Origin of the sequence: Lysobacter antibioticus HS124 (assembly GCF_000336385.2) — a bacterium.
Lineage (GTDB): Bacteria > Pseudomonadota > Gammaproteobacteria > Xanthomonadales > Xanthomonadaceae > Lysobacter > Lysobacter firmicutimachus.
This window is the reverse complement of record NZ_HG424451.1, coordinates 1-57,671: the sequence shown is the minus strand read 5'-3', so window position 1 is coordinate 57,671 and position 57,671 is coordinate 1. Positions and strand designations below refer to the sequence as shown.

Below are 57,671 nucleotides of genomic sequence, written 5' to 3'. Positions count from 1 at the left end.
ACATTGCTCAGCCCCAGCGCGCGCGCGTTGGCGCCCGCAACCGCGAGCGCGGCGGCGCTGGCGTCGGTGGCGATCACCCGCGCCTGCGGCCGCTCGTAGGCCAGGGCCAGGGCGATCGCGCCGCTGCCGGTGCCCAGGTCGGCCACCGCCGCCGCTGGCCCGGCCGGCAGGCGCGCCAAGGCCAGTTCGACCAGCAGTTCGGTCTCCGGACGCGGAATCAGGGTCGCCGCGCTGACTTCGAGATCGAAACGCCAGAACCCGCGCCGGCCGATCAGGTAGGCGACCGGCTCGCCCGCCTCGCGCCGCGCCAGCCAGTCGGCGAAACGCTGCGCTGCGTCGTCGGCGACGAGGTGATCGTCGTGCGCGAACAGCCAACCGCGGCTGCGGTCGAGCGCGTGCGCCAGCAGCAGTTCGGCCTCGGCCGCTTCGATGCGCAAGCGCGCCGCGCGCAGCAAGGCATCGACGCGGCGCGCGCCGGCCTCCTGCGGACTCGCCGCGGAACCGGGGTCGTGAGAGGAAGTCATCGGCGCATTGTAAGGGCCCGCCTCGCGCGGCGCGCCCGACCAACGCAGTTCCGGCGCGCGCCCCTACTGCGCGACATCGCGCCTGCGCGCCGGCCGCGGAGCGTCGCGCCGCGCTTCGCGCGCATCCGTGTTGCGACGCAACGCAGGCCGCCCGCGATGCGTGCGCACGGTCGCTATGGCCCGCCAATGTGCCTTGCCGCCCAGCGTATTGATTGCTCGGGAAAAACTTCGTCGCCGACCGACTTTTAAACGATTTGGCAGGGTTTAAATCGATCCAAACGTTGACACCGCGAAATCGCCGCTCGCAATGTCGGCCGCGTCGCCGTCCAAGGCGACCCGCCGCGCGAGCCTGTGCCGTCCCGTGTCCGATCGCGCGCCGCCGCCGACCACCACATCACTTCAGGGGATCGTCCATGACCCAGCCGACCCAGCGTTCCAGCTCCGCCTTGCGCCGTTTCGTTCCCCGCCTGGCCGCCCTGGCCCTCGCCGTCGCCGCGCCGGCCGCATTCGGCGCCGAGTCGGCGATCTTCGGCGGCGGTCCGTTCTATTCCGGCGGCCAGACCGTCATCAACGACCTCAAGGCGTCCGGCTTCACCACGGTGTTCCTGTGGAGCATCCACATCGAGGCCAACGGCGACCTGGTCTACAACGACATTCCCATCGTCAAGAACGGCGCCTACATCGGCGCCGACGCCGACTGGCCGGCACGGCTGGCCTCGCTCAAGACCGCGCCGACCTCGGTCAAGCGGGTCGAGGTGTCGATCGGCGCCTGGGGCGTGCCGGATTTCGAACGCATGGCCAACCTGGCCAACGGCACCGCCGCCGGCTGCGGCACCACCATCGTCTGCGGCACCGGCAGCAGCAGCATCCTCTACCGCAACTTCCAGGCCCTGAAGAGCGCCACCGGCGCCGATGCGGTGAACTTCGACGACGAGAGCCATTACAACGTCGCCGACACCACCCAGTTCGGCCAGATGCTAGTCGGCCTGGGCTACAAGATCACCTTCGCGCCGTACACCAATCAGAGCTTCTGGAAAGGGGTCAAGGACAACCTCGGCAGCTCGGTCGACCGCATCTATCTGCAGGTCTACGACGGCGGCGCCGGCAACGACCCGGCCAACTGGAACGCCGCGATGGGCATGACCGTCATGCCCGGCCTGTGGACCAAGCACGGCACCGGCTGCACCGCCGGCGACAGTCCCTCGCAGGTGCAAACCCGCATGGCGGGCTGGAAGACCAGCGCCGGCATCGGCGGCGGCTTCCTGTGGCTGTACGACGACATCCAGAAGTGCTGGGCGCAGGGCACCAGCGCGCAATATGCGGCGGCGATCAACAATGCGCTCAGCGGCAATACCGCGCCGGTGGCCAACTTCGGCGTCAGCGTCAACGGCCTGACCGCCCACTTCAGCGACGCCTCCAGCGACGCCGACGGCAGCATCGCCTCGCGCAGTTGGAGCTTCGGCGACGGCGGCACCTCGACCGCGACCAACCCCAGCCGCACCTACGCCAGCGCGGGCAATTACAACGTCAGCCTGACCGTGACCGACAACGGCGGCGCCACCCACACCAAGACCCAAACGGTGTCGGTCGGCGCCGGCAACGTCAATCTCGCGCTCAACAAGCCGGCTACCGGCTCGGCCTCGTGCAACGCCAACGAAGGCCCGGCCAAGGCGGTCAACGGCAGCGTCTCCGGCGGCAACACCGACAAGTTCTGCTCGCTGGCCTCGCCGGCCTGGCTGCAGATCGACCTGGGCTCGGCGCAGACAGTCAGCAGTTTCGTGGTCAAGCACGCCGGCGCCGGCGGCGAGTCGAGCAACTGGAACAGCAAGGCCTTCACCATCCAGACCTCGAGCAACGGCACCAGTTGGAGCACCCCGGTGTCGGTGAGCGCCAACACCGCCAGCACGTCGACCCATTCGATCAGCGCCACTTCGGCGCGCTACGTCAAGCTCAACGTCGCCACCCCGACCCAGAACGGCGATCCGGCGACGCGGATCTACGAGTTCGAAGTGCGCTGAAGCACGAACGCCGGCGGACCGCGCAGGTCCGTCGGCGCGGCGCAACGACGCCCGCGGCTGCGGACGGGGTTGCGTGGGGAGGCGGCGCGAACGGGAAGCAGCGCGGTCGCGGCTTGTGACCGGAGGCAATCCCCGTGGGACGCCGCGCCTGCAGACGCAAGATTCCCGCTTCGCTCGACCGCCAATACCTTGGGATCGACGCGTGTCCCCTGGATCGCGGCTTACGCCGCTCCTGCAGCATGCCCGGAACCGGACGAGGCAGGAGCGGCGTAAGCGGCGGCTCAGCACTGCAGCGGCAGGTAGACGTCGGTGCGCAGCAAGGCCTGCGGTACCTGGTCGGGATCGTCCAGGTAGTCGTGGTACAGCAGCGCGTCGCCGAGGCGCTCGCCGCTGGCCGGCAGCCAGCGCGCGAGCAGCGCATCGGTCGCCGCTTCCAGGCCGTCGAAAGCGCCGACATGGCGGATGCGGGCGTAGCGCCCACCGCCCAGCCGCGTCAGCCGCAGTCCGAGCAAGCCGGTCGGGTCGACGCCCTCGCCCAGCGCCAGCATGCAATCGAACCGGCACTGCGGCTCCGCCACGTCGCGACGGTCGTCGACCGCGACCCCGTACAAGCCTTGCAGGCGATCCAGCAGGCCATGCTCGCCGGCCCAGCCGAACAAGCGTTCGTAGCCGGCGTGCTTGGCCTCGTAGCCGCCTTCCACCCGAAGCGCCACGACCTGGAACGGGTCGATGCTCACCACTTCGACCCGCAGCGGCGGCGCGTCTTCGCCCTGCTCCGGCTGCGGCGGCTGGGCCAGGCGGTCGATCTCGCGCCACAGCCGCTCCGGTTCGGCACGCAGTTCGCTGGGCGCGGTGCCCAGGCTCTGGCGCAGGGCGCGGGTGAACGCCTGCGGAGTCTGGTAGCCGACCGCGAGCGCGGCGTCGGTGACGCTGCGTCGTTCGCTGGCCAGCAGCCGCAGCCCTTGCAGCAGGCGCAGGCGGGCCACGGTCTGGCCGGTGGTTTCGCCGGTCATGGCGCGGTAGACGCGATGGAAGTGGAACGGCGAGAACGCCGCCGCCTCGGCCAGTCGCCCCAGTTCGGGCGGCTCTTCGCCCTGGGCGATCGCGCGTTCGATCAGGGCGACCGCACGGTCGATGCGGCGCTCGTGAGCGTCGCGGGTACCGGCCTTGAGCGCGGGGCGGGCGGCTTCGTTGACGGGGGCCATCGCGGTGTCCTCGTGGAGGTCTGAGCGGGATGCGGCCAGGATGGCCCGCGCCGAAGCGGCCGGCGGTTCCGATCTTGCGCTTTCGCGCCCGCCCCGGCTCAGACGCTGACCGCGAACCCCAGCAGCACGGCCACTTCCACCGCCTCGGCCAGGGCGCCGCAGCAATCGCCGGTCATGCCCTGCAGACGCTGTCGCCAGGCTCGCCGCCACGACGCGAACACCAGCATGGCCAGGGCCAGAGCCAGCGCGCCGCGCCAGCCCGCCGCCGCGCAGCCGGCGGCGCTGAGCAGCAGCGCGGCGATGCAGGCCGCGCGCGGTGCGGCGACCAGGGCCTGGCCCAGCCCGCCGCTGCGCACGTAAGGCGTGGTCAGAAAGGCCAGGGTCAGGGCCGCGCGCGCCAGCACTGGCGCCAGCAGCAGGGCCGGCCAGGCCGGTGCCGGCAGGCTGGCCAGGGCCGCGAATTTCAGCAACAGCGCCAGCGCCACCGCGACCACGCCGATCGGGCCGCTGCGCGGATCTTTCATGATCGCCAGGGTGCGCTCGCGCCGCTCTTGTTGCGTCGCGCCCATGCCGCCGACCCAGGCGTCGGCACTGTCGGCCAGGCCGTCCAGGTGCAAAGCGCCGGTGAGGGCGACCCAGGCGGCCAGCAACACCGCCGCCGACAGCAGCGGCGGCCGGGTCTGCAGGGCCCAGGCCAGCGCGCACAGCGACAGGCCGATCGCCAGCCCCGCGGCCGGATACCAGGCCAGCGAGCGGGTCTGCGCCTGCGGATCCTCGAACACCCGCGCCGGCACCGGAATCCGGGTCAGGAACCCGATCGCCGCCAGCAAGGCGCGCATCAGCCGCCGACCGGGTCCGCTTCGACGCGTTCGACGCGTTCGTGGCGATGCGCGGGGCGGCCGGTGTCGGCGGTCGCGGCGGTCGCCGGCGGCGGCCAAGGCAGCGGATGCAGGGAGGCATGGCCGACGTCGATCGCCAGCATGTCGCTGTAGCGGCGGCCGGCGGCCAGGCAACGCAGCAGACGGATCACGCCGCCATGGGTGATCACCAGCACGCGCCGGCCGGCATGGCGCTGCGCCAGCTCGTGGGTGGCGGCGAGCAGCCGCGCGGTGAAAGCGTCGAAGGTTTCCGCGCCCGGCGGCGGAAAGGCGACCGGATCGGCCCAGAACTGTGCCAGCGCCTCGCCCTGGTGAGCGGCGATGGCGTCGACGGAACGGCCCTGCCAGTCGCCGAAGTCGTATTCGACCAGGCGCGGCTCCAGGCTCAGCGGCAGCCCGCGCGATTGCGACAGGTCGCGCGCGAACGCGGCGCAGCGCTGCAGCGGCGAGCTGACCACCGCGTCCCATTCGCGCCCGCGCACCGCGTCGCGCATCTGCCGCCAGCCCAGTTCCAACAGGCTGTCGTCGAGCTGTCCGCGGTAACTGCGATGGCCGGTGTCGCCATGGCGCAGCAGGTCGATCTGGGCAAGCGTCATCGCTCCGGCTCCGTTCCGTGTGCGGATCTGGCGGTGGGGAGCCTCATCATGCCCGCTCCGCGTGACCGGTGGAGACGCCGGCCTGTACGAAAGTCGCCATTCCGCCATGCAGCGCACAGGACAGGCGCAGCAAGGGCACCGCGACCGCGGCGCCGCTGGCCTCGCCCAGGCGCATGCCCAGGTCGAGCAGCGGGTGCGCCTGCAACGCATCGAGCACCGCGGCGTGACCGCGCTCCTGCGAGCGGTGCGCGTACAGCAGCCAGGGTTCGCAGCCGGGGTTGAGCGCGCGCGCCGCCAGCGCGGCGACGCTGGCGATGAAGCCGTCGACCAGCACCGCCAGCCCGGCCTGGGCGGCGGCGAGATAGGCGCCGGTCAGTGCGGCGATCTCGAACCCCCCGAGCCGGCGCAACCGCTCCGCCGCGACGGCCTGCGCGTCGCCCGGTCCGGCCGCGGACGCGTGCAGGGCCAGAGCGCGCTCGATCACCGCGACCTTGTGCGCGATCCCGTGCGCGTCCAGGCCGGTGCCGGCGCCGGCCAGCTCGGCCGGCGCACGCCCCAGCAGCGCGCAGGCCAGGGCCGCCGCCGCGGTGGTGTTGGCGATGCCCATCTCGCCTCCGACGAACAACTGCGCACCGTGTTCGCGCGCCCGGCGCACGCTGTCGGCGCCGGCGGCCAGCGCGGCCTGCAGCTGCGCCGGCGTCATCGCCGCGCGTTCGCAGAAGTTGGCGCTGCACGGCGCGATCAACCAACGGCGCACGCCCTGGATCGGGCCCGGGTCGTTGACCGTGCCCAGATCGACCACGTCCAAGTGCGCGCCGAGCGCGCGCGCCAGCACCGCGATCGCCGCACCACCGCCGGCGAAGTTGCGCAGCATCTCGCCGGTCACCGCCTGCGGAAACGCCGACACGCCCTCGGCGGCGACGCCGTGATCGGCGGCGAACACCGAAATCCACACCCGGTCGACCGCCGGCGTCGGCGTGCCTTGCAGGCCGGCGAGGCGGATCGCCACCTCTTCCAGCCGGCCCAGCGAACCGGGCGGCTTGGTCAACTGACCCTGGCGCGCCTGCGCCTGGGTCTGCGCTTCGTTCTGCGGCTGCGCGCAGGCGCGCCGCCACCACGATGCATCGTCGTTCATTCTGCAACTCCTTCGATGACCCGCGCTTCGCCCAATGCGGGCGGCGCGCCTTTCAAGACCCAGGGCAGGCCTGCGGCGACGAACCAGACTTGCCCGCACAACGCGCCCAATGCCTGGTGCAGCCGCCCGGCCTCGTCGACATAGCGACGGCTGACTTCGCCCATCGGCACCACCCCGAGCCCGACCTCGTTGCTGACCAGCAGCACCCGCCCCGGCAGACCCGGCAACGCCTCCAGCAGGGCCGCGCGTTCGCGCTCGAACGCGGCCGGATCGGCGCCGAACAGCAGATTGCTCAGCCACAGGGTCAGGCAGTCGACCAGCACGCAACGCTGCGGCGCCGCCTGCGCGCGCAACGCCGCGGCCAGCGCGATCGGCTCTTCGATGCAGCCCCAGTGCGCCGGTCGGCGCGCGCGGTGATGATCGATGCGCGCGGCCATTTCCGCGTCCCCGGCCTGGCCGGTGGCGATGTAGACCACGTCGGCGTAGTCGCCGGCGATGCGTTCGGCCAGCGCGCTCTTGCCCGAGCGCGCGCCGCCGAGGATCAGGCTGTGCATGCGGCGTCCTCCAGTCCGAACCATCGCGCCAGGCGCGCGGTGTCCAAGTGCGCTTCGACCGCATCGGCGAGCCGCTCGATGCCGGCTTCGCGCAGCGCGCCCAGGTCCAGCGGCTCGGCCCCTTCCAGCCCGGCCCAGCGCAGCAGCGCGGCCAGGGCCTGCGGCTGGTCGAACAGACCGTGCAGGTAGGTGCCCAGCACCTGGCCGTCGGCGGACAGCGCGCCGTCGTCGCGGCCGTCGTCGAAACGCAAGGCCGGCCGCTGCAGCGCCGGACCGCGGCTGACGCCGCAATGGATTTCGTAGCCGGCCACGGTTGCGGACTCATCGTCGAACGCGAACCGCCCGCGCACGTTGCGCAGCTGCTTATGCGGCTCCAGCGTGGTCTCCAGCTCCAGCCAGCCCAGGCCCGCGCTCGAACCCGGCTCGCCCTCGATGCCGTGCGGATCGTGCACCGCGCGGCCGAGCATCTGCAGCCCGCCGCAGATGCCGATCACCCGTCCGCCGTAGCGCAGATGGCGCGCGATCGCCTCGCCCCAGCCGTGGCGGCGCAGCCAGTCCAGGTCGGCGCGGGTCGATTTCGAGCCCGGCAGCACGATCAGATCGCAGGCCGGCGGGGTTTCGCCGGGGCCGACGAAACGGCAATCGACCTGCGGGTGTGCGCGCAAGGCGTCGAAGTCGTTGTGGTTGCTGATCCGCGGCAAGGCCGGCACGGCCACGCGCAGGCGCGCGCCGGCCTTGGCCGCCGCTGCGCGCGGCAAGGCGTCTTCGGCCTCCAGGTGCAGGCCGTGCAGATACGGCAACACGCCGAGCACCGGCTTGCCGGTCTCGCGTTCCAGCCAGTCCAGGCCGGGCTGCAGCAGGGCGATATCGCCGCGGAAACGATTGATGACGAAGCCGACCACGCGCGCGCGCTCACGGTGCGACAACAGAGCCAAAGTGCCGACCAGGTGCGCGAACACGCCGCCGCGGTCGATGTCGGCGATCAGCACGACCGGACAGTCGACCGCTTCGGCATAGCCCATGTTGGCGATGTCGCGGTCGCGCAGGTTGATCTCGGCCGGGCTGCCGGCGCCTTCGACCACCACCGCCTGGAACCGCTCGCACAGGCGCGCGTGCGAGGCCAGCACCGCGGCCATCGCCGTGCGCTTGTAGTCGTGGTAGGCGCGCGCATCCAGGTTGGCCACGGCGCGGCCGTGCACGATCACCTGCGCGCCGGTGTCGCTGTTGGGCTTGAGCAGGATCGGATTGAAGTCGGTATGCGGCGCCAGCCCGGCGGCCTGCGCCTGCACCGCCTGGGCCCGGCCGATCTCGCCGCCGTCGGCGGCGACCGCGGAATTCAGCGCCATGTTCTGCGGCTTGAACGGCGCCACCGCCACGCCGCGCCGGCGCAGCCAACGGCACAGCGCCGTGACCAGGGCGCTTTTGCCGGCATCGGAGGTGCAGCCCTGCACCATCAGCACGCGCGCGCTCATCGCCCGCCCTGCGTCGAAGCGGCGGCGAGTTCGTCGACGGCGGCGGCCAGCGCGGCATCGAGCCGGCGCCACTCCGCCTCGTCGCCGGGCAGGCCGAAGCGCAGGCTCGGCGGCTGCTCGAACAAGCGCGTCAGCACGCCGCGCCGGGCCAAGGCCTCGTGCAGCGGCGAGGCATCCTCGCCGCGCCGCCATTGGAAGAAGGCGCTGCCGCCGCTCGGCGCCAGGCCGTGCGCGCTCAGCAGCGCGGCCAGGCGCGCGCCGTCGGCGAGCAGGCGCTCGCGCTGCGCCGCCTGCCAGTCGCGATCGGCCAGCGCCGCGCGCAGCACGTGCCGCGCCGGGCTGCTCAAGGTCCACGGCCCGAGCCGTTCGCGCAGCGCCCGCAGCAGCGGCGGCGCGGCGCAGACGAAGCCGGCGCGGGCGCCGGCCAGGCCGAAGAACTTGCCGACCGAACGCAGCACGATCAGCCCCTCGCGCGCGCTGTCGGCGCACAGGCTGTGTTCGGGAGTCGCGTCCATGAAGGCCTCGTCGATCACTAGCCAGCCGCCGCGCGCGGCCAGCGCCGCGTGCGCCTGCAGCAGGGCTTCGCGCTCGAAGCGATCGCCGCCGGGATTGTTCGGATGGATCAGCACGATCACATCGAACGCATCGACGTGGCGCAACAACTCGGCCGCCGGCAAGGACTGCACGGCGTGCCCGCAACGCCGCCAGGCATGCGCATGCTCGGCATAGCCCGGAGCGAGTACGCCGACCCGCACCGGCGCGCGCAGCTCCGGCAACGCCTGGATCGCCGCCTGCGAGCCCGCGACCGGCCACAGCGCAGGCGCGCCGTAGTAGGCGCAGGCGATGTCGATCAGGCCGTCGTCGTCTTCGGGCAGGCGCTGCCAGGCGCGCGCCGGAATCGCCGGCACCGGCCAGGCGGTCGGGCTGATGCCGGTCGACAGATCCAGCCATCGCTCCGCCGCGATGCCGTAGCGGCGCGCGGCGCGCAGCAAGCGTCCGCCGTGTTCAAGCATGGGTCGACTCCGGAACAGGGCCGTCGCGCAGCCAATGGCGACGGCCAATGCGAAAAGACGGGGGAGGATAACGGCAGGCCCGCGGCGCAGGCGCCCGCCCCCTATCCGCGGCCGGGCGCTCAGGCCGCCGCATCGGCCAGCCTCCGCGGTACCACGGCGGGTTTGCGCGCGCGCCGCGCCGTCCGCGCCAGAACGAGCGCGCGCAGGCGCTTGCAGGCGACCAGGATCGCGGTGACCGCCAAGGCCGCGCCGATCGCCAGGCCGGCCAGCAACAGGCCCAGGCGCAGGCGCGGCCGTTCCAGCAGCCACGGCAAGTCCCAGCTGTGCAGGCCGTGATACAGCCAGCGCTCGGCCCGGCTGCGTTGGTCGCTGACCGCGACGATATCGCCGCGCGCGGGCGCGATCTGCACCCAGCTCGCGGCCGGGTCGTCCAGACGCAGACGCCACACCGGCAGCGGCGGCGGATCGCGGTGCGTCGCCTGCAGATAGTAGGCGTCGTAAGTCTGCAAGCGCTGCCGCGCCGCGATCTTCAACCCGCTGTAGGCTTCGGCGCGCCGCACAGCGGCGGCGAGATCCGGCGCGGACGCGGCACCGGCCAGGGCCGGCGCCCAGGCCGTTCCGCCCCGGCGCGACTGCATGCGCAACCAAGGTTCGCCGGCCAGCCAGACCAGCTCGGCCTCGAGCCAGCCCTCGCCCGCCGGCAGGCGCGGCCGCCAATGCGCCGGCCACGCCGGCGGCGGCGCGGAAAACGCGTCGCGCCAGCGCTCCAACGCCGGATTCGGCGGCGCGCGCATGGGCCCCATCGACATCCAGCCGCTGAACAGCCAGCTCAGCATCAGCCAGCCGCCGCCCCAGCCGAGCCAGTGGTGCCAGGCGTAAACGCCGCGGTACTGACTGATCCGGCGCACCCGGCGCCAGGCATCGACGCTGCGCCAGGCACCGATCGCCACCCCGGCCAATGCCGCGAACAAGGCCGCGCCCGACAGCCACATCACCACTTGGCGCCACAACGCCGGCTGCGCGCGCAGCGCTGTCGGGTAGATCCAATGCACGATCGCGCCGACCCAGTTCCAGCCGCGCTCGCTGCGGGTGCTGTCGCGCACCGCTTCGCCGGTGCTCGCCGACACGTACAGTTCGGTCGCCTGCGCGTCGGCGAAACGCAGCTTGTGCAGCGGCGGACGCAGGCCGGACAGACCGTTGAGGGTCCATTGGTCGCGCTCGATCCGCCCCAGGTACTGCGGCGCCGACTCCGCCTGTCCGCGGCGACGCTGGAAATCGCGCGCCACGGCCGCGGCGGCCGAAGCATCGAGCTCGGGCAGCACGCGGCCGTCGTCGGCGCCGACCAGATGCCAGCGCTCCTCGCCGTCGCTCAGCCGCCACACCGGCCGCGCGCCGAGCATGCCCAGCCGCGCGCGCTGCGGCGGGGCGTCCAGACCCGCGGCCCGGGCCGCCTGGCGTGCGTCGATGCGGACCGCCGCCAGCGCCAGATCGGATCGCCCGGCGCGCGACTCGGCCTCGCTCAAGCGCGGGAACGGCACGAACAACAACACCGCGCCGGACAGGAACCACAGCAGCACCGGCACGGCCAGGACGACTCCCAGCCAGCGATGCCACAGCTGCAGCTGGCGCTTGAGCGCGTTCAAAAGCGCTGCGTCCATTCCAGCTCGAACTCGCGTCCCGGCCCGAGCAGCGCCTGTGAGCGGCCCGAGCCGACGTACAGCGCATCGCCGAGATTGCGCGCGCGCAAGGTCAGCCGGCTGCCGGTGCGGGGACGCCAGGACAGTTGCGCGTCGGCGACGGTATAGCCGTCGATGCGCGAGGTATTGGCGTTGTCGTTGTAACGGTGGCCGACCCGGCGCAGCCCCAGCGCGGCGCTCCAGCATTCGACCGGGTCGAAGCCCAGCCACAGATTGAACACGCGCTCGGGCGTATTGGCCGGGGTGCGGCCGTTGCGCGACACCAGTCGGCTCGCGACGACTTCGTTGAAGTCGTCGAAGCGCGCGTCCAGCACCGCGGCATTGGCGTCGACCCGCCAGCGCGGCGAGAACGCGTAGCCCAGGCCGAGTTCGAGGCCGCGCGAACTGCGCTGCCCGATCTGCTGGACCCGGTTGGGGTCCTCCTCGTCGCGGCTGAGCAGGTTGCGCTTCTCGATCCGGTACGCCGCCAGCGACCAGTCGCCGCGGCCGCCGGCGAAGCCCTGCTTGAGGCCGATCTCGATCTGCCGCGCCGGGGTCAGCGACCAGTCCTTCTGCGCCAGCGGCAGGGTCACCAAGCCCGAAATCGGATCGATGCCCTTGCTGGTCTGCGCGTACAGCGACGTCCGCCCGTCGAACGCGAACACCGTGCCCAGGCGCCAGGCGGTGAAATCGAATTGCGTGCCGAAGCCGGTGCCGGCCGGCAGCTCCTTGCGCTGCACTTCGATGCGCTCGCGGCGCAGGCCGCCGACCAAGGTCCAGCGCGGCCACAGTTCGATGCTGTGCTCCAGGTACAGCGCGCGCTGGCGGGTGATGCTGCTGAAGCGCGGCCGGGTGCCGGCGAGGTTGACGAAGCCGCCGGGGGCGAAGTCGAACGCCGGCACCGTGTCGCGGCCGCCGTAGGGGCCGTTGTTGCTGTGGGTGAAGCGCACCCGCGTGGCTTCGGCGCCCAGGTTCAGGCGCTGCGCGCGCCCCCACAGCTCGCCCACGGCGAGCAGGTCGAAACGCTGGCCCCACTGCTCCTGGTCGTGGCCGATCGCGATGAAATCGCTGCGCACGACCGTGCTCTTGCGCGGATCGAAGGCGTAACTCTCGGCATTGCGCCAGCGCCGGTCGATCGCGACGTGGTAGGTCTCGGCGACCAGTTGGGTGCGGGCGCCCAGCGCATAGTCGAAGCGCAGCCGCGCCAGGCCGTCGTCGTAGCGGACATGGCTGTCGGCGACGTCGTAATTGCGTTCGCGCAAGCGCCGGTCGAGCCGGCCGTCGGCCAGCGGCGTACCGAAGTAGCGCGGATCGTGGCGACGGCCGCCGTCGTACTTGAGGGTCGCGGTCAGGCGCGGGCTGAGGTCCCAGGCCACCGCGCCGGAGAAGCCGTAGCGCTCGTAGCCGGCGCGGTCGATCTCGCCGTTGCCGCCGGCGCCGGTCAGGTCGGCGCGCCAGCGCACCCGCTCGCCCGCGCCCTGCCCCGCGCCGAGACCGAAGCGGTACCCGTCCCAGCTCGACGCCGCCAGCATCGCCTCGCGCCGCGGCGCGCTCTGCAACGCGCGCGGCACGTAATGCACCACGCCGCCGATGCTGCTGTCGCCGAACAACACCGAGGCCGGGCCGCGCAGCACCTCGATCCGGTCGAGTTGCCAGGTATCGCCGGGAAAGCTCAGCGTGCCGGAGGCGACGAACACGCGCGTTCCGTCGTACACCTGCGCCACCGAACCGTGGCCGGAGAAACCGCGCAGGCTCAAGGAAGAGCCGCCGTTGCCGGGCGCGCCCATCGGCACCACACCGGCCGCGCGCGCCAGCGCCCGCTGCGGCGTGTCGTCGCCGCGCTCGCGCAAAGTTTCGCCGTCGAGGATTTCGACCGCAGCCGGCAACTCGCGCAGGCTCAGGCCGAGCCGGCTGCCCGCGTCGGCGACCCGCTCCAGCGGCGACTGCGCGCGCACCTGCACCGCGTCGAGGGTGGTGGAATCGTCGGCGCAGGCGGTGTCGGCGAAGGCCAGTCCGATCAGGGCCAAGCTCAGGCGACGCAGCGGCAAGGCGCCGCGCATGGGCATGCGGTGGGTCCTGCGATCAAAGAGGCGGGCTGACAAGCGGGCGGTCTCCGGTGCTCGCGCACGGGATGCCCGCAGGCCCGGAGCGGTCGGCGCCGGCGCATCGCGGTGCCGCGACGCGTCCACGCACGAACCCGGCCCGCGCGCGGACGCACCGGCCACAGCCGGATGCGACGCGATCGGGATTCGACTCCAGTCCCGCGCCCGCACCCCGGAGCGCATGTTCGACTGATCGCCGCAGGGTCGGTCTTCTGGCTCGCCTTCGACCTCTTCCGCCGGCCTTCCCGGTCGCGACGACCAGTGGCGTATGGGCGGATTCGTCAGGCTTACAGCAGCGGGGGCTGCGCCGGAATGGCCGGGCCGCATCGCGGCGCCGGCGTCACCGGACTTCCCTTCGGCCTTGCGGCCGATGCCGCGCGATGGCTTGCGCGGCGAACCCTGTGGACGGCGCGACTTTAGGCGAGCGCCTGCGGCGCCGCAACTGCACACCGCAGTATGGCGCGCGCGGCGCCGCACGCCGCATGCGCCGCAGCTCAGAGCGCGCGCCAGAGCCATGCGCCGAAAGCGATCGTCGCCAGCCACAGCATCGCGCCGCGTCCGACCAGGCGTTGCGCGCGCTCGATAGATTCCGCATCCGGCGCCGCGCCTTCGCCGAGTTCGGGGCGCGGCTCCCACCGGCCGTGATACGGCGCGGCCCCGCCCAGGCGCACGCGCAAGGCGCCGGCGCCGGCGGACATCACCGGCCCTGCGTTGGGACTGTCCCACTGCGGCGCCTGCGCGCGCCAGCAGCGCCACGCCGCCGCGGTGTCGCCGAGCACGGCGTAGGTCAGCGCGGTCAGCCGCGCGGGCAGCCAGTTCAACACGTCGTCGATGCGCGCGGCGGCCCAGCCGAAACGCTCGTAGCGCGGCGTGCGATAGCCCCACATCGCGTCCAGCGTATTGGCCAGCCGATAGCCGACCGCGCCGGCCGGCCCCAGCGCCACGTACCAGAACAGCGCACCGAACACCGCATCGTTGCCGTTTTCCAGCACCGACTCGGTCGCCGCCGCCGCCACGCGCTCGGCGTCCAACACGGCAGTATCGCGGCTGACGATGCGCGCCACCGCGTCCCGCGCCGCCTGCAGGTCGCCGTCGCGCAAGGCGCAGGCCACCGGCACGGCATGCTCGTCGAGGCTGCGCAAGCCGATGCACAGATACAGCACGACGGCGCCGAACGCGCTCCCGGCCCACGGCGACCGGGCCATCAGGATGAGCTGCAAATACGCCGTCGCGGCGACGATCGGCGCCACCGCGAGCGACCAGGCCAAGACGCCGCGCAGGCGCCCGTCGGCATGCCCAGCGTTTTCGATCGCCCGCACCAGCCGGCCGAAGCCGACCAGCGGATGGGCGCGCCGCGGTTCGCCGAACGCCGCGTCGAGCATCACCCCGGCGAACAGGCTCAGCACCAGCAAGGCAGCGCTCATCAGGACGCACTCACGAAGGCATGCTCACGACAGCGTGCTCACGACAGCGCGCTCATGGCAGGAACAGGCGCAACGCCGCCCCCGGGTTGGACGGGAAATAGAAATGCACGAAGCTGGCGCTGAGCCGACGGTCGCGGTACAGCGCTTCGCGGCTGGGACCGCCGTTGGGATTGTGCGAGTGCGCGATCGGCGCGGCCGCGATCTCGGCGCGCGCGTAGTGGAAGGTGTGCCCGCGCAACTCGCCTTCGGGCATTTCCACCGACTGCAGGCCCAGCGCCGCCAGTTTCGGCTGCAGCGCGGCGTGGCCCGGCAACAGGCCGGCCATCCGGCCTTGCGCGCCGTCGCGGTCGCTGAGCCGGTCCAGCGCATACAACAGGCCGCCGCATTCGGCCAGGATCGGCGTGCCGGCGTCGCGCAGCGCGCGCAACTGCGCGCGCAAGTCGGCGCGCGCCGACAAGGCCGGCAGGTGCAGCTCCGGATAACCGCCCGGCAGCCACACCGCATCGCAGCAGGGCAGCGCGTCCCCGGCCAGCGGCGAGAAGAATGCCAGCTCGGCGCCGGCCTCGCGCAACAGCTCCAGATTGGCCGGATACAGGAAGCAGAACGCCGCGTCGCGGGCGATCGCGACGGTCTTCCCGCGCAGCGCCGGCGGCACCGGCGGCGGCGCGGCCGCGGCGAATTCGACCGGCGGCGGCAGTTCGGCGTCGGCGTGCGCGCCCCAGGCGTCGGCGAGCGCGTCCAGGCGCGCATCCAGATCGCCGAGTTCGCCCGCGGCCACCAGGCCCAGGTGCCGTTCCGGCAAGGCCATCTCCGGATCGCGCGGCAAGGCGCCGAGCCAACGCAGTTCCGCCGGCAGGCTCTCGCGCAGCAAGCGCGCGTGATACTCGCTGCCGATCCGGTTGGCGGCGACGCCGTACACGCGCACGTCGTCGCGGTAGCGCGCCAGGCCGGCGGCGAGCGCGCCGAAGGTCTGCGCCATCGACGAACCGTCGATCACCGCCAGCACCGGCACGCCCAGCGCGACCGCCAGGTCGGCGCTGGACGGCTTGCCGTCGAACAGCCCCATCACGCCCTCGATCAGGATCAGATCGGCCTCGCCCGCGGCACGATGCAGCCGCGCGCGCACCTCGGCCTCGCCGCACATCCACAGATCCAGTTGGTAGACCGGATGCCCGCTGGCGCGCTCGAGCACCATCGGATCGAGAAAATCCGGCCCGGTCTTGAACACCCGCACCCGCCGCCCCTGCCGCGCGTGCCAACGCGCGATCGCCGCGGTGACGCTGGTCTTGCCCTGGCCCGAGGCGGGGGCGGAGACGAGCAGGGCCGGACAGCTGGAATTCGGAATCGGGGATTCGGGATTCGGCGAAGCGGAGTCGCCGGCTTCGGCCGTTGCCAATCCCGAATCCCGAATCCCCCATCCCGTGTTCACAACTCAATCCCCTTCTGCGCCTTGATCCCCGCCTTGAACGCATGCTTGACCATGCGCATCTCGGTGACCGTGTCGGCGGCCTCGACCAGCGCGTCGGGCGCGCCGCGGCCGGTGATCACCACGTGCTGGCGCTCGGGCCGGGCCGCGGTCGCGGCGAGCACGTCGTCGAGGGCGATGTAACGGTGCGCCAGGGCGATATTGAGTTCGTCGAGCAGGACGAAGTCGTAGTCCGGGTCGGCCAGCATCCGCGCCGCCACCGCCCAGGCCGCCTGTGCGGCGGCGATGTCGCGCTGCTTGTCCTGGGTCTCCCAGGTGAAGCCCTCGCCCATCACGTGATAGTCCAGTTCCTCGAAGCGGCGGAAGAACGCCTCCTCGCCGGTCGAGAAGCTGCCCTTGATGAACTGCACCACGCCGCAACGCAGACCGTGACCGAGCGAGCGCGCCAGCATGCCGAAGCCGGACGAGCTCTTGCCCTTGCCGTTGCCGGTGTTGACCACCAGCACGCCGCGCTCGACCGTGGCGCGGGCGATCTTGCGGTCGATCAGTTCCTTCTTGCGCTGCATGCGCTCGCGATGACGCTCTTCGGAGGTCGCCGCATATCCGGCGCGCGAGGTCGCCGTGTCGTCGGCGGGGCCGTCGGCGCTCACGCCGCCGCTCCGACGCGCGGACGCTGGCCGACCAGGCGCACCAGCGAATACGCTGCGAAGCCCGCGCCCACATAGCCGGCCAGGGCGCCCAGGCTGCGCGGATAGTACTGCGGAACCCGTTCGAGGAAGCCGGCCAGGCTGGCGTCGGGGTAGCGTCCGGACAGGAAGTAGAAACCGCCCTTGGAAATCAGATAAGCGACCGCCGACGTCGCCAGCAACACCCACGCCAGCCGCGGCACCGCGCTCCAGGCGTCGCGATGCGCCCGCGCATAGATCCGGCCGCCGAACCACAGCGCACCGTAGGCGAAGGCCAACGCCCAGTACGCCGGCGACAGGCACCAATCGGTGATCCGCCCCTGCGCCAGGCTGCCCAGATCCAACAGCGAGGACAGCAGGAACAGCGCCGGAAAGCCCCAGGCCGGGCGCAGCATCGCGCCGGCAAGGAAGAACACCGCCCACGACGCGCTGGGCAGCGCGTCGACGCTGGCGAAGTGCTGGCCGCGGGTGCAGATCATCAGGACGGCCAAGGCCAGGCCGACGCCGATTTGGGCGCTGCGCGAGCGCAGCGGCAAGGGGGCGACGGCGGTTTGCTCTAGGGTCGGGGACATGCTCGGACTCCGATGACGGAACGGATGAGTGACGATGCGCGGATCAATCGTGGCGGCGGGCGACGGCGAGCTGGCGCAGGTGGTGGGCGACCACGGCATAGAAGCCCAGGGCGACGACGACGTAACCGAGCGTGGTGCGTACGAACAGCGGCCCCCAACGCCACAGCCGACTCAGGTACTCGGCCAGGTTCGGATCGGCGTAGCGTCCGCCGAACCAGTAGAACGCGCCGTTGGAAATCAGGAACGAGACGCTGGCGGCCAACGCGGCGACCGCGAGGGTCGCCGCCAGTGCGCGCCATTCCGGCGCCAGCCGCGGCGCGACCCAGCGCCCGCCGTACCACAGCGCGGCATAGGCGAGCAGCAGGAAGGCATAGGACGGCGTCACGCAGTAGTGCTGGAAGAAGCCCAATCCGCGCCCGGTGATGGCGAGGTAGTCGACCGCCACCGCCATCCCAAGATAGGCCAGGAACCCCAGATGCCGGCGCAGGAACAGGCCGCCGAGGAAGAACACCGCCATCGACGCGTCCGGCAGATGCAAAGCGCTGCCCAGATGATGGAAACGGGTGCCGAGCATCAAGGCCAGCAGCGCGCCCGCCACCGCGGCGCGCGCCGGTCGCGACCAGACCGCGGCGTCCGCGTTCGGCAAGGCAGCGGCATTCGCTGCGTGGGGGCGGGTCGGCGGGTTCATCGGCAGGCCTCGGTGGAGCCGGCGCGCACGCCGGCGATGGTGATGGGGTCAGCGCGCGGGTCGGTAACGCAGGCTCAACAGGTAGTTGCGGCCGGGCTGGTTGTAGAACGCAGCGGTCTCGTAGCGACGGTCGAACACGTTGTTGGCGCTCAACTGCACGCTCCACGACGGGTGGAAGGCATAGCCCAGACGCAGATCGGCCAGGGCGTAGCCGCCCAAGCGGCGGCTGTTGGCGAGGTCGTCGTAGCGCTCTCCGGCGGCATGGACACTGGCGCCGAACGAGAACGCGTTCATCCGCCGGTCCAGGTCGATGCGCGCGCTTTGCCGTGCACGGCGCGGCAGCCAGTTGTCGCGATGGCTCCCCGGGCTGAGGTTGCGCGCGTCCAGCCAGGTCGCGCTGGCGCGCAGATCCCATTGCGCCAACTGCGTGTCCAATGCCGCCTCCAGCCCCCGAATGCGCGCGCTGTCGACGTTGCCCGGCAGGCCGATCGAGGCGTCGTAGGCGATCAGATCGTCGATCTTGTTCTGGAAGGCGTTGAGCGACCACACGTGCTGGCGGCGCTCACCCCAGGTGCCGCGCAGGCCGAGCTCGACGCTGCGCGAGGTTTCCGCGCCCAAATCGGGGTTGCCGTAATTGGGGTAGTACAGCTCGTTGAAGGTCGGCGCCTTGAACGCGGTACCGTAGCTCGTGGTCAGTCGCAGCGATTCGCTCAGGTTCCAGCCCCACAGCAGGCTGCCGGTGGTCTCGCCGCCGAACTGGCTGTCCTCGTCGCGGCGCAGGCTGGCCTGCAGCGCGTGCGCGCCGATGTCCTGCTGCCACTGGCCGAAGGCGCCGCGCAGGATGCGGCCGTCGCGGGCATAGGCGACGTTGCTGTCGACGCGGTCGCGCTGCCAGTCGAAACCCAGGCTCAACAGGCCCTCGCCGAGACCGAGGTCGGCCTGCAGCGAGCCCAGCTCGCGCCGGGTCTCGAAGGTGCTGGAGTACTTGCCGTTGCGGTAGGCCTCGCTGAGATCTTCGCTGCGGCCGGCGCTGGCGCTGACGCCGATGCGCTCGCTGGGGCGATAGCGCAGCTTGGCGTCGAGCACCTGCTGCACGCTGTCGGCCTGATTGTTCTGGCTGCCGTCGTATTCGTTATAAGCCTCGGCGCGGAACGCGCGCGCCTCGGCCTCCCAGCGCTCGCCGAAACGGTAGCCGCCCTGCACGGTCAACGACTGGTTGCGGTAGCCGTCGCGGTCGGGCGAGTTAGTGAAACAACCGGCGCCGCGCGGCGCCGGCTTGCCGCGGCAGGCATTGATGCCATCGGTGTCTTCGTGTGCGGCATTGACCGAGTACCAGCCGCGCTCGCCCTTGCCGGCCACGCCGGCGCTGGCGCGGTGGGTCTGGTAGCTACCGATCGCGGCGCTGAAGCTCGGCGCGAACGCGCCCTGCGGACGGCGGGTGAAGATCTGGATCACTCCGCCGAGGGCTTCGGAGCCGTACAGGCTGGAGAACGGCCCGCGCACGATCTCGACCCGCTCGATCTGTTCGACCGGAATGTCCTGCAGCGCGGTACCGCCGCTGGTCGCCGAACCGAGCTTGATGCCGTCGACCAGCACCAGTACGTGATCGGATTCGGTGCCGCGCAGGAACAGCGAGGTCTGCTTGCCGGCGCCGCCGTTATTGGCCAGCGACACGCCCGGCGCGCCGCGCAGCAAATCCGGCAGCGAGGCCGGCTGGCGCCGTTCGATTTCGGCGCGATCGATCACCGTCACCGCGGCGAGAGTGGCGTCCTGGGTCTGGGCGGTGCGGGTGGCGGTGACCACGACCTGATCCAGATCGACCGCGGCGGGCGCGGCGGCGGCCAGGCCGGGGGCGGCAAGCACGCCGCCGGCGAAACACAGGGAAGCAAGACGCAGGCGCGGGGCGCAGCAAGGCAAAGTCACAGGCGGTCTCCAGGGCCGCGCTCTCCCGCGCGGCCGTGATCGGTCGTGACAGAAGGCGGAAACGGCCAGGAGACGGCGCAGGCGCGCCTTCGCCCCGAGACCGGCCCACCGCCTGTCGGTTCGCGCTCCGGGCCGGTCTCCGGGCTCGCGAGCCGATGCGGTCCTGTGCGGAACCGGCATCGCGTACCGCGCCTTCCCGTGTCGGAACACAGTGGCTGCGTGCGGTACGTGTACTCGCCTACCGTTGCGGGGGCAGCTCCGGCTTGGCCGCCTGCGGGGCAGGACGACGACCGGATTCCCGTTTCAATCCCCGGCGAATGTGCCGGCGATCACCTTGAGCGCGGGCATCTTAACAGTCGCGCCCGGTGGCGACGCCAGCGTACGGCGCGCGATGGGCGCGCAGCCTGCCGCCCGCGCCCGGTCCCGCGCGCGGAAAAGCGCCTTAACGGGCGGCCAGGCGTGACCGGCTGCGCACTACCACTTTTCGACTATTGCCGATAGGCGGACTTTGGCGGATTTATTGACCAATTGTTATGCGCGTGTTAAATCGCAATGACATCGCTGTCAATCCCTCAAGGAGTCGCCATGCACGTCCGCCGTACCCCCGCCGGCCCGCGCCATCCCCTGGCCCTGGCTCTGCTGCTCGCCCTCGCCGCCCCGGCGTACGCGCAGGATGCGCCGCAGAGCGACGCCAAGACCCTGGACCAGGTGATCGTGACCGGTACCCGCGTGTCCGACCGCACCGTCGCCGAGTCGACCGCGCCGATCGACATCATCACCCCGGAAACCCTCGAAGCCACCGGCACGGTCGAACTGGCCACCGCGCTGTCGCGCGCCCTGCCCTCGCTGAACTTCCCGCGTCCGGCCATCACCGACGGCACCGATGCGGTGCGCCCGGCGCAGTTGCGCGGCCTGGCCCCCGACCAAGTGCTGGTGCTGGTCAACGGCAAGCGCCGCCACACCACCGCGCTGATCAACCTCAACGGCAGCCAGGGCCGCGGCTCCTCGCCGGTCGATCTCAACGCGATCCCGATCGCCTCGATCGAGCGGGTCGAAGTGCTGCGCGACGGCGCTTCGGCCCAATACGGCTCCGACGCCATCGCCGGCGTGGTCAACGTGGTGCTCAAGGGCTCGGGCCAGAACGGCTCGATCGCCGCGCGCTACGGCCAGTACAGCGCCGGCGACGGCGAGCAGTACCAGCTCTCCGGCGACGCCGGCTTCAAGCTCGGCGAAAACGGCTGGCTGCGCCTGGCCGCGCAGGGCGGCCACCAGGACCAGACCAACCGCGCCCGCCCGTTCCAGGGCCGGGTCGAACAGCGCTACGGCGATCCCGAGATCGACCACGGCGCGTTCTCCTACAACGGCGAGTACTCGCCGGCCGATTACCTGAGCTTCTATTCCTTCGGCAGCTACAGCGAACGCGACGTGTTGTCCAACGGCTATTTCCGCTTCGCCGGCGACCCGCGCAACATCCCCTCGATCTATCCCAACGGCTTCCTGCCGCAGATCCACAACGTCAGCAAGGACCGCGCCGCGGTGTTCGGCGTGCGCGGCGAAACCGCCGGCGGCACCCAGATCGATTTCAGCTACAACTACGGCCACAACGGCCTGACCTTCGACATCGAGCACACCCTCAACCGCAGCCTGGGCCCGAGCTCGCCGACCCAGTTCTACGCCGGCGCGCTGGAGGTCACCCAGCACGTGCTCAACCTCGATTTCACCCGCGCGATCGAACTGGGCTGGAAGTACCCGCTGACCCTGTCCTGGGGTGCGGAATGGCGCGGCGAGGAGTTCAGCCAGCGCGCCGGCGAGCCGCTGTCCTACGCCAACGGCGGCGTGGCCGCGCCGAACGGCCAGATCATTCCCGGCGCGCAGGTGTTCTCCGGCTTCCGCGCCAGCGACGCCGGCGATTTCGACCGCCACAGCTACTCGTTCTACCTCGATGCGGAAACCGACGTCACCGACAAGTTCTCCATCGGCGCCGCGGCCCGCTACGAGAGCTACAGCGACTTCGGCGAAACCACCTCGGGCAAGCTGTCCGGCCGCTACGCCTTCACCGACAAGGTCGCCCTGCGCGCCACCGCCTCGACCGGCTTCCGCGCGCCGTCGCTGCAGCAGCAGTACTTCCAGTCGATCGCGACCAACTTCATCAGCGGCATTCCGTACGAGATCGGCACCTTCCGGGTCGACAACCCGGCCGCGGTCGCGCTGGGCTCGGAGCCGCTCAAGGCCGAAGAATCGACCAACTACAGCCTGGGCCTGGTGCTGCAGCCGGTCGACGCGCTGTACATCACCGTCGACGCCTACGACATCAAGGTCAAGGACCGCATCCTGCTGTCGGAGAACCTGACCAGCGCCGCGGTACGCAACTACCTGCAGGCCAACGGCTATCCGGGCATCGGCGGCGGCCGCTACTTCACCAATGCGGTCGATACCAAGACCCAGGGCGTGGACGTGATCGCGACCTACGGCTGGGAACTGGCCGCGGGCAAGCTCAACCTCACCGCCGGCTACAACTACTCCAAGACCGAGATCGACAAGATCGCGCCGAATCCGCCGCGACTGGCGGCGATCGACCCGGCGGCGGTGCGCATCGGCCGCACCGAGATCGGACGCATCACCAAGGGCGCGCCGAAGGACAAGTTCTTCCTCGCCGGCGACTGGAAGACCGGCCACTGGAGCTTCAACGCCACCGCCACCCGCTACGGCCAGTTCACCGAGCTGCACGCCACCGATCCGCGCCAGGACCAGACCTTCGGCGCCGAGTGGACGCTGGACCTGGCGGCGACCTACCGCCTGGATCGCTGGGAGTTCACCGTCGGCGGCGACAACGTGCTCGACGCTTATCCGGACGAGTCCAAGCTGGTCCGCGGCACGCGCAACTACCTGCCGTACAACACGGCCTCGCCGTTCGGCTTCAACGGCGCGTTCGGCTACGTCAAGGTCGGCTACAAGTGGTAAGCCTTCCGGCGTGACGATCCAACGCCGGGAATGAATGCGCGAAGGCCCGGAGCGATCCGGGCCTTCGCGTTTGCGGCGGAGCATCGTGCGCCGTTCGGTCCGGCCGGAACCCAGGCGCGCCGCCGGTCCGGCCGGCGCGAATCGAGCGCACCGGGCCCGGCCGGGGGGTTTTCGTGTTTCCGGCACATCCCCACCGCGGCGGATCGGCTATACAACGCCGGGGCGCACCCGCGCCGCCGCACCGAACACCCCGCCGGAGCCCGTCGATGCGCCCGATCGTTGTGCTGTCGTTGTGCCTGTCCCTCGCCCTCGCCCTTCCCGCCGCCGCTGCGCCCGGCAAACGCGACTACGTGGTGCTGATGCAGGGCCGCGTCGCCGGCGCGCAGAGCGTCGCCGTCGCCGCCGACGGCTCGGTGCAGGTCGAGTATCAGTTCGCCGATCGCGGCCGCGGCGACCGCAGCAGCACCCATTGGCGCGTCAACGGCGACGGCACCCTGCGCGAGTACCAGGGCCGCGGCAACGACTACCTCAAGACCCCGTTCGAGGAGAGCTACCGCCTCGACGGCACCCAGGCCCGTTGGAAAAACCCCAGCGAACAGGGCCAGCGCGAGCTCGCCGCACCGGCGTTCTTCCTGCCGCTGCAGGCCGCGCCCGAGGCCACCGGCGCGCTCGCCCGCGCCCTGCTCAAGGCGCCGCAGCGCCGTCTGGCCCTGCTGCCGGCCGGCGAAGCCAACGGACGCGATCTGGGCGAACACCAGATCGTCGGCACGCAAGGCCCGGTCAAGCTGCGCCTGTTCGGCATCGAGGGGCTGGACTTCACTCCGCGCCCGGTCTGGCTGCGCGAAGACGGCAGCACCGCGGCGGTGATCGCCGCCGCCGGCTGGTTCTCGGTGGTGGAACGCGAGTTCGAGGCGGCCACGCCGAAGCTGATCGAGTTGCAGGAAGCCGCCGCCGCGGCCTGGGCCGCCGACCTGGCCCGGCGCCTGACCCATGCGCCCGTCGGCCCGCTGCTGATCCGCAACGCGCGCGTGTTCGACCCGCGCGACCTCAGCGTCGCCGCCGGCACCAGCGTGCTGATCGAAGGCGAACGCATCGTCCGGGTCGCGCCCGACGCGCGGCTGAGCGCGCCGGCCGGCGCCGAAATCCTCGACGCGCGCGGACGCTTCCTGATGCCCGGCCTGTGGGATGTGCACAAGCACTACACCGGCGCCCACGACGGCGCGCTGGACATCGCCGCCGGCATCACCAGCGCGCGCGACGTCGCCAACGACTTCGAAGCCTTCCCGGCGCGGGTCCAACGCTTCGACGCCGGCAGCGAAATCGGCCCGCGGGTGATGATGGCCGGCTTCATCGACGGCCCCGGCCCCTACGCCGGCCCGACCAAGATGCTGGTGGCCACTGCAGAAGAGGCGCGCAAAGCGGTGGATTTCTACGCCGACCGCGGCTACATGCAGATCAAGAGCTATTCCTCGCTCAAGCCCGAGCTGGTGCCGGTGATCGCCGACCGCGCGCACCAACGCGGCCTGCGCTACAGCGGCCACGTGCCGGCGTTCATGTCGGCGCGGCAGTTCGTCGAGGGCGGCGCCGACGAGCTGCAGCATCTGCTGTTCGTAGAACTCAACTTCATGTACCCGCGGGTGCGCGACACCCAGACCATGAAGCGGCTGACTGAGGTCGCCGCGCACGCGCACGAGTACCCGCCCGAGCATCCGCAGGTGCGCGAGTTCATCGACTTCCTCAAGCGCCACCGCACCACCCTCGACCCGACCATGGCCCTGGCCGAGGACCTGTTCGGCGGCGACCCCAAGGACAAAACCCCGCCGGGACTGCGCGGCGTGGCCGAGCGCCTGCCGCCGCAGGCGCGGCGCAACCTCAGCTGGGGCGCGCTGAAACCGCCGCACGGCGAGGAGGAGGCCTACCGCCAGGCCTTCCCGAGCATGCTCAAGCTGCTCAAGGCGCTGCACGAAGCCGGGGTGACCCTGCTGCCCGGCACCGACGCGCTGGCCGGCTACATGCTGCACGCCGAGTTGGAGGTGTATGCGCGCGCCGGCATCCCCAATGCCGAGGTGTTGCGCCTGGCGACGCTGACGCCGGCGCAGGTGTTCGGCGTCGCCGCCCAGCGCGGCGCGATCGCACCGGGCCGTTACGCCGACCTGGTGCTGATCGACGGCGATCCGCTGCGCGACATGCGCGATATCCGCAAGGTCGACGCGGTGTTCAAGGGCGGCAAGCGCTTCGATCCGGAACAGATCGAACGGGCGCTGGGGATCGTGCCGCGCAAGGCGCCCGCCGACGCGAAATAGCCGGCCGCCCCGACAGGAGCGGCGCAAGCCGCGACACGGTAAATCGGTGTTCGAGGAACCCCGAGGGCGCGGTCGAAAGATCCGGCCCGAGCGCCTCGATGCCGTCGTTCGAATTGGCGCGGTCGCGGCTCGCGCCGCTCCTACCGTCGGGAAGCACCGACACGAAAACGACCCGCAGCGCGGGCCGTTTTCGGTCGCTGCGCAAACCCGGGCCTCAGCCCTTGCGGAATACCAGGTGCCCGCCTTCGGCCTCGACCTGGATCGTGTCGCCGTTGACGAACTCGCCGCCGAGGATGCGCTGCGCCAACGGGTTCTCGATCTGTTGCTGGATCGCGCGCTTGAGCGGCCGCGCGCCGTACACCGGGTCGAAACCGACGTTGCCGATCAGGTTCAGCGCCGCCTCGCTCAGCGCCAGCTTCAGGCCGCGCTCGCCCAGGCGCTTTTCCAGGCCGTGCAGCTGGATCTTGGCGATCTCGCGGATCTGGCCCTTCTCCAGCGGGTGGAACACGACGATGTCGTCCAGGCGATTGATGAACTCCGGCCGGAAGTGGCTCTGCACCACCCCCATCACCGCCGCCTTCATCTGCGTGTAGGCCTCCGCCGAGGTGTCGTTGCTCAACTCCTGGATCATCTGCGAGCCCAGGTTGGAGGTCATCACGATCACCGTGTTGCGGAAGTCCACGGTGCGGCCCTGGCCGTCGGTCAGGCGGCCGTCGTCGAGCACCTGCAGCAGGATGTTGAACACGTCCGGGTGCGCCTTCTCGACCTCGTCGAGCAGGATCACGCTGTAGGGACGGCGACGCACCGCCTCGGTGAGATAGCCGCCCTCTTCGTAGCCGACATAGCCCGGAGGCGCGCCGACCAGGCGGCTGACCGCGTGCTTCTCCATGAACTCGCTCATGTCGATGCGCACCATCGCATCGGACGAGTCGAACAGGAACTCGGCCAGGGCCTTGCACAGCTCAGTCTTGCCGACGCCGGTCGGGCCCAGGAACAGGAACGAGCCGCTGGGACGATTGGGATCGGACAGGCCGGCGCGCGAACGCCGCACCGCGTCGGACACCACCCGCACCGCCTCGTCCTGGCCGACCACGCGCGCGTGCAGGGCCTGCTCCATCTTCAGCAGCTTCTCGCGCTCGCCTTCCAGCATCTTCGACACCGGGATGCCGGTCCAGCGCGCGACCACTTCGGCGATCTCCTCGGCGGTCACCTTGTCCTGCAGCAGCTTGAAGCCCTGGGTTTCGGCCTCCTGCGCGGCCTTGAGCTGCTTCTCCAGCTCCGGCAGCTTGCCGTACTGGATCTCGCTCATGCGGCCGAAGTCCTGGATGCGCTGCGCGGCCTCCAGGTCGAGCTTGGCCTGCTCGATCTGCTCCTTGATCTTGGTCGCGCCCTGCAGGGTCGCCTTCTCGGCCTTCCACACTTCTTCCAGATCGTTGAACTCGCGCTCGAGCACGCCGATCTCGGCCTCCAGATCGGCCAGGCGCTGCTTGGATTCGGCGTCCTTTTCCTTCTTCAGCGCCTCACGCTGGATCTTGAGCTGGATCAGCCGGCGTTCCTTGCGGTCGAGCTCTTCGGGCTTGGAGTCGATCTCCATGCGGATGCGCGAAGCGGCTTCGTCCATCAGGTCGATGGCCTTGTCGGGCAGCTGGCGGTCGGCGATGTAGCGGTGCGACAGCGTCGCCGCGGCGACGATCGCCGGGTCGGTGATCTCCACGCCGTGGTGCACCGCGTAGCGCTCCTTGAGCCCGCGCAGGATCGCGATGGTGTCCTCCACCGTCGGCTCGCCGACGAACACCTTCTGGAAGCGGCGCTCCAGCGCGGCGTCCTTCTCGACGTACTTGCGGTACTCGTCGAGCGTGGTCGCGCCGATGCAGTGCAGCTCGCCGCGCGCCAGCGCCGGCTTGAGCATGTTGCCGGCGTCCATCGCGCCCTCGGCCTTGCCGGCGCCGACCATGGTGTGCAGCTCGTCGATGAACAAGATCACCTGGCCTTCGTTCTTGGCCAGGTCGTTGAGCACCGCCTTCAGCCGCTCCTCGAATTCGCCGCGGAACTTGGCCCCGGCGATCAGCGCGCCCATGTCGAGCGAGAGCACGCGCTTGCCGCGCAGCCCTTCGGGGACTTCATTGTTGACGATGCGCTGGGCCAGGCCCTCGACGATCGCGGTCTTGCCGACGCCGGGCTCGCCGATCAGCACCGGGTTGTTCTTGGTCCGGCGCTGCAACACCTGCACGGTGCGGCGGATCTCTTCGTCGCGACCGACCACCGGATCGAGCTTGCCGGATTCGGCGCGCGCGGTCAGGTCGATGCAGTACTTCTCCAGCGCCTGGCGCTGTTCCTCGGCGTTTTCCGATTGCACGCTTTCGCCTCCGCGCAGTTTGTCGATGGCCGGCTCCAGCTTGGCCTTGCTCGCGCCGGCCGCCTTCAACGCGCGGCCGGCATCGCCGCCGTCGTCCAGCGCGGCGAGCAGGAACAGTTCGCTGGCGATGAAAGCGTCGCCGCGCTGCTGGGCCAGCTTGTCGGTGACGTTGAGCAGGCGCGCCAAGTCGTTGCCGACCGACACTTGCCCGGCCTGGCCCGACACCTTGGGCAGTTTCTCCAGCGCTTCGCCGAGGCGCTCGCGCAGCAGCGGCACGTTGACGCCGGCCTGGGCCAGCAGGGGCCGGGTGCTGCCGCCGCTCTGCTCGAGCAGGGCGGTCAGCAGATGCGCCGGTTCGATCACGCTGTGGTCGCGCCCGACCGCCAGCGACTGCGCATCCGACAGGGCCTGCTGGAAGCGCGAGGTCAGCTTGTCCATCCGCATGGAGGGTTCTCCGAAAGGTAGGTGGCGGCTGCGGCGCGAGTATCGCGCCGGGGCCGCGAATGACCTGTTAATGCGGCCGCCGCCACGCCTTTCAAGGTATCCGCGGCCCGGCCCCGTTCGACCGGGCCTCTTCGAATCAGGGCGCAACGCGCAGCGCCGGGTGCCCGACCCGCGAAAAGATCGATCGTGCGGGCTCGGCCGGCGGACAGGCTTCGCAGCGGCGAGCGCTAGCGCCCTTCTCGGCCCGATTTTTCCGAGAGGCGACCGCAGTGCGGCGGCTGAGACGGCCGCGCGACCGCTGTGCGGTCGCGGCGCTCAAATCCGCGAGCTCGTCAGATCCGTGAGGTCGGCTGCAGGATCTCGACCCAGTAGCCGTCCGGGTCCTTGATGAAGGCGATGTCCTTCATCCGGCCGTCGGTCAGGCGCTTCTGGAACGGTACGCCCAGTCGCTCGAAACGGGCGCAGGCGGCCTCCACGTCGGGCACCGAGACGCAGATGTGGCCGAAACCGCGCGGCTCGCTGTTGCCGTGGTGATAGGCGAACCCGGCATCGGTTTCGGTGCCGTGGTTGTGGGTCAGCTCGAGCACGCCCGGCTGGCTCAGCAGCCATTCGCCGCGCGCCGGCTCCTCGGCCGGGATCGCGCTCTTGTCGGCCACCAGAACCAGGAAGTACAGGCTGAACTTGGCTTCGTCGAAATCGCGCCGGCGCACCAGGGTGAAGCCGAGCACGCGGGTGTAGAAGTCCAGCGAGGCGGCCGGGTCCTTGACCCGCAGCATGGTGTGGTTGAACACGAAGCCGCGGGTCGCGGCCTCGGGCGCGGCGGTCACGCCGGGAACGGCGTCGAGTTGGTTCTGCAGGGACATGGCGCGGGCCGGTTCATAGGGGAACCGGCTATCTGCGGGCAACCGCCGCCGGTCTCAAGCCGCGGGCGCGGACGGCACCGGATCGCGCTGCAAAGACAGCAGACCCAGCAAGACGGCCAACCCCAGATAGGCGCCGATGAACTGCCAGGCGATGGTGCGCTGCAGGCCTTCCAGGGCCCAGGGCAGGTAAACGCCGCCGCGCGCGTCGACCGAATGGATGATGCCGAACAGGCTCAGCCCGGCACCGCCGAGCAGGAAGGCCGCGGCGCGGCGCAGACGGCCGTCGACCATCGCCGCGACCGCCGAGGTCCAAATCATCGAGGTCATGATGAAGCCGTTGCCGAGGGTCACGATCACCGCCAGTTCCGGCAGGCCGTGGCCGTCGAGCGCGCCGATCAGTTGCGCGTGCCGGGCCGGGTCGATCCAGGCCGGATTGCCGGTCTTGATCGACAGCATGTAGGCCACCGGCGGCAGGAAGCCGAACACCATCGCGGTGGCGTGCCGGGCCGGGGTGGCCTGGAAGGCCTGGGTGGTGATGTCGAGCGCGACGTAGACGATGATCGGCGCCAGCACCGCCAGCGGCAGCCACTGCACCAGGCCGGAGATCAGCCCGAGCATGCCGCCGAGGCCGACGAACAGGCCGGTCAGCAGGGTGTAGCCGCTGCGCGCGCCCATGTGCTTGTAGGCCGGCTGGCCGATGTAGGGGGTGGTCTGGGCGACGCCGCCGACGCAGCCGGCGATCAGGGTCGAGAAGGCTTCGGCCAGCAGGATGTCGCGGGTGCGGTAGTCGTCGCCGGCGGCGCGCGCGCTTTCGCTGACGTTGATGCCGCCGACCACCATCAGCAGGCCGAACGGCAGCAGCAACGGCAGATACGGCACGGTGTACGGCAGGCCCTCGAGGAAGCCCAGGGTCGGCAGCGGCAGCACCGGCTGCAGCGGCTGCGGCGTCGGCCACTGGAAGCCCGGCGCTCCCAAACCAGCCGCCCCGAAGCCGTAGAACAACACCGTCCCGAACACGAACGCCACGAACACACCCGGCAACTTGATCGGCAACCGCCCTTTCGCCACCAGCACGTACAACAGCAGACCCAGGGTCATGAAGCCGACCAAGGGCGAGCGCAGGGTCTCGATCAGCGGCAGGAAGCCCATCAGCACCAGCGCGGTGCCGGCGATCGAGCCGAGCAGGCCGGCGCGCGGAATCAGCCGGGTCACCGCATCGCCGGCGAAGGACAGTACGAACTTCAGCGCGCCCATCACGATCAGCGAAGCCATGCCGAGCTTCCAGGTAGCGTCGGCGGCCGCCGCCTCGTCCATGCCGGCCTGCTTGAAGCCGACGAAGGCCGGGCCGAGCACCAACAGGGCCATGCCGATGCTGGTCGGCGCGTCCAGGCCCAGCGGCATCGCAGTGACGTCCTCGCGCCCGCTGCGCGCGGCCAGCCGCCGCGCCATGCGGGTGTAGATCAGATTGCCGACCAGCACGCCGAACGCGGTGCCGGGGAACATGCGCGTGTACACGACCTCGGCCGGAAAGCCGAAGATGCCGATCAGTGCGGCGGCGATGAAGCCCAGGATCGACAGGTTGTCGACCACCAGGCCGAAAAAGCCGTTGAGGTCGCCGGCGACGATCCACGAGCGACGAGAACGCCTCATGTCGACGTTCATCGTCCGCGCCCCCAACAGCTCTCGGCCGAGGCGGGCCATGCCCACGCCGACTGCGGCGCGGACTCGAAACACGGTGCTGGCCAACCAGCGGAAACGTAGCTCATCGACGGTACTCGTAACGCGGAAAGGGACGCTTCCGTGCCGGGCGGGCCTGCGATCCGTGCGCAGCCGCGAGTGTGCCGCGATTCGGCCGGCTTGGGGCGGTTGCGCGCCGGCGAATGGGTTATCGGCTTATGTCGGGATGCGCGGCCGGCGCCGGCCGCGCTTCACTCGCCGACGTCGAGCCAGCCGCGATAGCGCACCAGCAGGCCGACCGCCGGCAACTGCGCGGCGACGTCGAAGTGATAGCGGCCGTCGCGCTCGAACTCTCTCGCGCGCACGCCGGCGAACCAGCGTGCCGGCAACGGCAGGCCGAGCGCGCGCACCCGCACCAGGCGCCAGGACAGGCCGGGTTCTTCGCTCCCGTCCTCGCCCAGGCGTTCGACCGGCGCCGGCGCGACCGCCGAGACCACCGTGACCTGCGCGCCGCCGTCCAGCGACATCACCCCCGAAGCCGACGCTTCGGCCAGATCGCCGACCAAGTCCAAAGCGAAGCCGAAGCGCATCGGCCCCAGCCGCTCCAGCACCAGGCCGTCGCGCTCGATCAGGCGCGAACGCATCGCCGACTTGCCGAATCGCCGGGTCCAGGTTTCGGCGCGCGCGCGGGCGTCGATCTCGACCTCGATCGGCCCCGCGTGCGCCTTGGGCAGCCGCGCGATGCGGGAGAACAGCCGCGCGCACAGCCCCTGGCCGCGCTCGACCTGGGCCTCGCCGCGATAGCTGCGGCGCCCTGCGCTGCCGTGGATTCGGCGCAGGGTCGGCGGCAGGAATACGAAACGCACGCCGAGCGCGCGCGGATACAGACCTTCGCGCGCGCCCAGCCGCGCCGCGTCCCGTGCCGGCGGCGGCTGCATTGCCGACGTCCGCATCAGAGCCCGCGCAGTTCTTCCGGTACCACGTAGCGGCGGCCGTCGTAGGCCAGACGCGCGCTGCGCTTCTCGGTCTTGCCGGGCACGTCGGCGCAGTCCTTGCCCTTGGCCACGTTGCGGCGACGCTCGGTGACGCTGTTGACCCGCAGCCCGGCATAGCCGTGGTCGCGCTTGGAGTCGATGGCGACGGTACGGCGCACGCTTTCGAATTCGCCGGCGCAGTTGGTGTCCCACTCGCCGCGCTCTTTCTCGACCTCCAGCTTACTCAGCACCGGCCGCAACTGGCCGTCGGCGTCGGCGGCGTACAGGTTCAGCACCGTGCTGCTGTAGGGGTTGGCGCGCGAGGAACCGCTGTAGCCGATGCGCAGCCCGAACGCGGTGGTGCGCTCGTCGAGCTTGTAACGCGCGGTGTCCAGGGTCAGCGCGGTGATCTGCACCGCATCGGAGGTCAAGGCCTCGTTTTCGCGGTAACGCTGCAGGATGCGCGGGCGGGCGGAGTCGACGACCAGCACTTCCAGGTCGGCGGTGTCCACGTCCAGACCGGTGGCGGCCTCGTGCTGCAGGGGCACGGCGAGCAGGGTCTTGTCCGGCGAGGCCGGCCAGACCTTGCACACGACCTTGCCCAGGTTGATCCAGCGGGCCGAGGCGCCGGCTGTCCGCAGCAACTCGCCCTCGTCGCCGGTTTCGCCGGTCGCGCCGGGATAGGCGGCGCGCAGCAGATCGTACGTGCGTTCCTGGCAATCGGCGGCGCCGGCATCGGCGCTGGCCAGCGCGGCCAAGGACAAGCACAGGGACAGGACCGTCCGTGGAGCCATGGGAGTCATCATTCCATCCAGATCAGGGTCGCCATGCGCCCGGTGATGCGGTCGCGGCGGTGGGAGTAAAAGCGGTCGCGGTCGGCGATGGTGCACAGGCCGCCGCCGTGGACATGATCGGCGCTGAGTCCGGCGCGCGCCAGACGGTCGCGCGCCAGCCGATACAGGTCGACCCGCCAATGCCCGGGCCGGGTCGCCACGAACGCCGCCGCCGCGGCCGGGTCGGCGGAGACGAAGGCGTCGTAGACCTCGGCGCCGATCTCGTAGTGCAGCGGACCGGCGGCCGGGCCCAGCCAAGCGTGCAGGCGCGCAGGCGCTGTGCGCATCGCCGCGACCGTGGCTTCCAGCACGCCGCCGGCGAGGCCGCGCCAGCCGGCGTGCGCGGCGCCGACCTCGCGCCCGTCCTCGGCCGCGAACAGCACCGGCAGGCAGTCGGCGGTGAGGATCGCCAGCACCGTGCCCGGGGTCGAGGTCACCGCGGCGTCGGCTTGCGGCTCCTCGCCGGGCGCCTGGCCGTCGAAGCGCAGCACGCCGGCGCCGTGCACCTGGTGCAGCCAATGCGGTGCGGCCGGCAGGCCGGCGCGCCCGGCCAGCAATTCGCGGTTGCGGGTCACCGCGGCGGGATCGTCGCGGTGGTCGCCGTAACGGGTGCCCAGATTGAACGCGTCGAACGGCGCGGCCGAGACGCCGAGTCCGCGGCGCACGGTGGTCAAGCCGCGCACCGAAGCCGGCAGCGGCCACTCCGCCTCGATCCAGGGCGCCGCGCCGGCGGCTGCGCTCATCGCCCGGCCTCGGCCGCCGCGCGCGAATCGGCGCGCAGCTCGGCGATCAAGTGCAGCAGGTCGGCCGGCACCGGCGCAGTGCAGCGCACCGGCTCGCCGCTGACCGGATGGACGAACTCCAGGGTCTCGGCATGCAGGGCCTGGCGCTTGAAGCCGCGCAGGGTCTCGACCAGGGCGTCGCTGGCGCCCTTGGGCAGCTTCAGCGGGCCGCCGTACAGCGGGTCGCCCACGATCGGGTGCTTGAGGTGGGCCATGTGCACGCGGATCTGATGGGTACGCCCGGTTTCCAGCCGGCACTCCAGCAGGGTGTGGGCGCGGAAGCGCTCGCGCAGGCGGAAGTGGGTGACCGCATCGCGGCCGTCCTCGCGCACCGCCATGCGCAGGCGGTCGCGCGGGTGGCGGTCGATCGGGGCGTTGGCGGTCCCGCCGGAGACCAGCGCACCGACCACCACCGCCAGGTACTGCCGGTGCACTTCGCGCGCCGACAACTGCTCGACCAGCGAGGTATGCGCCGGCAGCGTGCGCGCCACCACCATGACCCCGGAGGTGTCCTTGTCCAGGCGATGGACGATGCCGGCGCGCGGCAGCGCGGCCAGGCCCGGATCGCGGTGCAACAGCGCGTTGACCAGGGTCCCGGCCGGGTTGCCGGCGCCGGGGTGCACGACCAAGCCGGCCGGCTTGTCGATCACGATCACCTGCTCGTCCTCGTACAGGACGTCCAGGGCGATGTCCTCGGCCTCGGCGTGGGTCTGGGTGTCGAGCACCACCGCCAGCTCCACCGTCTCGCCGCCCTGGACCGGGTCGCGCGGCCGGGCCTCGTGGCCGTTCAGGCGGGCGTCGCCGGACTTGATCCAGGCCGCCAGCCGCGAGCGCGAGTAGTCGGGGAACAGTTCGGCCAGCACCGCGTCGAAGCGGCGCCCGGCGGCGCTGTCGGGCACGGTGGCGGTCAGGGTCTCGCGGGTCGGGGTCATCGTCGGGATCTGTGCAGCGAAAGGGAGTACGGGTTCGGTTAAGGGGCTCGACCCGCGGACTGCTATTATCGGCTCTTCGTGCCTCCGGCGCCCGTCGATGCCTGCCATGACCGTACGCTCTGCCCCGTCCCGCGGTTTCATTCGCCTGCTGTCCCTGCTGTTGGTCGTGGCCGTCGCCGGCACCGGCTGCAGCCGCGTCGGCAAGATGTTCAAGAAGGACAAGGACGCGGACGAGGGGCAGCCGGTCGAGGCCATCTACCAGAAGGCCCACACCTCGATGACCAACGGCAACTGGGCCTCGGCCGAGGTCAGCTTCAAGCGCCTGGTCGCCCAGTACCCGTACGGCCCTTACACCGAGCAGGCGCTGATCGAGACCGCCTACGCCCAGTACAAGTCGGGCAAGCACGACGACGCGATCAGCAGCATCGACCGCTTCATCCGCACCTATCCGACCCACCGCAACATCGCCTATCTCTATTACCTGCGCGGCCTGGTCAACTCCAGCCGCGACACGGTGTTCCTGCAGCGGGTCTGGCGCCTGGACGTCAGCCGCCGCGACCTGGCCACCCCGACCCAGGCCTACAACGACTTCCTGATCGTGGTCGAGCGCTACCCGAACAGCCGCTACGCCGAGGACGCGCGCAAGCGCATGCTGGTGCTGCGCGACACCTTCGCCCGCCACGAACTCGATGCCGCGCTGTACTACCTGCGCCGCACCGCCGATGTCGCCGCCGCCGACCGCGCCAAGTACCTGCTGGAAACCTACCCGCAGAGCCGCTACCAGTACGACGCGGTGGCGGTGCTGTTGACCGCCTACAATCGCCTGGGCAACGAGACCCTGGCCGCGGACGCGCGTCGGGTGCTGCAGCAGAACGACCCCAGCCACCCCGCCCTGAACGGCGAATGGCCGGACTACCCCAGCAACCTGCGCAAGCTCAACCCGTTCGCGGGCGAGAAGTCGGCGGTGGACAACCGCGACGAACTGGAAGCCGAGCGCCAGAAGCAGTAAGCGCCCCTCGCGCAACGCCGGACACGAAAACGCCGCCCTCGGGCGGCGTTTTCGTTGCGGCGCGGCTTCCTGTAGGCGCGGCGCGGGCCGCGACAACCGAAGCGGTTGGCTACCACGCCCCAGCCGAAGCCGGCCCGCGGCAAGACTGCGAGCCCGGACAGCCCGGGCTTCGGCCGTGGCGCTCGCGTACACCGCCGCGGCTGTCGCGGCTCGTGCCGCGCCTGCAGAGGCAGGCCGACACCGCTCAGCCGGCGTAGCCGTTGGTGATCGGATAGCGCCGTTCGCGGCCGAACGCACGCCGCGACACCTTCGGCCCGGGTGCGGCCTGGTGGCGCTTCCATTCGCTGATCCGCACCAGGCGCAGCACCTTGTCGACCGTAGCCGGATCGAAGCCGGCGGCCACGATTTCCTCGCGCGACTGCTCCTGATCGACATGCCGCAGCAGGATCGCGTCCAGCACGTCGTAGGGCGGCAGCGAATCCTGGTCCTTCTGGTTCTCGCGCAGTTCGGCCGAGGGCGGCCGCTCGATCACCGCCCACGGGATCACCGGCGCGCCGGCGATCGCGTTGCGCCAGCGCGCTAGCGCGAACACCTCGGTCTTGTACAGGTCCTTGATCGGCGCATAGCCGCCGCACATGTCGCCGTAAATGGTGGCGTAGCCGACCGCGTACTCGCTCTTGTTGCCGGTGGTCAGCAACAGGCCGCCGAACTTGTTGCTCATCGCCATCATCAGCGCGCCGCGGGTGCGCGACTGCAGGTTCTCCTCGGTCACGTCGACCGGCTTGCCGTCGAAGGCCTCGGCCAGGGTGTCGAGGAAGCCCTGGAACGGCTTTTCGATCGGCAGCGCGAGCAGGCGCACGCCCTGGGTCGCGCATTGTTCGGCGGCGAGGTCGTTGGACAGGTCGGCGGTGTAGCGCGAGGGCATGCGCACCGCGATCACGTTCTCCGCGCCCAGCGCATCGACCGCGATCGCCATCACCAGCGAAGAATCGATGCCGCCCGACAGCCCCAGCCAGACCTTGCCGAAGCCGTTCTTGCGGCAGTAGTCGCGGGTGCCGCGCACCACCGCGCGCCAGGCCAGCGCGTCGCGGCCCTCATCGGCCTCGGCCGGCCAGGACACCGGCACAAAGCGTCGTTCGCCGTCGTCGTAGTCGGCGACCAGCCAGTGATCCTCGAACGCGGCCGCGGCCGGATGCACATGGCCGTCGCCGTCGGCGAGCACCGAGGCGCCGTCGAACACCAGCGCGTCCTGGCCGCCGACCACGTTCAAATAGGCCAGCGCCACGCCGGTCTCCTGGGCGCGCTGCTCCAGCAGGGCGTCGCGCTGGGCATGCTTGTCGCGCTCGAACGGCGAGGCGTTCGGCACCAGCACCAGGCGCGCGCCGGCTGCGGCGGTGGCCGCCAACGGCTCGGCGAACCACAAGTCCTCGCAGATCACCAGCCCGACCGGCACGCCCTGGACCTCGAACACGCAGGCCTCGCCGTCCGGATCGACGTCGAAATAGCGGCGCTCGTCGAACACCGCGTAGTTGGGCAGTTCGCGCTTGCGGTAGGTGGCCTCGACCCGACCGTCGCGCAGCACGCTGGCGGCGTTGTAGACGATCGCCCCGGCCGCCTGCGGCCAGCCGACCACCGCGACGATGCCGCGCGCGGCCGTCGCGATGCGTTGCAGCGCCGCCTCGCACTGGGCCAGGAAGCTCGGCCGCAGCAGCAGGTCTTCGGGCGGGTAGCCGCTGATCGCCAGTTCCGGGAACAGCACCACGTCGGCGCCGTGTTCGTCGCGGGCCTGGGCGATCATCGCCGCAATGCGTTCCGCGTTGTTGTCGACCGCACCGACCGGGAAGTCGAACTGGGCCAGGGCGATGCGCAGGGTCTTGGGCATGCGGCGATTCTCGAAAGAGCTTCAGTCGTGCGTGTAGCCGACCTCGCGCTGGGCGCGGACGGCGAGGATGAGAATGGTGTCGAATTCGGCCAGGTAGCGGTACAAGGCGACATACCCGCGCGCGTCGCGGCCGACGATCAGTTCGCGCAAGTCGCCATCGAGCGCGCGCCCGATCAGGGGGTTGTCGGCCAACACGTCGATGGCGCGAACGATACCGTCGATCCGTTGTTCGCGCTGCGTCGCCTCGTGTCGGTCCAGATGTTCGAGTATCCGGGCGAAGTCCTCCGCCACGGCGGGCGACAGGACAATCCGGGTCACGATCCCTGCCCGAACGTTTTCTTCGCCGGCAGCGCCGGGTCTTCGCCCCGCGCGCGCTGGGACAGGTAATCGCGCATCTCTTCCCAGGCGAAGCTCTGGCCGTCGGCGACGAACGCCTGCCAACGGCGCTGCGCTTCGTCGATGAAATCGTGCCGGCGCTCGGCTTCGCCGACCTTTTCCTCGAGCGCGCCGAGGATGAAGCCATGCGGCGTGGTGCCGCTGTGTTCGGCGGCGCGGGCGATGCGCGCCTTAAGTTCGTCGGACAGACGGATCGTGGTGGTCGACATGACGCCCTCGCTGGATCGGACTGCCCGCACTGTAGCACACAGGTGCTACAAACGAAAAAGCCGCCCGAAGGCGGCTTTCCCGAGGCCCCGGCCCGCCGCAGCGGACCGATGGAACCGTCTTACTTGGCCAGGCGCGCAGCGATCGCCGCGCCCAGGTCGCCCGGCGACTTGACCGTGGTGACGCCGGCCTTCTCCATCGCGGCGAACTTGCCTTCGGCCGTGCCCGAACCGCCCGAGGCGATCGCGCCGGCATGGCCCATGCGCTTGCCCTTCGGCGCCGAGGCGCCGGCGATGAAGCCGACCACCGGCTTGGTCACGTACTGGGCGATGAATTCGGCCGCTTCTTCCTCGGCCGAACCGCCGATCTCGCCGACCATGATGATGCCTTCGGTCTGCGGATCGTCCTGGAACCACTTCAGCGCGTCGATGAAGTTGGTGCCGTTGATCGGGTCGCCGCCGATGCCGATGCAGGTCGACTGGCCCAGGCCCACGTCGGTGGTCTGCTTGACCGCTTCGTACGTCAGCGTGCCCGAGCGCGAGACGATGCCGATCTTGCCCGGCATGTGGATGTGGCCCGGCATGATGCCGATCTTGCACTCGCCCGGGGTGATCACGCCGGGGCAGTTCGGGCCGACCAGGACCACGTCCTCGAAGCCCTTGAGCACGTTCTTCACCCGCAGCATGTCCAGCACCGGGATGCCTTCGGTGATGCACACGATGACCTTGATGCCGGCGTCGGCGGCTTCCAGGATCGCGTCGGCCGCGAACGGCGGCGGCACGTAGATGACCGAAGCGTCGGCGCCGGTCTCGGCGACCGCGTCGGCGACGGTGTTGAAGACCGGCAGGCCCAGGTGCTCGGTGCCGCCCTTGCCCGGGGTCACGCCGCCGACGACCTTGGTGCCGTAGTCCAGCATCTGCTGGGCGTGGAAGGTACCCTGCGAGCCGGTGAAGCCCTGCACGATGACCTTGGTGTTCTTGTTGATCAAAACGGACATGTCATCGGCCTCTTACTTACCGGCGGCGGCGGCAACCGCCTTCTTCGCGCCGTCGTTGATGTCGTCGGCCGCAGTGATGGCCAGACCCGAATTCTTCAGCAGTTCCTTGCCGGCTTCGACGTTGGTGCCTTCCAGGCGCACGATCACCGGGACCTTGACGTCGACTTCCTTGACCGCAGCGATGATGCCTTCGGCGATCATGTCGCAGCGGACGATGCCGCCGAAGATGTTGACGAAGATCGCCTTGACCTTGTCCGAGCTCAGGATGAGCTTGAACGCCTCGGTCACGCGCTCCTTGGTGGCGCCGCCGCCGACGTCGAGGAAGTTGGCCGGCGAGCCGCCGTTGAGCGAGATCACGTCCATGGTCGCCATCGCCAGGCCGGCGCCGTTGACCATGCAGCCGATGTTGCCGTCCATGGTGACGTAGTTGAGGTCGTGCTGGCTGGCCTTGAGCTCGGTCTCGTCTTCCTGGCGGATGTCGCGCATCGCGGCCAGTTCCGGGTGACGGAAGGTCGCGTTGTCGTCGGAATTGATCTTGCCGTCGAGCACGGCGAGGTTGCCGTCGGTGAGGATGGCGAGCGGGTTCAGCTCGACCAGCGCCAGATCCTTCTCGTTGAACAGCTTGTACAGGCCCAGCATGATCTTGGTCAGCTGGCCGACCTGCTTGGCGTTCAGGCCCAGGTCGAAGCCGAGGTTGCGGCACTCGTAGGGCTGCAGGCCTTGGACGTAGTTCACGTTCAGGGTCTTGATGGCTTCCGGCTTCTCGTGCGCGACCTGCTCGATGTCCATGCCGCCTTCGGCCGAGGCGATGAAGGTGATCGAACGGGTGCCGCGGTCGACCAGCACCGACAGGTACAGTTCCTTGGCGATGTCGGTCGCCTGGGTCACCAGCACGCTGTCGACCGGCAGCTCGACGCCGGCGGTTTGGTAGGTGGCCATCTTGGTGCCGAGCATGCCCTTGGCGTACTCGCGCACTTCGTCGTAGGTCTTGGACAGCTTGACGCCGCCGGCCTTGCCGCGGCCGCCGGCGTGGATCTGCGCCTTGACGACCCAGAAGTCGCCGCCGATGGCCTTGGCAGCATCGACCGCTTCTTCCGGAGTGCGCGCTACGCGCCCGGCCGGCACTGCGATGCCGTAGTCGGCGAACAGCTGCTTAGCCTGATATTCGTGAAAATTCATGCGTCACCGAGGGGAGTGAAAGACGTCCCGCGCGGACGCCCGGCCAGGGGGCCGGAGCGCGCGCGAGGGGGCCGCATTGTCGCCGATCGGGGCGGGCCGAGCAAAACCCCGGGATTCCCGGCCGCCCGGCCGGGCCCGCAGCGGCCAGGGTCAGCGCCGGTCCGGCCAAGCCGCTCGCCCTATACTGCGTGGCATTCCGCCCGCGCCGGGAAACTCCGCTTGCCGTCAGGTCTCGCCCCTTCCAGTCCGGCCGATGCCGATCTCGCGCTCCGGCGCGAACTCTACTTCTTCACACTCTACCGGCTTCTGGAAGCCGCGCTGCTGGTGTTTTTCCTGTTCGGCCCGGTCGAGAACCTGATCGGCACGCCGCGCCACGACCTGTTCGCGCGCTCGCTGGCCCTGGCCTACCTGTTCATCGCCGGCCTGCTGTTCCTGTTCAACGGCCGCGGCGAGCTGCGCGCCCAGGTCTTCTCCGGCATCGCCAGCGACCTGTTCTTCGGCATCCTGGCCATCCACGCCCTGCCCGGCGCCGGCACCGGCATCGCCCTGATGCTGATGTTCAACGTCGGCGCCGCGGCCCTGCTGCTGCGGGCGCGCTACGGCATCGGCGCCGCGGTGCTGGCCTGCGCCGGGCTGATCGGCGAATGGGTCTGGAACTGGATCGGCGGCGAAAGCCTGAGCCGGACCATCGCCGAGCCGATCATGTTCGCCCTGGCCTACCTGTCGATCGCCCTGCTCACCAGCGCGCTCGGCCGGCAGATGCGCGAGAGCCAGGAACTGGCCGAGCGGCGCGGCGCCGAGGCGGCCAACTACGCCGAGGTCAACGAGCTGATCATCCGCCGCATGCGGACCGGCGTGCTGCTGGTCGACGGCGAGGGCCGGCTGCGCCTGGCCAACGAGGCGGCGATGCTGCTGCTCGGCGACAGCGGCGAGTACGACGGCCCGCGCCACGGCCATCGGGTGCTGGCCCTGGCCGCGCCCGAGTTGGCGCGGCGGCTGAGCCGCTGGCGCACCGAAGGCCGGCCCGACGAGAGCCCGATGCAGCTCGCCCCCGACCTGCCGGAAGTGGTGCCGCGCTTCACCCGCCTGCTCGCCGGCAGCGACCAGACCCTGATTTTCCTCGACGACACCTCGCTGGTCTCGCGTCACGCCGAATCGATCACCCTGGCCGCGCTGGGCCGCTTCTCGGCGAGCCTGGCGCACGAGATCCGCAACCCCCTGGCGGCGATCAACTACGCCGTGCAGTTGCTGGAAGAGTCCCGCGACATCGCCGTCTCCGACCGTCGCCTGCTCGAGATCGTGCGCCAGCAGGGCGTGCGCATGAACGGCATCGTCGAGAACGTGCTGGGCATGGCCCGGCGCGAACCGGCCAAGCCCGAGCACGTGGAGCTGATGGGGTTCGTGCGCCAGTTCGTCGACGAATACCGCGCCAGCCACCCGATCGAACAGGATACCTTGCGCGCGACCGGACCCGAGCACCGCGTCAAAACCATGGTCGACCCGCGCCAGTTGCACCAGGCGCTGACCGTGCTGGTGCACAACGCCCTGACCTACGGCCGCATGCCGGGGCAACCGGCGCGCGTCACTGTGAACGTCTATTTCGACGACGTCGGCCTGCCGGCGATCGACGTGCTGGACCGCGGCCCGGGCATTCCCGACTCGGTCGCCGAACGCCTGTTCCGGCCGTTCTTCACCACCTCCAGCCACGGCACCGGCCTGGGGCTGTATATCGCGCGGGAGCTTTGCCGGGCCAATCAAGCCTCGCTGGATTATGTCCCGGTGCCGGGCGGCGGCGGCTGTTTCCGCATCCGCCTCGCCGGTTCCAGCGCTTTGCCGACGCGTTGACCGTACCGCTGCGCATCCCATTCCGGACATATTCAAGCACGCCATGCTTGGCCGCCACCGCCACGTTAAGATATCGTGGTCGGTGGAGGGCCCATGGCTGAAACCCGTAGTGCATTGGTAGTCGACGACGAGCGCGACATTCGCGAGTTGCTCGTCATGACTTTGGGCCGTATGGGCCTGCGTTGCGACACCGCGTCCGGCATCGGCGAGGCGCGCAGTCAGCTGCTGCGCAATCGTTACGATTTGTGCCTGACCGACATGCGCCTGCCCGACGGCTCGGGCATGGAGCTGGTCGCCGAAATCAGTCAGAAATACCCCAATACCCCGGTCGCGATGATCACCGCCTTCGGCAACGTCGAAGCGGCGGTGGAAGCGCTCAAGGCCGGCGCGTTCGATTTCGTCGCCAAGCCGGTCGACCTGGCCGTGCTGCGCGATCTCGTGCGTCACGCGCTGGAGCTCAACGATACCCGCCGCAGCGCCAGCGAAGCGGTCGGCTCGCGCCTGTACGGCGAATCGCCGGCGATGATCAAGCTGCGCCAGACCCTGGCCAAGGTCGCGCGCAGCCAGGCGCCGGTCTATATCGCCGGCGAATCCGGCGTGGGCAAGGAGTTGGTCGCCCGGACCATACATTCCGAAGGCGGCCGCGCCGACGGCCCGTTCGTGCCGGTCAACTGCGGCGCGATCCCGGCCGAGCTGATGGAAAGCGAATTCTTCGGCCACAAGAAGGGCAGCTTCACCGGCGCCCACGCCGACAAGCCCGGCCTGTTCCAGGCCGCGGACGGCGGCACCCTGTTCCTCGACGAGGTTGCCGAGCTGCCGCTGCCGATGCAGGTCAAGCTGCTGCGCGCGATCCAGGAAAAGTCGATCCGCCCGGTCGGCGCGCAGGCCGAAGTGGTGGTCGATGTGCGCATCCTGTCGGCGACCCACAAGGACCTCGCCGCGCTGGTCGCCGACGGCCGCTTCCGCCAGGACTTGTACTACCGCATCAACGTTATCGAGCTGCGCGTGCCGCCGCTGCGCGAGCGCCTCGACGACCTGCCCGGCCTGGCCGCCAAGATCCTGCAGCGCCTGGCCGGCAATCAGGGCCGGCTGGTGCCGCGCCTGGGCGACGACGCACTGGAAGCGCTGCGCGCCTACGGCTTCCCCGGCAACGTGCGCGAACTGGAGAACATCCTCGAACGCGCCCTGGCCCTGGCCGAAGGCGAAGTGCTCAACGCCGGCGACCTGCGCCTGCCGCGCCTGGCGACCCAAGGCGTCCCGGCCGACGCCGGCGCGAACGCCGGCAGCGCCGCGCCCACCGCAGCGGCCGCCGCCGCCGTCGATCCGCGCACGCTCAATCCGCGCGACACCGCCACCAGCGCCCTGCCCTCGTACATCGAGGAGATCGAGCGCGCGGCGATCCAGCAGGCATTGCAGGAAAACCGCTACAACAAGACCCGCACGGCCGCGGCGCTGGGCATCACGTTCCGCGCCCTGCGCTACAAGCTCAAGAAGCTCGGCATCGACTGATGCCGACGGTCCGTGGCCGGTCGCCGCGGACCCGATACTGACCGCCGCGTTTCGTCCGCAACGTTGCGGGAGCATCCGGCGCCTACGAACCGGGCTCGCGGCGAGGACGCCGGAGCCTTGCCCGCCGTCTTCCGTCTCTGTTGCGACGACCCGCCTCCTGCGAGCATCGCCGGCGTACCCGACGCCGACACCACGCCTTGCGCCGCCCCCGGCGCGCTAGAGCAACACCGCTCTCCGCTCCGTGTCCACCACCGTACTTGTACATTCGCGGCCACGCTCGGCGACGCCGGCGGCGCACCGGGTCGCGACGGCTGCCGCGCTTGCGTTCGAACGCCGCTCTCCGGCGCAGCGTCGAGCCGGTGGATACGGCAAATCCACTCGCCTCCGGACACCGGCAGGGCGCGTGAAATGCGATTCAAATCACGATTCGCGAATGCAACATCGAAATCGCGCGCCGAGCTCAAGCTGATCGCCTGCAAGGCGCGAATCCATTGCGCGATCAGGCTCACGCTTTTTAACGGCGAATGTTTAACCTGACACATTTGGTCACCGTGAAGGCCTTGTGACTGACCTTCCGCGTCACTCCGCACGACCGCTCCGGGTAGCGATACGTGACCTCGCTACCAGTTTCTGACCGGGGCCTTCGCAGCCACGCGGTTGGCATGGGTTATGCGTACTCCCTGGTGCACGTGCGGCACGCACGGCTGCCGAAGGACCGAACACCGGACCTGCCGGCACGTGAAGCAACTCAATCACTCCTAGGGGATACACCATGAAGAAGCAGCAAGGCTTTACCCTGATCGAACTGATGATCGTCATCGCGATCCTGGGCATCCTGATCGCCATCGCCCTGCCGGCCTACCAGGACTACACCGTTCGCACCAAGAACGCCGAGTGCCTGAACGTCGCCGCCGCCGCCAAGCTGGCCGTGTCGGAAACCGCTCAGGACCGTGGCTCGCTGGCCCAGGTCACCCAGGCCAACACCGGTTACAGCTTCGTCGCTTCGAGCTACTGCACGAGCGTTATCATCGAGGACGGCACCGGCGTGATCACCGCGACCACCGATGGCGACACCCCGGGCACCGGCGGTGCGCAGGTGGCATTCACCCTGGCCCCGACTCTGGACGCTGGTCGCGTCGAGTGGGACTGCTCGGTTCCGGCCGGCACCAAGATGTCGCAGGTCCCGGCCGAGTGCCGCCCGTAATCGTCTGATTACCGCCTGCTTCAACGAAGGCCCCGGCGCAAGCCGGGGCCTTTTGTTTTGCGCACTCGACTCCGCGGACAATCGCGATCGCCGCCGCCCCCGCCCCCTGACGCCCTGCAGTCGCGTTCGCGAATCGGTTCATGCCAGCAGCAACCGCTTACGCACCACTAAGTACCGCTCATCGGCGGACTTGAGTCACGCCGAGAAAAATAGCGACTTTCGTCACTCTTAATCCCCCAATCACATCTTCTGCCGCGCGGCATTGGCACAGAGCATGCTTGCCAAATGGGTATCGCGTACCACGGAGCAAGATCGCCGACGGACCGATCGCGGCCGACGCGGGCCACAGCCAAACTCCAGGGGGACACCGTAATGAAGCCGCAAAAGGGTTTTACTTTGATCGAGCTGATGATCGTTATCGCGATCCTCGGCATCCTGATCGCCATCGCCTTGCCGGGCTATCTGGACTACACCACCCGGACCAAGAACTCCGAATGCCTCAACGTCGCCGCCGCCGCCAAGCTGGCGGTAGCGGAGACCGCGCAAGACCGCGGCAGCCTCGCAGCGGTCACCGCTACCAACACGGGCTACAGCTTCATCGCATCGAGCTATTGCGCGAGCGTCGTTATTGGCGCCAACGGGGTGATCACCGCCGTGTCCTCGCCGCAGAACAGCAACGCGGTGACGTTCACCCTGCGTCCGGCCGCTTCGGCCGGCCGACTGGAGTGGGACTGCAGCGTGGCGGCAGGCACCAATCTGACGCTGGTGCCCGCGGAATGCCGCTAAGAGTCAAACACCGACCTGAGTGCGGATGAAAAACGGGGCGGGAGTCACTCGACGACCGCGCGGCACTCGGCAGAACAGCATGCGCTCCGTATAGTCTGCCCGGGGTTCAATTTTTCGGAACGGACTATGCCCGCTCGAGTAGTGCTGCTGGCCGCGATGGTGCTCACCGCGGTCGTCTATTGGGCCGGCTTGTCCGGCCCCTTCATTTTCGACGACCAGCCCAACCTGGAACCGATCCAGCGTTGGCTGGCCGGCGACACGACCTGGCAAGCGGTGGTGTTCGGCAACGAATCCGGCTTGCTCGGCCGGCCGGTCTCGATGGGAAGCTTCGTCCTCAGCGCCTACTTCGGCGGCCATACGACGTTCGCCTACAAGCTCGGTAACCTGATCGTCCATCTGCTGTGCGGCTTGGTCGGATGGCAGGTCATCCGTCGCCTGTTGGCCGAAGACGCGAGGCTGGCGCCGCGCGCGGATCTGCTCGCCAGCGTCGTGGTCGGCCTGTGGTTGCTGCATCCGATCAACGCCAGCACCGTGCTCTATTCGGTGCAGCGCATGGCGCAACTGAGCACCTTGTTCGTCCTGGCCTCGCTTTGGACCTATCTGGCCGCACGGCGCCAGTTGGCCGCCGGCAGGCTCGGTCTCGCAGTGCCGGGCTTGTTCCTGCTGTTTCCGCTGTTCGTCGCGGCCGGCCTGATGAGCAAGGAGAACGCTGCCGTCGCTCCGGCGCTGTGCCTGGTGATCGAGCTGGCCTACTTCCTCGCCCGGCCGGAACACAAGCGCGTGCGCCAAGCCTTCTTCGGGGTGTTCCTGGCGCTGCCCGCCATCGCCGTGTTCGCCGCGCTGTTCCTGGCGCCCGACAAGCTGATCGGCAGCTATTCCGAACGCGACTTCACCCTGGCCGAACGCCTGCTGACGCAGTCGCGCGCGTTGATGGATTACGTCGGCACCCTGTTGGTCCCGCGTACGCCGTTGATGGGCCTGTACACCGACGACTTCGCCGCCTCGACCGGCCTCTTCTCGCCGGCGACGACGGCCGCATCGATCCTGGCGCTGCTGCTGATCAGCGCCTTGGCGATCAAATTGCGCAAGCGCGCGCCGAGCTTTTTCGCCGGCTGGTTCTTCTTCCTGGTTGCGCACTCGGTCGAATCCGGCATCCTGCCGCTGGAACTGTATTTCGAGCACCGCAACTACCTGCCTGGCTTCGGCCTGATTCTCGCCGTGGTCGGCTTGACCGCGTTGTTGCCGGAGGACCTGCCGCTCAACGTGTTCAGCCCCAAGCAACTGGGCTTCCTCATCGCCGGCGGCTTCGCCGCCGCCTTCGCCATGGGCACCCTGGGCCGGGCCAATGTCTGGCAGGCCGAAGACACGATCCTGGAACAGGGGCTGAAACATCATCCAGGGTCGCTGCGCGCGCAACTCACCCGGGCCACCATTTCGATGCGCCAAGGCAATCTGCAAGGCTCCTACGACGCTTTCGCCGACCTGGTGGCCAGCAAGCACCCGCGCGTCCAGGCGGTCGGCCGGATCAGCTGGGTCACGCTGGACTGCATCAGCCGCAAGCCGGTCACCAAAGGCGAATTGCGCCACGCTATCAGTTATGCGCGTCCAAGCCTCAGCAGCTCGGAAGTGCCCGCGTTACGCTTGTTGGCGCGCGTGGTCCGCGAGCAGGGGTGCGGCGAACTCACCAATGCCGATGTCGCCGATGCCGTCGCCTCTATCCTCGACCGCGCCGCCAATCAGCCTGATACCGCCCGCGCCAAATGGCTGACCCGCTTCCTCGCCGCCGAAACCTATCTCCAAGCCGGCAATATCGCCCAGGCGCAGAAGCAGGCCGAGCTGGCTTGGAATGCCAGCGGCGATCTCCCGGTCGGAGTCCTATTGGCGCAGATCTACGCCGGGCGCGGCATGAAGCCGGAAGCCGAACACCTGGTGGTCACGCTACGTCAGCACATGAAGCCCTACGACAAGACGGGACAGGCGGAATTGGCCAAGGCCGAAGCCCTGCTGGCCAAGCTTTGACGACTCGGCGCGGCGCCCGTTACTCGCGGGCGGCCGCGCGGGCGATGACGCAGGCAACGCATGCGCCCTTGCGCCCCGCCCTTCAGGTATCGCCGGGATCTCGCCCGGCGGACCAGGCATAGGCGGCCGTCCCCAGAGCCAGTACGCCCAACTGCACGAAACGGTCGACCAGCAAGGCGCCGATGAAAGCCTGCTCGTCCACCAAAAAAACGAACGCGAGCGATCCCAGCAGCGCCTCTTTCACCCCCAGGTTCGCCGGGGTCACGCTGAGGACCAACATCAGATTGGCCAGCGCGCAGACCAGGATCGAGAACACCCAATCCCCGCGCAGCCCGACCGCATGCAGCAACCATTGCGTTTGCAGCACTTGCAGCACGAAGAACGCGATCAACAAGAGCAAGATCTTAGCCTGGCAACGCCACGGCCGGGCCATCGCCTCGTGCACCCCGACCAGTGCGGGTGGCAGCCACGAACGCAGGAACGCGTAGCTGCGCGCATGAAGCAAGGCTGCGCAAGTCAACGCCACCCCAACGGCGACGGCGGCCATGAGCCACACCGGCGCCCGGTAGCGGACCAGAACGTCGCCTCCGTGGAGGAGCACCGCCGCGACGAACAGGACCGCGCTGAGACCGATCGTCAGCAATGTGACCAGGAGGAACTGGCCGACGGCGTACCCGGGTGCCACCGCGTACTTGAGGCGCAGGATCACCAGTCGTGAGCCCATCCCCCCCAACCGAAACGGGGTCAGATAGCCGGCCAGCGACGAAGTCATGTTGATGCCGGCCGCGTCGGACCAGCCGATGCCCCGATAAGGCGGCTCCAGGCCCGCCTTGAGAATCCACGCATTCAAGCCCTGCGCCGCCACGTACGACAAGGCCAGAACCCCGACATTGCCCCAGCCGAAAGCCAACGCCCGCTGCACCACCTGAGGGTTGTGCCAGCCATACGCAAACAGCCCCGCAAGGGCGGCGAAGAACAGCGAAGCGCGTAGCCAGGGATGCTTAAACACCCAGGAACCTCGCGAAAGGCCGGGGATCGTTCCACCGCCAATGCGCCCACATCCAGCGCCGGGTCAGCAAGTGTCCGACGGCCGCCAATGAATCGCGCCAGTCGGAGAACAAGGACAGGGGGAAGCCTTCGTGAACCCAAGCCACGGAGCCCGGCAACCGCTCCGGCTCGCCTACCGCCTCGCCCGAAAGCCAGCGCCGGTAAAGATTGGCGTAGTCGATGCCCAACAGACGGGCCAGCTCGTGCTGGAGCCAGAACCGAAGGTTCACGTCGATGACGAACAAGCGGCCGCTCTGGGAGCAGCGAATGAATTCGATCTCGAACATCCCCTGATAGTCCAGCTCGGTCAGCAGCGCCGCGCCGCGCTCCAGCAGCTCGCGATGCAACTCTGCGCGCTCATGGATCACCGAAAGCGTGGAAGTTCCCCCGGGATGCGGATACTCCAGCGCCTTGGCATAGACCACGCTGCCGATCACCGTATCGGTGCGCAAGCCGCATAACGACAAGTGCCCGCCCAGCGGCGCGCTCAAGCGTTTTTGGACGACGAATTCTTCGCCGGCCCGATACCCCTGCTCGATCTCGCCCGCGCCGGCGCCCTTCTTGCGTATCTCGAAGCCCGTAAACGGATGGCGCGGCTTGACGATCCAATCGCGACCGGGCTCGCTTCCGGCGTACAGCCGGGTTTCCGGCACATCGGCCGCCAACTGGGCCAAAGCGAGCTTGTCGGCTACGCGCTCGATGGCCGCAATGCCAGCGAAAGGAAACCTCGCGCCGGCCGCCTGCAGCGTCGCGCGATTGCGGGCGACATAGGCATTCCATCGATCATCGGTGGAATAGAGCACGCCGCCGCCATCGGCCAGCAGCGAAAGCATCAAGGCGTTGACTGCGTCGTCCGTCGGCTCGGGCCGATGGAAGCGCGCTACCGCGCGGGACACGCTGCAGACGGCGCGCGAGTCCAGATCCACTACGTCGCACCGGAAGCCCTCGCGCTGCAATGCCCTGGCGATCCCCAGCCCGTTCGCACGCCCGCCGAGAACGATGTGCTTCATTTCGCCTTGACGATCATCAATATTTCGTTGCACAACACTGCGTCGGCGAACCCGGCCATGCGCGAAACGACGCCCACGAGCTTCGGCGCACGCCGCCGTGTCGCGTTCACGAGCATGTTGTCGACGTACTCGATGCGGACCAGGGCCCCATTGTCGGGAACCATCCCGCGCAGCAGGCCTTTCGTGAAACGACGATAGCGGAACAGGGAATTGCCGCGAAGCCGCTTCGCCGCGGAGACGAGCACATCGATGAAGTTCCAGCGATTATGGGCGAAAACGAACGCGTAGCCGGAGGTGACCCGAAGCTGCTCCTCGACGATCTTCGCGGATTGACGGTCGTCGAACACCACGATCAAGCCGCTGTGGAAGGTGATTTCGAATGCCGAGTCCCTGAACGGCATGTGGAAGGCATCGGCCACCACGCAGGAAGTGGCCGCGGATGCGGCGCGATCGAACACGCCCCGTTCCTTGTCCAGGCTGCAGCAGAGCGTCTGCGGCAGTTTCTCCGATAGGTAGCGGATGTCCTTGCCGCTGAACGCGCCCATTTCCAGCACCGAGGCAGGCATCAAGTCGATGTCGCGGAGAAATTCCAGCACCCGCTCGGCCCGCTTCGGCCTGGCGCCCCGATACAGTTCGATATTGCTGTCGAACAACGCGTCCCAATGATGAGATTTCATGCCGGTTTCCCCGAGGCATAGCCAATCAAGCCGACGCCGCGTTCGCGCAAGGCCAGCAACGTGGAGCAGAACAGATCGCGGCCGATACCGGCGCAGAACACCGGATGGTCGTAGACCACCGCATGCGCCGCAGGCCCGGACCGCAATTTGGAAACGATGCGTTCGGCCGCGCTGGCGGCGTCCACCCCGCGCACCAGGCAGCTTTCGAAGTACCCCACGCCGCCGGGCTCGCCGGCGAACGCGGTATTGATTTCGCGCAGGATGCCGCCGCTCGCGACCGTGTCGATGGGAATGCCGGGCTCATGGCGATCGTGCAGTTCCTCGAATCCGCACTGCGCCAACACCGCGGGCAGGCCGGAGGGCGAGTTCCAGCCCGGCGAAGAGAACCGGCGCGGGTGTTCCAGACCGACCCGCTCGAACGCCCGCAAGCCCCAGAGGACTTCGTCGCGCAGACGCTCGCCGCTCCAATTCTGCGCTCCCCACTGCCATTCGCCGTGATTGCGTCCGCCATGCAGGCCGAGCACATGACCTTCGCGCCCGGCCCGTTGCAGGATGGCGCCGGCGGTGAGGCCGACTTCGGGATTGAGCAAAGCCGTCCTCAGATAGCCGGACACCCCCATGCGCTGCATCGAGCCCAGTTTGTCCACCCGCTCTTCGCTGACGTTGGCCGGGGACGACGAACGGACCAGCTTGCGCAAATGCAGGCCGCGGGACACCGCGCGCCCCATGTTCACCATGAAGCAGAACTCCGCCTCCAGGCGTTGGGCGAAATCCATCAAGAAGGGCATGCCGCGATGGGCGCACGACCAGGTGTCGACATCGAAGCGAACGGTCAGGCGCATCGACCGGGACGCTCGCTCAGATAGCCGCGCAGTGCGGCTACGATTTCCCGGCTCGGCGACGCGGCTGGCAATGATTTGATCCGTCCGGGCTCGTCGGCGGCACGCTGTGCGAACCGCTTGATCTTGTCCGCGTCGAGGTCGGCCAGCAACACCGAATCCGACAAACCGTCCGGCCGCTCGGTCGCTTGGCGCAGCAATACGCAGGGGATGCCCAACATCGCGCATTCCTCCTGGTTGCTGCCGCCGTCGGTGGCCACCATGCGGGCGCCGCGAATCAGCCGGCCGAACGACAGGAAGTCCATCCGGTCGACCAGCGTCACCCCCGACCACTGTCCGATTTGGCTCAGCAAACCCAGTTTCTCAAGGCGCCGCCGGGTCACTGGATGCAGCACGAAGCGCACCGGCATGACGTCCCGTGCCAGGGCCTGCAGGACGCCGAGCGCGCGATCGAGCCGGTCGCGATTGAACAGGTTTTCCTGGCGGTGCATCGAGAACACCGCATAAGGCGCCTCTTCGGTCGGGGGTCCGGCGTCGGCTTCGGCGGCCACCGCCAGTCGCATCGCATCGACCAAGGTGTTGCCCTGAGTCATGAGCTTCTCGCCGCGGACCCGATCCAGGTTCGCCATGGCCACCGGATCCGGGCACAGGTGCAGGGTCGCGACCTTGGACACCGCGACCCGGATCAGTTCTTCCGGAAAAGGATGGAAGATGTCGAACGAACGCAGACCGGCCTCGACGTGCGCGACCGGCAGCGAAAACCGCCGGCCGATCATCGCCCCCAGCAGGGTGGAAGCCGTGTCGCCGTGGACCACGACCGCGCTGGTCCGGCTCCAGATGCGGCGCAGTTCCGGGGAGCCGGCGCGGCGCCAGGCCTTGACCGCCCACGCCAGCAGGGACAACCGGTCCTTGGCCTCTTCGCCCGGCACCAGCACCAGGTCGGGGTCGGGCAGGCCGAAATTGCGCTGCAGCTCGTCGAAGGTTTCGCGGTGCTGGCCGGTCAGGATCAGCGCATAGTCGACCCCTTGCCCGATGGTCTCGCGGATCACCGGAGCCATCTTGATGTACTGCGCCTTGGTCCCTACGAGGTAAACCAGCACCGGATACTCCGCCCTTAGTCCTTGCGGTAGGTCAGGCTGGTGATCTGCTCGGACACCAGCCCGATCAGGAACACGATCACCGCCGCGCTGAGCAGCAATGCCGACATGTTCGTGAAGCGGCCGTGCATGGCGTAGGTCCAGGCGTAGTGCCCCAGCCCGAGCAGGGTGAAGGCGACGGCAGTCGGGGCGAACAGTTTCAGCGGCGAGTACAAGGTCGCGATCTTGAAGATGATCAACAAGAAGCGGACGCCGTCGCGCAGCGGCCGGATATGGCTCTGGGTGCCGACCCGGCGCGCGACGTCGATCGGCACGTAGGTCACCGGATAGGCGCTGCGGAAGAAGGCCATCGTGCTGGTGGTCGGGTAGCTGAAGCCGTTCGGCAACAGGTGCAGGAACTCGCGGAACTTGCCCGCGCGGACCGCCCGGAAGCCCGAGGTCAGATCCTGGACCGAGTGCCCGGTCATCCAACTGGCGAGGCGGTTATAGAACGCGTTCGCCGCCCCCCGCCCTACGCTGGCCTGACCGGAAGCGTTGCGAGCGCCCACCGCCATGTCGTAGCCGGCCTCCAGACGTTCCAGCAGCAGCGGAATATGGGCGGGGTCGTGCTGCCCGTCGGCGTCCATGAACACGATGACGTCGCCACGGGCCTCGCGGGCGCCGCGCTTGATCGCCGCCCCGTTGCCCATCGAATAGGGCGAAGACAGGACCCGGGCCCCGAACCCGGCCGCCACCGCGGCGGTGTCGTCGGTCGAGCCGTCGTCGACCACGATGATCTCGGCCCCAGGCAGGACCTGGCGCAACATCGGCAGGGTACGGCCCAGCCCCTCCGACTCGTTCTTGGCCGGCAATACTACGGATACGTGCATGTCACCTCCCCAGGGCGCAGGATAGCCGGTGTGCGCTGGGGCTCAAACCACCCGGCTCCAGAATAGCGACACAGGTCAGCTCGCCATCCGCTGAGATTCAGGTAAAGTCAGGGTGGGGAAAACTGAGGGCTGCAATGTCCATCGCAACTGCCAATCTGGTGGGAATCACCGGCATTGCCCGGCGCTTGGTCATGGACGGCGCCCTGGACGAGGTCAAGGCGCGCGAGGCCATGACCGCGGCCAGCGCCGACCGCAAACCGATCGCCACGTATCTGGCCGAGCAACGCCTGGTCACGTCGGGGCAACTGGCGGCCGCCAACTCGATCGAGTTCGGCGTGCCCCTGTTCGACCCTTCGGCCATGGACCCGAGCCAGTCGGCCGTGCGCGCGATCAGCGAAGAACTGATCCGCAAGCACAACGCCCTGCCGCTGTTCAAGCGCGGCAACAAGCTGTTCATCGGCCTGGCCGATCCGACCAACACCGGCGCCCTGGACGAGATCAAGTTCCAGACCAACGCCGCGGTCGAGGCCATCCTGGTCGACGAGGAGCTGATCCGCCGCACCCTGGACCGCTGGCTGGAGAGTTCCGACAACCTCGCCACCACGGTCGGCGACGGCGAGGGCCTGGAAACCCTCGAAATCGGCAAGGACGAAGACATCGCCAACGTCGGCGACAGCGGCATCGACGCCAAGGGCGACGACACCCCGGTGGTGAAGTTCGTCAACAAGGTGCTGGTCGACGCGATCCGCCGGGGCGCCTCGGACATCCACTTCGAGCCTTACGAGACCGAGTACCGGGTGCGCCTGCGCATCGACGGCCTGCTCAAGCAGGTCGCCAAGGTGCCGAACAAGCTGCACGCGCGCATCGCCGCGCGCCTGAAGGTCATGGCCCAGCTCGACATCGCCGAGAAGCGGGTGCCGCAGGACGGGCGCATCAAGCTCAACCTGTCCAAGACCAAGCAGATCGACTTCCGCATGAGCACCTTGCCGACCTTGTTCGGCGAGAAGATCGTGCTGCGTATCCTCGACGGCAGCGCGGCCCGCCTGGGCATCGAGAAGCTCGGCTACGAGGACGATCAGAAGGAATTGTTCGTCGGCGCGGTGGTCAAGCCCTACGGCATGGTCCTGGTGACCGGCCCCACCGGCTCGGGCAAGACGGTGTCGCTGTACACCGCGCTCAACATCCTCAACGACGAGCAACGCAACATCTCCACGGTCGAGGACCCGGTCGAAATCCGCGTGCCGGGCATCAACCAGGTGCAGATGAACGTCAAGCGCGGCATGACCTTCGCCGCGGCCCTGCGCAGCTTCCTGCGCCAGGACCCGGACGTGATCATGGTCGGCGAAATCCGCGACCTGGAAACCGCCGAGATCGCCATCAAGGCCGCCCAGACCGGCCACATGGTGCTGTCGACCCTGCACACCAACGACGCCCCGCAGACCATCGCCCGACTGATGAACATGGGCGTGGCGCCGTACAACATCACTTCCTCGGTCACTCTGGTGATCGCCCAGCGCCTCGCCCGCCGTCTGCACGACTGCAAGCGCGAGGTGCACCTGCCGGAACACGCGCTGCTCGCCGAAGGCTTCAGCCACGAAGAGATCGCTTCCGGCTTCAAGCTGTACGAGCCGGCGGGATGCCCGGACTGCACCGAAGGCTACAAAGGACGTACCGGCATCTACCAGGTCATGCCGATGACCGAAGAAATCCAGGCGATCGTACTCGAGGGCGGCAATGCGATGCAGATCGCCGAAGCCGCCCAGCGCTCGGGCGTGCGCGACCTGCGTCGCTCGGCACTGATCAAGGTGATGAACGGCGTCACCAGCCTGGCCGAAATCAACCGCGTAACCAAGGACTAAGCCATGTCCGCGACCCGATCCGCCACTCGCGCCGCCACCAAACAACCGCAGCCCCAGATACGCCGCGCCAACCCGTTGGACGTGTTCGTCTGGGAAGGCACCGACAAGCGCGGCATCAAGATGAAGGGCGAACAGGCGGCCAAGAACGCCAACCTGCTGCGCGCCGAGCTGCGCCGCCAGGGCATCACCCCGACCGTGGTCAAACCCAAGGGCAAGCCGCTGTTCGGCGCCGCCGGCAAGCGCATCGCCCCGGGCGACATCGCCATCTTCAGCCGCCAGATCGCGACCATGATGAAGTCCGGCGTGCCGATCGTCGGCGCGCTGGAGATCATCGGCGAGGGCCATAAGAATCCGCGCATGAAGAAATTGCTCAACGCGGTACGCGGCGACCTGGAAAGCGGCCTGTCGCTGTACGAGGCCATGTCCAAGCACCCGGTCCAGTTCGACGAGCTGTACCGCAACCTGGTCAAGGCCGGCGAATCGGCCGGCGTGCTGGAAACCGTGCTCGACACGGTCGCGACCTACAAGGAAAACATCGAAACCCTCAAGGGCAAGATCAAGAAGGCCCTGTTCTACCCCGCCACCGTGGTCGCGGTCGCGATCTTGGTCAGCGCGATCCTGCTGATCTTCGTGGTGCCGCAGTTCCAGGCCACCTTCAAGAGCTTCGGCGCCGATTTGCCGGCCTTCACCCTGATGGTGATCGGCATGAGCGATTTCATGATCGCCTGGTGGTGGGCGGTGCTGCTGGGAGTGATCGGCGCCGCCGTCGCCTTCATCATGGCCAAGAACCGCTCGCCGGCCTTCGCCCATTTCCTCGACCGGGCCATGCTCAAGATTCCGGTGGTCGGGCAGATCCTGCACAACGCGGCGATCGCCCGCTTCGCCCGCACCCTGGCGGTGACCTTCCGTGCCGGCGTGCCCTTGGTCGAAGCCCTGGACACGGTCGCCGGCGCCACCGGCAACGTGGTCTACGAGAAGGCCGTCTACCGCATCCGCGACGACGTCTCGGTCGGCTACCAGGTCAACATGGCGATGAAGCAGGTCAACCTGTTCCCGCACATGGTGATCCAGATGACCGCGATCGGCGAAGAGGCCGGCGCGCTCGACACCATGCTGGTCAAGGTCGCCGAGTTCTACGAGCAGGAGGTCAACAACGCCGTCGACGCCCTGTCCAGCCTGCTCGAGCCCCTGATCATGATCATTCTGGGCGTGATCGTCGGCGGCATGGTCGTGGCCATGTACCTGCCGATCTTCAAGCTTGCTGCGACGATCTGACCGGCGAAGTATCCTGACCGCATGGCATTTCTAGATCAGAACCCCGGCCTCGGGTATCCGCTCGTGGCCGGTTTCGGGCTGCTGCTGGGCAGCTTCTACAACGTGGTGATCCTGCGCCTGCCCAAGCGGCTGGAGTGGGAATGGAAGAAGGACGCACGAGAGGCGCTGGAGCAGCCCGAGGTCTACGACCCGCCGCCGCCCGGCATCGTGGTCGAGCGCTCGCATTGCCCGCATTGCAAGCACCAGTTGTCTTGGTACGAGAACATCCCGGTGTTCAGCTACCTGGCGCTGCGCGGGCGCTGTCGCCACTGCAAGACCCCGATCTCGATGCAGTACCCGGCGGTCGAGCTGATCACCATGCTGCTGATGCTGGCCTGCGTGGCGCGTTTCGGCTTCGGCTGGCAGGGCTTCGGGGCGATGGTCTTCACCAGCTTCCTGATCATCCTGTCCGGCATCGACCTGCGCACCCAGTACCTGCCGGACAACCTGACCCTGCCGCTGATGTGGCTGGGCATCATCGCCGCCAGCGACAACCTGTACTTCCCAGTCAAGCCGGCCGTGCTCGGCGCCATCGCCGGCTACCTCAGCCTGTGGCTGGTCAATTGGATCTACAAGCAGTACCAGGTCGTGGTGAAGCGGGTCAAAGACCCGCGCGAAGGCATGGGCGGCGGCGACTTCAAGCTGCTCGCCGCGATCGGCGCCTGGGTCGGGCTAAAGGGCGTGCTGCCGACCATCCTGATGTCGTCCCTGGTCGGCGCCGTGATCGGCTCGATCTGGCTGGCGACGAGGGGGCGCGACATGGGCGTGCCGATCCCGTTCGGCCCCTACCTGGCCATCGCCGGTGCGATCGTGTTCTTCTCCGGCGACGCCCTGCTCCAAGCCTATCTGCGCTTCGCCGGCCTGGCCTGAGCCGATGGCCGGGTTCTGCGTCGGCATTACCGGCGGGGTGGCCTCGGGCAAGAGCGAGGTCACCCGGCGGTTCGAGGCGCTCGGCATCGCGGTCGCCGACGCCGACGTGTCCGCACGCGCCGCAGTCGCGGCCGGCAGCACCGGCCTAGCCGAAATAGTCTCGGCTTTCGGCGCCCAGGTGCTGGATCGCGACGGCGGTCTGGACCGCGCCGCGATGCGCCAACGCGTGTTCGGCGACGATCACGCGCGCAAGCGGCTGGAAGCCATCGTCCACCCGCTCGTGCGCGAAATGCTGCAACGGCAATGCCGGCTGGCGCCCGGCCCTTACGCGGTGGCGGCGATTCCGCTACTGGCCGAAGGCGGCGGACGCGAGGCCTATCCCTGGCTGCAGCGCATCCTGGTCGTGGACGTGCCGGTGGCGGTGCAACAGGCCCGGGTCATGCAGCGCGACCGCATCGACGCCGAACTGGCCCAACGCATGATCGCCGCCCAGGCCACGCGCGAGGCGCGGCTGGCGATCGCCGACGACGTGATCGTCAACGACGGCCCGTTGGATGACTTGCAGACCCAGGTAGCGGCGCTGGACCGACGCTACCGCGCCCTCGCCGCCGACGCCTGACCGCCGCCCTCGTGGCGCGGCTTTCTTGCCGTTGCCGCTGCAATTGCAATTGCAATTGCAATTGCCGTAACAGCTTGGCGTCGCATCGACCTGGCGAGAATGCCCTGAAGCCCCGGAGGGCGGCCCACAGGGAGGCGAGCCGTGCGCAGCCAGGCCGAGGATGGCCGGTGCGGAACAGCCCTGCGCACGCTACGTCCCATAGCGGCTTTTGATCCGAAACCGCCATGGCGTTTTCTTTGATTACTTTTGAGCGAAGGAAATCCAGTAGGGCTTTGTCGCTTTGGACAAAGAAAGTGACTCGGCCGCTTGCGGACGGAAGCTTTGCTTTGAAGCTTTTGTCCATAGAAGCCGGCGCTACGGTTTCGTAGCTTCGATCAATAGCGAAGGCGTTGATTTCTCTGCGCGTCCCGTGGTCGCGGC

General features: G+C 69.4%; 47 protein-coding genes and 2 riboswitches (1 of these 49 running past the window's edge). Of the genes, 13 read left to right on the top strand and 34 right to left on the bottom strand.

Features of this window, described 5'->3' with window-relative positions; translation table 11 throughout:
• Positions 1–524: the 5' portion of a peptide chain release factor N(5)-glutamine methyltransferase gene (prmC, locus tag TX83_RS03195; RefSeq protein WP_079248017.1), read on the bottom strand. The gene continues 361 nt to the left of window position 1, outside the view; only the first 524 of its 885 coding nucleotides appear in the window; its start codon is at positions 522–524; its stop codon lies off the left edge, out of view.
• 413 nt (positions 525–937) lie between these two features.
• Between prmC and TX83_RS03190 the strand changes: the two genes are divergently transcribed.
• Positions 938–2,542 carry a PKD domain-containing protein gene (locus TX83_RS03190; RefSeq protein WP_064746479.1) on the top strand — a complete coding sequence of 535 codons (1,605 nt, stop codon included), beginning with the start codon at positions 938–940 and terminating at the stop codon, positions 2,540–2,542.
• Between the two features lie 281 nt (positions 2,543–2,823).
• On the opposite strand, the gene TX83_RS03185 is transcribed toward TX83_RS03190, so the two are convergent.
• From TX83_RS03185 to btuB, 15 genes are all read right to left on the bottom strand, one after another.
• Positions 2,824–3,747, bottom strand: a complete 924-nt coding sequence (locus TX83_RS03185) for an AraC family transcriptional regulator (protein WP_079248016.1) — start codon at positions 3,745–3,747, stop codon at positions 2,824–2,826.
• 98 nt (positions 3,748–3,845) lie between these two features.
• Complete coding sequence (locus tag TX83_RS03180) at positions 3,846–4,589, bottom strand: adenosylcobinamide-GDP ribazoletransferase (protein WP_064746486.1); 744 nt, start codon at positions 4,587–4,589, stop codon at positions 3,846–3,848.
• On the bottom strand, positions 4,586–5,221 hold the full coding sequence (locus TX83_RS03175) for a histidine phosphatase family protein (protein ID WP_075574969.1): 636 nt from the start codon (positions 5,219–5,221) through the stop codon (positions 4,586–4,588). The genes TX83_RS03180 and TX83_RS03175 overlap by 4 nt, the downstream gene beginning before the upstream one ends.
• Positions 5,222–5,267: 46 nt before the next feature.
• A complete protein-coding gene (gene cobT, locus TX83_RS03170; RefSeq protein WP_064746478.1) occupies positions 5,268–6,356 on the bottom strand; it encodes a nicotinate-nucleotide--dimethylbenzimidazole phosphoribosyltransferase in 1,089 nt (362 codons plus the stop codon).
• A complete protein-coding gene (gene cobU / locus TX83_RS03165; protein ID WP_064746477.1) occupies positions 6,353–6,910 on the bottom strand; it encodes a bifunctional adenosylcobinamide kinase/adenosylcobinamide-phosphate guanylyltransferase in 558 nt (185 codons plus the stop codon). Before cobU ends, cobT begins: the two co-directional genes overlap by 4 nt.
• The gene (locus TX83_RS03160) at positions 6,898–8,382 is read right to left on the bottom strand and encodes a cobyric acid synthase (RefSeq protein ID WP_064746476.1); all 1,485 of its coding nucleotides are present in this window, start codon (positions 8,380–8,382) and stop codon (positions 6,898–6,900) included. The genes cobU and TX83_RS03160 overlap by 13 nt, the downstream gene beginning before the upstream one ends.
• A complete protein-coding gene (cobD, locus tag TX83_RS03155; protein ID WP_064746475.1) occupies positions 8,379–9,395 on the bottom strand; it encodes a threonine-phosphate decarboxylase CobD in 1,017 nt (338 codons plus the stop codon). Before cobD ends, TX83_RS03160 begins: the two co-directional genes overlap by 4 nt.
• 119 nt (positions 9,396–9,514) lie before the next feature.
• Complete coding sequence (locus TX83_RS03150; protein WP_079248015.1) at positions 9,515–11,053, bottom strand: PepSY domain-containing protein; 1,539 nt, start codon at positions 11,051–11,053, stop codon at positions 9,515–9,517.
• A complete protein-coding gene (locus TX83_RS03145) occupies positions 11,035–13,137 on the bottom strand; it encodes a TonB-dependent receptor (protein WP_186442504.1) in 2,103 nt (700 codons plus the stop codon). Before TX83_RS03145 ends, TX83_RS03150 begins: the two co-directional genes overlap by 19 nt.
• 242 nt (positions 13,138–13,379) lie before the next feature.
• Positions 13,380–13,527: riboswitch (cobalamin riboswitch) on the bottom strand.
• Positions 13,528–13,667: 140 nt separating this feature from the next.
• Positions 13,668–14,585: an adenosylcobinamide-phosphate synthase CbiB gene (gene cbiB / locus TX83_RS03140; protein ID WP_186442505.1), complete on the bottom strand. Its 918-nt coding sequence runs from the start codon at positions 14,583–14,585 to the stop codon at positions 13,668–13,670.
• Positions 14,586–14,649: 64 nt separating this feature from the next.
• The gene (locus TX83_RS03135; RefSeq protein WP_079248018.1) at positions 14,650–15,918 is read right to left on the bottom strand and encodes a cobyrinate a,c-diamide synthase; all 1,269 of its coding nucleotides are present in this window, start codon (positions 15,916–15,918) and stop codon (positions 14,650–14,652) included.
• Between the two features lie 104 nt (positions 15,919–16,022).
• Entirely contained in the window at positions 16,023–16,673 is a 651-nt protein-coding gene (gene cobO, locus TX83_RS03130) for a cob(I)yrinic acid a,c-diamide adenosyltransferase (RefSeq protein WP_261369997.1), read from the bottom strand.
• Positions 16,670–17,281: a hypothetical protein gene (locus TX83_RS03125; protein WP_064746471.1), complete on the bottom strand. Its 612-nt coding sequence runs from the start codon at positions 17,279–17,281 to the stop codon at positions 16,670–16,672. The genes cobO and TX83_RS03125 overlap by 4 nt, the downstream gene beginning before the upstream one ends.
• Before the next feature lie 43 nt (positions 17,282–17,324).
• The gene (locus TX83_RS03120) at positions 17,325–17,855 is read right to left on the bottom strand and encodes a hypothetical protein (protein ID WP_064746483.1); all 531 of its coding nucleotides are present in this window, start codon (positions 17,853–17,855) and stop codon (positions 17,325–17,327) included.
• Between the two features lie 162 nt (positions 17,856–18,017).
• Entirely contained in the window at positions 18,018–19,892 is a 1,875-nt protein-coding gene (gene btuB / locus TX83_RS03115; protein ID WP_064746470.1) for a TonB-dependent vitamin B12 receptor, read from the bottom strand.
• 113 nt (positions 19,893–20,005) lie between these two features.
• Positions 20,006–20,244, bottom strand: a riboswitch (cobalamin riboswitch).
• A 233-nt stretch (positions 20,245–20,477) separates the two neighbouring features.
• Here btuB and TX83_RS03110 point away from each other — a divergent pair.
• A complete protein-coding gene (locus TX83_RS03110) occupies positions 20,478–22,853 on the top strand; it encodes a TonB-dependent receptor plug domain-containing protein (protein WP_064746469.1) in 2,376 nt (791 codons plus the stop codon).
• 266 nt (positions 22,854–23,119) lie between these two features.
• Positions 23,120–25,156: an amidohydrolase family protein gene (locus tag TX83_RS03105; protein WP_064746468.1), complete on the top strand. Its 2,037-nt coding sequence runs from the start codon at positions 23,120–23,122 to the stop codon at positions 25,154–25,156.
• Between the two features lie 214 nt (positions 25,157–25,370).
• Here the strand turns inward: TX83_RS03105 and clpB are convergent, their stop codons facing one another.
• The 7 genes from clpB to rluD all read right to left on the bottom strand — a co-directional run bounded on the left by clpB (position 25,371) and on the right by rluD (position 34,017).
• The gene (gene clpB, locus TX83_RS03100) at positions 25,371–27,956 is read right to left on the bottom strand and encodes an ATP-dependent chaperone ClpB (RefSeq protein WP_064746467.1); all 2,586 of its coding nucleotides are present in this window, start codon (positions 27,954–27,956) and stop codon (positions 25,371–25,373) included.
• A 332-nt stretch (positions 27,957–28,288) separates the two neighbouring features.
• On the bottom strand, positions 28,289–28,819 hold the full coding sequence (gloA, locus tag TX83_RS03095) for a lactoylglutathione lyase (protein WP_064746466.1): 531 nt from the start codon (positions 28,817–28,819) through the stop codon (positions 28,289–28,291).
• A gap of 54 nt (positions 28,820–28,873) precedes the next feature.
• Positions 28,874–30,469 (bottom strand): hypothetical protein, encoded by a 1,596-nt coding sequence (locus tag TX83_RS03090; RefSeq protein WP_261369995.1) that lies wholly within the window; start codon positions 30,467–30,469, stop codon positions 28,874–28,876.
• 278 nt (positions 30,470–30,747) lie between these two features.
• The gene (locus TX83_RS03085; RefSeq protein ID WP_064746465.1) at positions 30,748–31,434 is read right to left on the bottom strand and encodes a DUF4166 domain-containing protein; all 687 of its coding nucleotides are present in this window, start codon (positions 31,432–31,434) and stop codon (positions 30,748–30,750) included.
• 14 nt (positions 31,435–31,448) lie between these two features.
• Positions 31,449–32,264 carry a hypothetical protein gene (locus TX83_RS03080; RefSeq protein ID WP_141233332.1) on the bottom strand — a complete coding sequence of 272 codons (816 nt, stop codon included), beginning with the start codon at positions 32,262–32,264 and terminating at the stop codon, positions 31,449–31,451.
• A gap of 8 nt (positions 32,265–32,272) precedes the next feature.
• Complete coding sequence (gene pgeF, locus TX83_RS03075; RefSeq protein WP_064746462.1) at positions 32,273–33,046, bottom strand: peptidoglycan editing factor PgeF; 774 nt, start codon at positions 33,044–33,046, stop codon at positions 32,273–32,275.
• Positions 33,043–34,017 (bottom strand): 23S rRNA pseudouridine(1911/1915/1917) synthase RluD, encoded by a 975-nt coding sequence (gene rluD, locus TX83_RS03070; RefSeq protein WP_064746460.1) that lies wholly within the window; start codon positions 34,015–34,017, stop codon positions 33,043–33,045. Before rluD ends, pgeF begins: the two co-directional genes overlap by 4 nt.
• A 106-nt stretch (positions 34,018–34,123) precedes the next feature.
• On the opposite strand from rluD, the gene TX83_RS03065 reads away from it, so the two are divergent.
• Positions 34,124–35,026, top strand: a complete 903-nt coding sequence (locus TX83_RS03065) for an outer membrane protein assembly factor BamD (protein ID WP_087960661.1) — start codon at positions 34,124–34,126, stop codon at positions 35,024–35,026.
• 244 nt (positions 35,027–35,270) lie between these two features.
• Here TX83_RS03065 and TX83_RS03060 read toward each other — a convergent pair whose 3' ends face one another.
• The 5 genes from TX83_RS03060 to sucC all read right to left on the bottom strand — a co-directional run bounded on the left by TX83_RS03060 (position 35,271) and on the right by sucC (position 39,687).
• Positions 35,271–36,908, bottom strand: a complete 1,638-nt coding sequence (locus tag TX83_RS03060) for an NAD+ synthase (RefSeq protein WP_064746456.1) — start codon at positions 36,906–36,908, stop codon at positions 35,271–35,273.
• Positions 36,909–36,929: 21 nt separating this feature from the next.
• Positions 36,930–37,226 (bottom strand): type II toxin-antitoxin system RelE/ParE family toxin, encoded by a 297-nt coding sequence (locus TX83_RS03055; protein ID WP_064746455.1) that lies wholly within the window; start codon positions 37,224–37,226, stop codon positions 36,930–36,932.
• Positions 37,223–37,513 carry a CopG family ribbon-helix-helix protein gene (locus tag TX83_RS03050; RefSeq protein WP_064746453.1) on the bottom strand — a complete coding sequence of 97 codons (291 nt, stop codon included), beginning with the start codon at positions 37,511–37,513 and terminating at the stop codon, positions 37,223–37,225. Before TX83_RS03050 ends, TX83_RS03055 begins: the two co-directional genes overlap by 4 nt.
• Before the next feature lie 119 nt (positions 37,514–37,632).
• Positions 37,633–38,508, bottom strand: a complete 876-nt coding sequence (gene sucD, locus TX83_RS03045; RefSeq protein ID WP_064746452.1) for a succinate--CoA ligase subunit alpha — start codon at positions 38,506–38,508, stop codon at positions 37,633–37,635.
• Between the two features lie 12 nt (positions 38,509–38,520).
• Positions 38,521–39,687: an ADP-forming succinate--CoA ligase subunit beta gene (gene sucC, locus TX83_RS03040; RefSeq protein WP_064746450.1), complete on the bottom strand. Its 1,167-nt coding sequence runs from the start codon at positions 39,685–39,687 to the stop codon at positions 38,521–38,523.
• 219 nt (positions 39,688–39,906) lie between these two features.
• Between sucC and TX83_RS03035 the strand changes: the two genes are divergently transcribed.
• The 5 genes from TX83_RS03035 to TX83_RS03015 all read left to right on the top strand — a co-directional run bounded on the left by TX83_RS03035 (position 39,907) and on the right by TX83_RS03015 (position 47,050).
• Positions 39,907–41,532, top strand: coding sequence for a sensor histidine kinase (locus TX83_RS03035; RefSeq protein ID WP_064746448.1), 1,626 nt, complete (start codon positions 39,907–39,909; stop codon positions 41,530–41,532).
• 93 nt (positions 41,533–41,625) lie between these two features.
• Positions 41,626–43,041: a sigma-54-dependent transcriptional regulator gene (locus TX83_RS03030; protein WP_064746446.1), complete on the top strand. Its 1,416-nt coding sequence runs from the start codon at positions 41,626–41,628 to the stop codon at positions 43,039–43,041.
• A 772-nt stretch (positions 43,042–43,813) separates the two neighbouring features.
• Positions 43,814–44,245, top strand: a complete 432-nt coding sequence (locus TX83_RS03025; protein WP_064746445.1) for a pilin — start codon at positions 43,814–43,816, stop codon at positions 44,243–44,245.
• A 372-nt stretch (positions 44,246–44,617) separates the two neighbouring features.
• The gene (locus TX83_RS03020) at positions 44,618–45,031 is read left to right on the top strand and encodes a pilin (protein ID WP_064746444.1); all 414 of its coding nucleotides are present in this window, start codon (positions 44,618–44,620) and stop codon (positions 45,029–45,031) included.
• Positions 45,032–45,157: 126 nt separating this feature from the next.
• Positions 45,158–47,050, top strand: a complete 1,893-nt coding sequence (locus TX83_RS03015; RefSeq protein WP_141233331.1) for a hypothetical protein — start codon at positions 45,158–45,160, stop codon at positions 47,048–47,050.
• 82 nt (positions 47,051–47,132) lie between these two features.
• Here the strand turns inward: TX83_RS03015 and TX83_RS03010 are convergent, their stop codons facing one another.
• Genes TX83_RS03010 through TX83_RS02985 form a run of 6 tightly spaced genes read right to left on the bottom strand, consistent with a single transcriptional unit; the run spans position 47,133 to position 52,589 of the window.
• Positions 47,133–48,059: a lysylphosphatidylglycerol synthase transmembrane domain-containing protein gene (locus TX83_RS03010; protein WP_064746442.1), complete on the bottom strand. Its 927-nt coding sequence runs from the start codon at positions 48,057–48,059 to the stop codon at positions 47,133–47,135.
• Positions 48,052–49,107 carry a hypothetical protein gene (locus tag TX83_RS03005; protein ID WP_141233330.1) on the bottom strand — a complete coding sequence of 352 codons (1,056 nt, stop codon included), beginning with the start codon at positions 49,105–49,107 and terminating at the stop codon, positions 48,052–48,054. The genes TX83_RS03010 and TX83_RS03005 overlap by 8 nt, the downstream gene beginning before the upstream one ends.
• Positions 49,104–49,784 carry a hypothetical protein gene (locus tag TX83_RS03000; RefSeq protein ID WP_141233329.1) on the bottom strand — a complete coding sequence of 227 codons (681 nt, stop codon included), beginning with the start codon at positions 49,782–49,784 and terminating at the stop codon, positions 49,104–49,106. Before TX83_RS03000 ends, TX83_RS03005 begins: the two co-directional genes overlap by 4 nt.
• Positions 49,781–50,626, bottom strand: coding sequence for a hypothetical protein (locus TX83_RS02995; RefSeq protein ID WP_064746439.1), 846 nt, complete (start codon positions 50,624–50,626; stop codon positions 49,781–49,783). The genes TX83_RS03000 and TX83_RS02995 overlap by 4 nt, the downstream gene beginning before the upstream one ends.
• Positions 50,617–51,723 carry a UDP-N-acetyl glucosamine 2-epimerase gene (locus tag TX83_RS02990; RefSeq protein WP_064746438.1) on the bottom strand — a complete coding sequence of 369 codons (1,107 nt, stop codon included), beginning with the start codon at positions 51,721–51,723 and terminating at the stop codon, positions 50,617–50,619. The genes TX83_RS02995 and TX83_RS02990 overlap by 10 nt, the downstream gene beginning before the upstream one ends.
• A 14-nt stretch (positions 51,724–51,737) precedes the next feature.
• Positions 51,738–52,589 (bottom strand): glycosyltransferase family 2 protein, encoded by an 852-nt coding sequence (locus tag TX83_RS02985; protein ID WP_064746437.1) that lies wholly within the window; start codon positions 52,587–52,589, stop codon positions 51,738–51,740.
• A gap of 134 nt (positions 52,590–52,723) precedes the next feature.
• On the opposite strand from TX83_RS02985, the gene pilB reads away from it, so the two are divergent.
• The 4 genes from pilB to coaE are packed head-to-tail and all read left to right on the top strand — an operon-like array spanning position 52,724 to position 57,251.
• On the top strand, positions 52,724–54,448 hold the full coding sequence (pilB, locus tag TX83_RS02980; RefSeq protein WP_075574968.1) for a type IV-A pilus assembly ATPase PilB: 1,725 nt from the start codon (positions 52,724–52,726) through the stop codon (positions 54,446–54,448).
• Between the two features lie 3 nt (positions 54,449–54,451).
• Positions 54,452–55,723 carry a type II secretion system F family protein gene (locus TX83_RS02975; RefSeq protein ID WP_064746436.1) on the top strand — a complete coding sequence of 424 codons (1,272 nt, stop codon included), beginning with the start codon at positions 54,452–54,454 and terminating at the stop codon, positions 55,721–55,723.
• A 21-nt stretch (positions 55,724–55,744) separates the two neighbouring features.
• Positions 55,745–56,632 (top strand): prepilin peptidase, encoded by an 888-nt coding sequence (locus TX83_RS02970; protein WP_064746435.1) that lies wholly within the window; start codon positions 55,745–55,747, stop codon positions 56,630–56,632.
• 4 nt (positions 56,633–56,636) lie between these two features.
• Positions 56,637–57,251: a dephospho-CoA kinase gene (gene coaE / locus TX83_RS02965; RefSeq protein ID WP_064746434.1), complete on the top strand. Its 615-nt coding sequence runs from the start codon at positions 56,637–56,639 to the stop codon at positions 57,249–57,251.
• Positions 57,252–57,671: the final 420 nt, after the last annotated feature.

Coding starts and splice junctions, on each gene's coding strand:
- TX83_RS03190 (WP_064746479.1), top strand. CDS start 938: ATGACCCAGCCGACCCAGCGTTCCAGCTCCGCCTTGCGCCGTTTCGTT.
- TX83_RS03185 (WP_079248016.1), bottom strand. CDS start 3,747: ATGGCCCCCGTCAACGAAGCCGCCCGCCCCGCGCTCAAGGCCGGTACC.
- TX83_RS03175 (WP_075574969.1), bottom strand. CDS start 5,221: ATGACGCTTGCCCAGATCGACCTGCTGCGCCATGGCGACACCGGCCAT.
- cobT (WP_064746478.1), bottom strand. CDS start 6,356: ATGAACGACGATGCATCGTGGTGGCGGCGCGCCTGCGCGCAGCCGCAG.
- cobU (WP_064746477.1), bottom strand. CDS start 6,910: ATGCACAGCCTGATCCTCGGCGGCGCGCGCTCGGGCAAGAGCGCGCTG.
- TX83_RS03160 (WP_064746476.1), bottom strand. CDS start 8,382: ATGAGCGCGCGCGTGCTGATGGTGCAGGGCTGCACCTCCGATGCCGGC.
- cobD (WP_064746475.1), bottom strand. CDS start 9,395: ATGCTTGAACACGGCGGACGCTTGCTGCGCGCCGCGCGCCGCTACGGC.
- TX83_RS03150 (WP_079248015.1), bottom strand. CDS start 11,053: ATGGACGCAGCGCTTTTGAACGCGCTCAAGCGCCAGCTGCAGCTGTGG.
- TX83_RS03145 (WP_186442504.1), bottom strand. CDS start 13,137: ATGCCCATGCGCGGCGCCTTGCCGCTGCGTCGCCTGAGCTTGGCCCTG.
- TX83_RS03125 (WP_064746471.1), bottom strand. CDS start 17,281: ATGTCCCCGACCCTAGAGCAAACCGCCGTCGCCCCCTTGCCGCTGCGC.
- TX83_RS03120 (WP_064746483.1), bottom strand. CDS start 17,855: ATGCTCGGCACCCGTTTCCATCATCTGGGCAGCGCTTTGCATCTGCCG.
- TX83_RS03110 (WP_064746469.1), top strand. CDS start 20,478: ATGCACGTCCGCCGTACCCCCGCCGGCCCGCGCCATCCCCTGGCCCTG.
- TX83_RS03105 (WP_064746468.1), top strand. CDS start 23,120: ATGCGCCCGATCGTTGTGCTGTCGTTGTGCCTGTCCCTCGCCCTCGCC.
- clpB (WP_064746467.1), bottom strand. CDS start 27,956: ATGCGGATGGACAAGCTGACCTCGCGCTTCCAGCAGGCCCTGTCGGAT.
- gloA (WP_064746466.1), bottom strand. CDS start 28,819: ATGTCCCTGCAGAACCAACTCGACGCCGTTCCCGGCGTGACCGCCGCG.
- TX83_RS03090 (WP_261369995.1), bottom strand. CDS start 30,469: ATGAGGCGTTCTCGTCGCTCGTGGATCGTCGCCGGCGACCTCAACGGC.
- TX83_RS03085 (WP_064746465.1), bottom strand. CDS start 31,434: ATGCAGCCGCCGCCGGCACGGGACGCGGCGCGGCTGGGCGCGCGCGAA.
- TX83_RS03080 (WP_141233332.1), bottom strand. CDS start 32,264: ATGGCTCCACGGACGGTCCTGTCCCTGTGCTTGTCCTTGGCCGCGCTG.
- pgeF (WP_064746462.1), bottom strand. CDS start 33,046: ATGAGCGCAGCCGCCGGCGCGGCGCCCTGGATCGAGGCGGAGTGGCCG.
- rluD (WP_064746460.1), bottom strand. CDS start 34,017: ATGACCCCGACCCGCGAGACCCTGACCGCCACCGTGCCCGACAGCGCC.
- TX83_RS03065 (WP_087960661.1), top strand. CDS start 34,124: ATGACCGTACGCTCTGCCCCGTCCCGCGGTTTCATTCGCCTGCTGTCC.
- TX83_RS03060 (WP_064746456.1), bottom strand. CDS start 36,908: ATGCCCAAGACCCTGCGCATCGCCCTGGCCCAGTTCGACTTCCCGGTC.
- TX83_RS03050 (WP_064746453.1), bottom strand. CDS start 37,513: ATGTCGACCACCACGATCCGTCTGTCCGACGAACTTAAGGCGCGCATC.
- sucD (WP_064746452.1), bottom strand. CDS start 38,508: ATGTCCGTTTTGATCAACAAGAACACCAAGGTCATCGTGCAGGGCTTC.
- sucC (WP_064746450.1), bottom strand. CDS start 39,687: ATGAATTTTCACGAATATCAGGCTAAGCAGCTGTTCGCCGACTACGGC.
- TX83_RS03030 (WP_064746446.1), top strand. CDS start 41,626: ATGGCTGAAACCCGTAGTGCATTGGTAGTCGACGACGAGCGCGACATT.
- TX83_RS03025 (WP_064746445.1), top strand. CDS start 43,814: ATGAAGAAGCAGCAAGGCTTTACCCTGATCGAACTGATGATCGTCATC.
- TX83_RS03020 (WP_064746444.1), top strand. CDS start 44,618: ATGAAGCCGCAAAAGGGTTTTACTTTGATCGAGCTGATGATCGTTATC.
- TX83_RS03015 (WP_141233331.1), top strand. CDS start 45,158: ATGCCCGCTCGAGTAGTGCTGCTGGCCGCGATGGTGCTCACCGCGGTC.
- TX83_RS03005 (WP_141233330.1), bottom strand. CDS start 49,107: ATGAAGCACATCGTTCTCGGCGGGCGTGCGAACGGGCTGGGGATCGCC.
- TX83_RS03000 (WP_141233329.1), bottom strand. CDS start 49,784: ATGAAATCTCATCATTGGGACGCGTTGTTCGACAGCAATATCGAACTG.
- TX83_RS02995 (WP_064746439.1), bottom strand. CDS start 50,626: ATGCGCCTGACCGTTCGCTTCGATGTCGACACCTGGTCGTGCGCCCAT.
- TX83_RS02985 (WP_064746437.1), bottom strand. CDS start 52,589: ATGCACGTATCCGTAGTATTGCCGGCCAAGAACGAGTCGGAGGGGCTG.
- pilB (WP_075574968.1), top strand. CDS start 52,724: ATGTCCATCGCAACTGCCAATCTGGTGGGAATCACCGGCATTGCCCGG.
- TX83_RS02975 (WP_064746436.1), top strand. CDS start 54,452: ATGTCCGCGACCCGATCCGCCACTCGCGCCGCCACCAAACAACCGCAG.
- TX83_RS02970 (WP_064746435.1), top strand. CDS start 55,745: ATGGCATTTCTAGATCAGAACCCCGGCCTCGGGTATCCGCTCGTGGCC.
- coaE (WP_064746434.1), top strand. CDS start 56,637: ATGGCCGGGTTCTGCGTCGGCATTACCGGCGGGGTGGCCTCGGGCAAG.